General features: G+C 73.3%; 54 protein-coding genes and 1 riboswitch (1 of these 55 running past the window's edge). Of the genes, 26 read left to right on the top strand and 28 right to left on the bottom strand.

Annotated elements, in window-relative coordinates:
• A protein-coding gene (locus ACGF3H_RS19540; protein ID WP_362489958.1) for a Uma2 family endonuclease crosses the window boundary here: on the top strand, positions 1 to 183 show its 3' portion. The gene continues 405 nt to the left of window position 1, outside the view; only the last 183 of its 588 coding nucleotides appear in the window; its start codon lies off the left edge, out of view; it ends in the stop codon at positions 181 to 183.
• An 18-nt stretch (positions 184 to 201) separates the two neighbouring features.
• On the opposite strand, the gene ACGF3H_RS19535 is transcribed toward ACGF3H_RS19540, so the two are convergent.
• On the bottom strand, positions 202 to 1,575 hold the full coding sequence (locus ACGF3H_RS19535; RefSeq protein ID WP_362489956.1) for an MFS transporter: 1,374 nt from the start codon (positions 1,573 to 1,575) through the stop codon (positions 202 to 204).
• A 27-nt stretch (positions 1,576 to 1,602) separates the two neighbouring features.
• Positions 1,603 to 2,040, bottom strand: a complete 438-nt coding sequence (locus ACGF3H_RS19530; protein WP_362489954.1) for a MarR family transcriptional regulator — start codon at positions 2,038 to 2,040, stop codon at positions 1,603 to 1,605.
• 156 nt (positions 2,041 to 2,196) lie between these two features.
• Between ACGF3H_RS19530 and ACGF3H_RS19525 the strand changes: the two genes are divergently transcribed.
• Positions 2,197 to 2,379 (top strand): ribbon-helix-helix protein, CopG family, encoded by a 183-nt coding sequence (locus ACGF3H_RS19525; RefSeq protein ID WP_362101560.1) that lies wholly within the window; start codon positions 2,197 to 2,199, stop codon positions 2,377 to 2,379.
• 10 nt (positions 2,380 to 2,389) lie between these two features.
• Here ACGF3H_RS19525 and ACGF3H_RS19520 read toward each other — a convergent pair whose 3' ends face one another.
• On the bottom strand, positions 2,390 to 3,847 hold the full coding sequence (locus ACGF3H_RS19520) for an NCS2 family permease (RefSeq protein ID WP_362490063.1): 1,458 nt from the start codon (positions 3,845 to 3,847) through the stop codon (positions 2,390 to 2,392).
• Positions 3,848 to 4,048: 201 nt separating this feature from the next.
• Between ACGF3H_RS19520 and ACGF3H_RS19515 the strand changes: the two genes are divergently transcribed.
• Both ACGF3H_RS19515 and ACGF3H_RS19510 read left to right on the top strand, forming a co-directional pair.
• A complete protein-coding gene (locus ACGF3H_RS19515) occupies positions 4,049 to 4,336 on the top strand; it encodes a DUF2530 domain-containing protein (protein WP_362489953.1) in 288 nt (95 codons plus the stop codon).
• 99 nt (positions 4,337 to 4,435) lie between these two features.
• Positions 4,436 to 6,838 carry a cation-translocating P-type ATPase gene (locus ACGF3H_RS19510; protein WP_362489951.1) on the top strand — a complete coding sequence of 801 codons (2,403 nt, stop codon included), beginning with the start codon at positions 4,436 to 4,438 and terminating at the stop codon, positions 6,836 to 6,838.
• An 87-nt stretch (positions 6,839 to 6,925) separates the two neighbouring features.
• Here the strand turns inward: ACGF3H_RS19510 and ACGF3H_RS19505 are convergent, their stop codons facing one another.
• Together ACGF3H_RS19505 and ACGF3H_RS19500 are read right to left on the bottom strand one after the other, a co-directional pair.
• Positions 6,926 to 10,081, bottom strand: coding sequence for a sacsin N-terminal ATP-binding-like domain-containing protein (locus ACGF3H_RS19505; protein ID WP_362489949.1), 3,156 nt, complete (start codon positions 10,079 to 10,081; stop codon positions 6,926 to 6,928).
• A gap of 411 nt (positions 10,082 to 10,492) precedes the next feature.
• Entirely contained in the window at positions 10,493 to 11,419 is a 927-nt protein-coding gene (locus ACGF3H_RS19500) for a DUF3027 domain-containing protein (RefSeq protein WP_362489947.1), read from the bottom strand.
• 403 nt (positions 11,420 to 11,822) lie between these two features.
• Between ACGF3H_RS19500 and ACGF3H_RS19495 the strand changes: the two genes are divergently transcribed.
• The 4 genes from ACGF3H_RS19495 to ACGF3H_RS19480 are packed head-to-tail and all read left to right on the top strand — an operon-like array spanning position 11,823 to position 15,339.
• Positions 11,823 to 13,211, top strand: coding sequence for an MFS transporter (locus ACGF3H_RS19495; RefSeq protein WP_362489945.1), 1,389 nt, complete (start codon positions 11,823 to 11,825; stop codon positions 13,209 to 13,211).
• A gap of 58 nt (positions 13,212 to 13,269) precedes the next feature.
• The gene (locus tag ACGF3H_RS19490) at positions 13,270 to 13,782 is read left to right on the top strand and encodes a DUF2771 domain-containing protein (protein ID WP_362489943.1); all 513 of its coding nucleotides are present in this window, start codon (positions 13,270 to 13,272) and stop codon (positions 13,780 to 13,782) included.
• Between the two features lie 11 nt (positions 13,783 to 13,793).
• The gene (locus tag ACGF3H_RS19485) at positions 13,794 to 14,501 is read left to right on the top strand and encodes a futalosine hydrolase (RefSeq protein ID WP_362489941.1); all 708 of its coding nucleotides are present in this window, start codon (positions 13,794 to 13,796) and stop codon (positions 14,499 to 14,501) included.
• Positions 14,491 to 15,339 (top strand): 1,4-dihydroxy-6-naphthoate synthase, encoded by an 849-nt coding sequence (locus ACGF3H_RS19480; protein WP_362489939.1) that lies wholly within the window; start codon positions 14,491 to 14,493, stop codon positions 15,337 to 15,339. Before ACGF3H_RS19485 ends, ACGF3H_RS19480 begins: the two co-directional genes overlap by 11 nt.
• A 6-nt stretch (positions 15,340 to 15,345) precedes the next feature.
• On the opposite strand, the gene ACGF3H_RS19475 is transcribed toward ACGF3H_RS19480, so the two are convergent.
• Positions 15,346 to 15,729: a cold-shock protein gene (locus ACGF3H_RS19475; protein ID WP_362489937.1), complete on the bottom strand. Its 384-nt coding sequence runs from the start codon at positions 15,727 to 15,729 to the stop codon at positions 15,346 to 15,348.
• Between the two features lie 150 nt (positions 15,730 to 15,879).
• On the opposite strand from ACGF3H_RS19475, the gene ACGF3H_RS19470 reads away from it, so the two are divergent.
• Complete coding sequence (locus ACGF3H_RS19470; RefSeq protein ID WP_362489935.1) at positions 15,880 to 16,140, top strand: hypothetical protein; 261 nt, start codon at positions 15,880 to 15,882, stop codon at positions 16,138 to 16,140.
• Here ACGF3H_RS19470 and ACGF3H_RS19465 read toward each other — a convergent pair.
• Both ACGF3H_RS19465 and ACGF3H_RS19460 read right to left on the bottom strand, forming a co-directional pair.
• Complete coding sequence (locus ACGF3H_RS19465) at positions 16,107 to 16,757, bottom strand: haloacid dehalogenase-like hydrolase (protein ID WP_362489933.1); 651 nt, start codon at positions 16,755 to 16,757, stop codon at positions 16,107 to 16,109. The two genes, ACGF3H_RS19470 and ACGF3H_RS19465, sit on opposite strands and share 34 nt — an antisense overlap.
• A 329-nt stretch (positions 16,758 to 17,086) precedes the next feature.
• Complete coding sequence (locus tag ACGF3H_RS19460; protein WP_362489931.1) at positions 17,087 to 18,115, bottom strand: hypothetical protein; 1,029 nt, start codon at positions 18,113 to 18,115, stop codon at positions 17,087 to 17,089.
• Positions 18,116 to 18,257: 142 nt separating this feature from the next.
• On the opposite strand from ACGF3H_RS19460, the gene ACGF3H_RS19455 reads away from it, so the two are divergent.
• The 3 genes from ACGF3H_RS19455 to ACGF3H_RS19445 all read left to right on the top strand — a co-directional run bounded on the left by ACGF3H_RS19455 (position 18,258) and on the right by ACGF3H_RS19445 (position 23,180).
• Complete coding sequence (locus tag ACGF3H_RS19455) at positions 18,258 to 20,831, top strand: helicase C-terminal domain-containing protein (protein WP_362489929.1); 2,574 nt, start codon at positions 18,258 to 18,260, stop codon at positions 20,829 to 20,831.
• 417 nt (positions 20,832 to 21,248) lie between these two features.
• Entirely contained in the window at positions 21,249 to 21,452 is a 204-nt protein-coding gene (locus ACGF3H_RS19450; protein WP_362489927.1) for a hypothetical protein, read from the top strand.
• Between the two features lie 84 nt (positions 21,453 to 21,536).
• A complete protein-coding gene (locus tag ACGF3H_RS19445) occupies positions 21,537 to 23,180 on the top strand; it encodes a DNA repair helicase XPB (protein WP_362489926.1) in 1,644 nt (547 codons plus the stop codon).
• Positions 23,181 to 23,184: 4 nt separating this feature from the next.
• Here the strand turns inward: ACGF3H_RS19445 and ACGF3H_RS19440 are convergent, their stop codons facing one another.
• A complete protein-coding gene (locus ACGF3H_RS19440) occupies positions 23,185 to 23,370 on the bottom strand; it encodes a hypothetical protein (protein ID WP_362489924.1) in 186 nt (61 codons plus the stop codon).
• Between the two features lie 276 nt (positions 23,371 to 23,646).
• Between ACGF3H_RS19440 and ACGF3H_RS19435 the strand changes: the two genes are divergently transcribed.
• On the top strand, positions 23,647 to 25,704 hold the full coding sequence (locus ACGF3H_RS19435; RefSeq protein WP_362489923.1) for an AAA family ATPase: 2,058 nt from the start codon (positions 23,647 to 23,649) through the stop codon (positions 25,702 to 25,704).
• Between the two features lie 380 nt (positions 25,705 to 26,084).
• Here the strand turns inward: ACGF3H_RS19435 and ACGF3H_RS19430 are convergent, their stop codons facing one another.
• Both ACGF3H_RS19430 and ACGF3H_RS19425 read right to left on the bottom strand, forming a co-directional pair.
• On the bottom strand, positions 26,085 to 26,774 hold the full coding sequence (locus ACGF3H_RS19430; protein WP_362489921.1) for a copper homeostasis protein CutC: 690 nt from the start codon (positions 26,772 to 26,774) through the stop codon (positions 26,085 to 26,087).
• Between the two features lie 146 nt (positions 26,775 to 26,920).
• Entirely contained in the window at positions 26,921 to 27,604 is a 684-nt protein-coding gene (locus ACGF3H_RS19425; RefSeq protein ID WP_362489919.1) for a maleylpyruvate isomerase family mycothiol-dependent enzyme, read from the bottom strand.
• Between the two features lie 56 nt (positions 27,605 to 27,660).
• Here ACGF3H_RS19425 and ACGF3H_RS19420 point away from each other — a divergent pair, with 56 nt between their 5' ends.
• Both ACGF3H_RS19420 and ACGF3H_RS19415 read left to right on the top strand, forming a co-directional pair.
• Positions 27,661 to 28,323, top strand: coding sequence for a hypothetical protein (locus ACGF3H_RS19420; protein WP_362489918.1), 663 nt, complete (start codon positions 27,661 to 27,663; stop codon positions 28,321 to 28,323).
• Positions 28,324 to 28,333: 10 nt separating this feature from the next.
• Positions 28,334 to 29,413, top strand: coding sequence for a GNAT family N-acetyltransferase (locus tag ACGF3H_RS19415; protein WP_362489916.1), 1,080 nt, complete (start codon positions 28,334 to 28,336; stop codon positions 29,411 to 29,413).
• On the opposite strand, the gene ACGF3H_RS19410 is transcribed toward ACGF3H_RS19415, so the two are convergent.
• Positions 29,386 to 29,673 carry a DUF4031 domain-containing protein gene (locus tag ACGF3H_RS19410; protein ID WP_362489914.1) on the bottom strand — a complete coding sequence of 96 codons (288 nt, stop codon included), beginning with the start codon at positions 29,671 to 29,673 and terminating at the stop codon, positions 29,386 to 29,388. The genes ACGF3H_RS19415 and ACGF3H_RS19410 overlap by 28 nt on opposite strands.
• Positions 29,674 to 29,683: 10 nt before the next feature.
• Complete coding sequence (locus tag ACGF3H_RS19405; RefSeq protein ID WP_362489913.1) at positions 29,684 to 30,067, bottom strand: hypothetical protein; 384 nt, start codon at positions 30,065 to 30,067, stop codon at positions 29,684 to 29,686.
• Between the two features lie 68 nt (positions 30,068 to 30,135).
• On the opposite strand from ACGF3H_RS19405, the gene ACGF3H_RS19400 reads away from it, so the two are divergent.
• The 3 genes from ACGF3H_RS19400 to ACGF3H_RS19390 all read left to right on the top strand — a co-directional run bounded on the left by ACGF3H_RS19400 (position 30,136) and on the right by ACGF3H_RS19390 (position 32,765).
• Positions 30,136 to 31,077 (top strand): MurR/RpiR family transcriptional regulator, encoded by a 942-nt coding sequence (locus ACGF3H_RS19400; RefSeq protein WP_362489911.1) that lies wholly within the window; start codon positions 30,136 to 30,138, stop codon positions 31,075 to 31,077.
• A gap of 105 nt (positions 31,078 to 31,182) precedes the next feature.
• Complete coding sequence (murQ, locus tag ACGF3H_RS19395) at positions 31,183 to 32,118, top strand: N-acetylmuramic acid 6-phosphate etherase (RefSeq protein WP_362489909.1); 936 nt, start codon at positions 31,183 to 31,185, stop codon at positions 32,116 to 32,118.
• An 83-nt stretch (positions 32,119 to 32,201) separates the two neighbouring features.
• Positions 32,202 to 32,765 carry a hypothetical protein gene (locus tag ACGF3H_RS19390; protein WP_362489907.1) on the top strand — a complete coding sequence of 188 codons (564 nt, stop codon included), beginning with the start codon at positions 32,202 to 32,204 and terminating at the stop codon, positions 32,763 to 32,765.
• Positions 32,766 to 32,783: 18 nt separating this feature from the next.
• Here ACGF3H_RS19390 and ACGF3H_RS19385 read toward each other — a convergent pair whose 3' ends face one another.
• The 6 genes from ACGF3H_RS19385 to thrC form a co-directional block, all read right to left on the bottom strand.
• Positions 32,784 to 33,356 carry a dihydrofolate reductase family protein gene (locus tag ACGF3H_RS19385; protein WP_362489905.1) on the bottom strand — a complete coding sequence of 191 codons (573 nt, stop codon included), beginning with the start codon at positions 33,354 to 33,356 and terminating at the stop codon, positions 32,784 to 32,786.
• A gap of 150 nt (positions 33,357 to 33,506) precedes the next feature.
• Positions 33,507 to 34,637, bottom strand: coding sequence for an NADH:flavin oxidoreductase (locus ACGF3H_RS19380; RefSeq protein ID WP_362489903.1), 1,131 nt, complete (start codon positions 34,635 to 34,637; stop codon positions 33,507 to 33,509).
• 228 nt (positions 34,638 to 34,865) lie between these two features.
• On the bottom strand, positions 34,866 to 36,488 hold the full coding sequence (gene groL / locus ACGF3H_RS19375) for a chaperonin GroEL (RefSeq protein ID WP_362489902.1): 1,623 nt from the start codon (positions 36,486 to 36,488) through the stop codon (positions 34,866 to 34,868).
• Positions 36,489 to 36,816: 328 nt separating this feature from the next.
• Positions 36,817 to 37,020, bottom strand: a complete 204-nt coding sequence (locus ACGF3H_RS19370) for a cold-shock protein (protein WP_004929928.1) — start codon at positions 37,018 to 37,020, stop codon at positions 36,817 to 36,819.
• 441 nt (positions 37,021 to 37,461) lie between these two features.
• Positions 37,462 to 37,737, bottom strand: coding sequence for a MoaD/ThiS family protein (locus ACGF3H_RS19365; protein WP_161166812.1), 276 nt, complete (start codon positions 37,735 to 37,737; stop codon positions 37,462 to 37,464).
• Positions 37,734 to 39,035: a threonine synthase gene (gene thrC, locus ACGF3H_RS19360; protein ID WP_362489900.1), complete on the bottom strand. Its 1,302-nt coding sequence runs from the start codon at positions 39,033 to 39,035 to the stop codon at positions 37,734 to 37,736. Before thrC ends, ACGF3H_RS19365 begins: the two co-directional genes overlap by 4 nt.
• 18 nt (positions 39,036 to 39,053) lie before the next feature.
• Positions 39,054 to 39,209, bottom strand: a riboswitch (SAM riboswitch).
• 141 nt (positions 39,210 to 39,350) lie between these two features.
• Between thrC and ACGF3H_RS19355 the strand changes: the two genes are divergently transcribed.
• Positions 39,351 to 40,295 (top strand): glucosyl-3-phosphoglycerate synthase, encoded by a 945-nt coding sequence (locus ACGF3H_RS19355; protein WP_362489898.1) that lies wholly within the window; start codon positions 39,351 to 39,353, stop codon positions 40,293 to 40,295.
• Positions 40,296 to 40,298: 3 nt separating this feature from the next.
• Here the strand turns inward: ACGF3H_RS19355 and ACGF3H_RS19350 are convergent, their stop codons facing one another.
• Positions 40,299 to 40,997 (bottom strand): hypothetical protein, encoded by a 699-nt coding sequence (locus ACGF3H_RS19350; protein WP_362490061.1) that lies wholly within the window; start codon positions 40,995 to 40,997, stop codon positions 40,299 to 40,301.
• Between the two features lie 152 nt (positions 40,998 to 41,149).
• On the opposite strand from ACGF3H_RS19350, the gene ACGF3H_RS19345 reads away from it, so the two are divergent.
• Positions 41,150 to 42,538: a trehalose-6-phosphate synthase gene (locus ACGF3H_RS19345; RefSeq protein WP_362489896.1), complete on the top strand. Its 1,389-nt coding sequence runs from the start codon at positions 41,150 to 41,152 to the stop codon at positions 42,536 to 42,538.
• A gap of 12 nt (positions 42,539 to 42,550) precedes the next feature.
• Here ACGF3H_RS19345 and ACGF3H_RS19340 read toward each other — a convergent pair whose 3' ends face one another.
• The 4 genes from ACGF3H_RS19340 to ACGF3H_RS19325 all read right to left on the bottom strand — a co-directional run bounded on the left by ACGF3H_RS19340 (position 42,551) and on the right by ACGF3H_RS19325 (position 45,556).
• Positions 42,551 to 42,979 carry a hypothetical protein gene (locus tag ACGF3H_RS19340; RefSeq protein WP_362489894.1) on the bottom strand — a complete coding sequence of 143 codons (429 nt, stop codon included), beginning with the start codon at positions 42,977 to 42,979 and terminating at the stop codon, positions 42,551 to 42,553.
• Positions 42,980 to 43,119: 140 nt separating this feature from the next.
• Positions 43,120 to 43,995: a trehalose-phosphatase gene (gene otsB, locus ACGF3H_RS19335; RefSeq protein WP_362489892.1), complete on the bottom strand. Its 876-nt coding sequence runs from the start codon at positions 43,993 to 43,995 to the stop codon at positions 43,120 to 43,122.
• 35 nt (positions 43,996 to 44,030) lie between these two features.
• Positions 44,031 to 44,255: a DUF3263 domain-containing protein gene (locus ACGF3H_RS19330; protein ID WP_362489890.1), complete on the bottom strand. Its 225-nt coding sequence runs from the start codon at positions 44,253 to 44,255 to the stop codon at positions 44,031 to 44,033.
• 35 nt (positions 44,256 to 44,290) lie between these two features.
• Positions 44,291 to 45,556, bottom strand: coding sequence for an extracellular solute-binding protein (locus tag ACGF3H_RS19325; protein WP_362489888.1), 1,266 nt, complete (start codon positions 45,554 to 45,556; stop codon positions 44,291 to 44,293).
• Between the two features lie 157 nt (positions 45,557 to 45,713).
• On the opposite strand from ACGF3H_RS19325, the gene ACGF3H_RS19320 reads away from it, so the two are divergent.
• The 3 genes from ACGF3H_RS19320 to ACGF3H_RS19310 all read left to right on the top strand — a co-directional run bounded on the left by ACGF3H_RS19320 (position 45,714) and on the right by ACGF3H_RS19310 (position 48,866).
• On the top strand, positions 45,714 to 46,631 hold the full coding sequence (locus ACGF3H_RS19320; RefSeq protein WP_393590120.1) for an ROK family protein: 918 nt from the start codon (positions 45,714 to 45,716) through the stop codon (positions 46,629 to 46,631).
• Positions 46,631 to 47,776, top strand: a complete 1,146-nt coding sequence (nagA, locus tag ACGF3H_RS19315) for an N-acetylglucosamine-6-phosphate deacetylase (protein WP_362489884.1) — start codon at positions 46,631 to 46,633, stop codon at positions 47,774 to 47,776. Before ACGF3H_RS19320 ends, nagA begins: the two co-directional genes overlap by 1 nt.
• A 157-nt stretch (positions 47,777 to 47,933) precedes the next feature.
• On the top strand, positions 47,934 to 48,866 hold the full coding sequence (locus ACGF3H_RS19310) for a 1-phosphofructokinase family hexose kinase (protein WP_362489882.1): 933 nt from the start codon (positions 47,934 to 47,936) through the stop codon (positions 48,864 to 48,866).
• 45 nt (positions 48,867 to 48,911) lie between these two features.
• Here ACGF3H_RS19310 and ACGF3H_RS19305 read toward each other — a convergent pair whose 3' ends face one another.
• From ACGF3H_RS19305 to cdgB, 3 genes are all read right to left on the bottom strand, one after another.
• Positions 48,912 to 49,259, bottom strand: coding sequence for a peptidase inhibitor family I36 protein (locus ACGF3H_RS19305; protein ID WP_362489880.1), 348 nt, complete (start codon positions 49,257 to 49,259; stop codon positions 48,912 to 48,914).
• A gap of 156 nt (positions 49,260 to 49,415) precedes the next feature.
• The gene (locus ACGF3H_RS19300) at positions 49,416 to 50,387 is read right to left on the bottom strand and encodes a CBM35 domain-containing protein (RefSeq protein WP_362489878.1); all 972 of its coding nucleotides are present in this window, start codon (positions 50,385 to 50,387) and stop codon (positions 49,416 to 49,418) included.
• 119 nt (positions 50,388 to 50,506) lie between these two features.
• Positions 50,507 to 52,168: a diguanylate cyclase CdgB gene (gene cdgB / locus ACGF3H_RS19295; RefSeq protein ID WP_362489876.1), complete on the bottom strand. Its 1,662-nt coding sequence runs from the start codon at positions 52,166 to 52,168 to the stop codon at positions 50,507 to 50,509.
• Between the two features lie 327 nt (positions 52,169 to 52,495).
• On the opposite strand from cdgB, the gene ACGF3H_RS19290 reads away from it, so the two are divergent.
• Positions 52,496 to 53,095: a flavin reductase family protein gene (locus tag ACGF3H_RS19290; RefSeq protein WP_362489874.1), complete on the top strand. Its 600-nt coding sequence runs from the start codon at positions 52,496 to 52,498 to the stop codon at positions 53,093 to 53,095.
• 55 nt (positions 53,096 to 53,150) lie between these two features.
• Entirely contained in the window at positions 53,151 to 53,621 is a 471-nt protein-coding gene (locus ACGF3H_RS19285) for a GNAT family N-acetyltransferase (RefSeq protein ID WP_362489872.1), read from the top strand.
• Between the two features lie 54 nt (positions 53,622 to 53,675).
• Here ACGF3H_RS19285 and arfB read toward each other — a convergent pair whose 3' ends face one another.
• On the bottom strand, positions 53,676 to 54,113 hold the full coding sequence (gene arfB / locus ACGF3H_RS19280; protein WP_362489870.1) for an alternative ribosome rescue aminoacyl-tRNA hydrolase ArfB: 438 nt from the start codon (positions 54,111 to 54,113) through the stop codon (positions 53,676 to 53,678).
• A 158-nt stretch (positions 54,114 to 54,271) separates the two neighbouring features.
• Here arfB and ACGF3H_RS19275 point away from each other — a divergent pair, with 158 nt between their 5' ends.
• Complete coding sequence (locus tag ACGF3H_RS19275; protein ID WP_077797970.1) at positions 54,272 to 54,847, top strand: TerD family protein; 576 nt, start codon at positions 54,272 to 54,274, stop codon at positions 54,845 to 54,847.
• Positions 54,848 to 54,979: the final 132 nt, after the last annotated feature.

Below are 54,979 nucleotides of genomic sequence, written 5' to 3'. Positions count from 1 at the left end.
GCCGCCGCCGGCGTCCCGGTGTACCTGATCGTCGACCCGTACACCGGCGAGTGGCACCTCCACACCCTGCCCAAGGACGGCGAGTACCACGGCTCCGTCAGCTTCGGCTTCGGCGAGGACGTCGACCTGACCGGCACCGTCGTCGGTCTCGCCCTCAAGACCGACGACTTCCCCCGCGACTGACCCTGCGCCGGCCCCCGTCTACGCCGCCGGCGCCAGCTCCTCCCGGCGCTCCCGCGGCACGAAGCGCACCTGCGGGTGCCCCCGGTGCCAGCCGACCGACAGGCGCAGGTTGCCGACGCGGGCCAGGACCAGGCCGACCACGGCCGCCGCCGTGGCCGCGACGGCGCCGCCCGCGGCGAAGCCGACCCGGGCGCCGTAGGTGTCGGTGACCCAGCCGACGATCGGGGCGCCGACCGGGGACCCACCGAGGAAGACCATCATGTACAGGGCCATCACGCGGCCCCGCATGGCCGGGTCGGTGGACATCTGGATGCTGGTGTTGGCGGTGACGTTGACCGTCATGCTGAAGACGCCGATCGGGACCATCAGCAGGGCGAACAGCCACAGCGCCGGTGCCGTCGCGGCGACGATCTCCAGCAGCCCGAAGCCGAGGGCCGCCGCGATCAGGACCCGCAGCCGGGCCGTGCCGCGCCGGGCGGCGAGGAGCGCACCGGCCAGGGAGCCGACGGCCATGAGCGTGTTGAAGAGGCTGTACTCGCCGGCGCCCGCGTGGAAGACGTCGTCGGCGAAGGCGGACAGGAACACCGGGAAGTTGAAGCCGAAGGTGCCGATGAAGCCGACCAGGACGATGGTCCAGATCAGCTCGGGACGCCCGGCGACGTAGTGCAGGCCCTCGCGGAGCTGGCCCTTGCCGCGCGGGGCGCGCTGGACGACGTGCAGCTCGCGGGCGCGCATCAGCAGCAGGCAGCTCAGCGGCGCCACGAAGGACAGGCCGTTGGCGAGGAACGCCCAGCCGGTGCCCACGCCGGTGATCATCAGGCCGGCGACGGCGGGGCCGACCAGGCGGGCGGACTGGAAGTTGGCCGAGTTCAGGCTGACCGCGTTCTGCAGCTGGTCGCGTCCGACCAGCTCGGAGACGAAGGACTGCCGGGCCGGGTTGTCCATGACGGTGGCCAGGCCCATCGCGAAGGCGGCGACGTAGACGTGCCAGACCTGCACGGAGCCGGTCAGGGTGAGCGCGGCGAGGGCGAGCGCGGTCAGGGCCATCGCGGACTGGGTGACCAGCAGCGTGGGCCGCTTGCGCAGCCGGTCGACGAGGACGCCGCCGTAGAGACCGAAGAGCAGCATCGGCAGGAACTGCAGGGCCGTCGTGATGCCGACGGCCGCGGAGGAGCCGGTGAGGCTGAGCACCAGCCAGTCCTGGGCGATGCGCTGCATCCAGGTGCCGATGTTGGAGACGACCTGGCCCAGGAAGAACAGGCGGTAGTTCCTGACCTTCAGGGAGGCGAACATGGACGTCTTGCGCGGGGCGTGAGGGGACTTGGCCGTCTTGGACAGGGAGTCGTCGTGGTCAGGTGCGGGGACGGAAGCTGCTCCGGGTCCCGTACTCAAAAGGGTTCGCCTCCTCGCGAATACTGCTTACAGGTGTGCGAGCTTCTCCAGCACGGGGGCTGCTGCGCGCAGCTTCGCCCACTCCTCGTCGTCGAGCCCGTCGACCAGCGCGGCCAGGAACGCGTTGCGCTTGCGGCGGCTCTCCTCGAGCATCACCACGGCCTGCTCGGTCGGCGTCACGACCTTCTGCCGCCGGTCCTCGGGGTGCGGCTCCAGCCGGACCAGTCCCTTGGCCTCCAGGAGCGCCACGATGCGGGTCATCGAGGGCGGCTGGACGTGCTCCTTGCGGGCGAGCTCGCCCGGGGTCGCCCGGCCGCAGTTGGACAGGGTGCCGAGCACCGACATCTCGGTGGGGCTGAGCGACTCGTCGACCCTCTGGTGCTTGAGCCGACGGGACAGCCGCATCACGGCGGAGCGCAGGGAGTTCACGGCGGCAGCATCGTCGCCATGCTTGAGGTCCGGCATGTTCCTTAGACTAACTCATTAGGCTCGCGAAATACCAATGCTCGTCCCGCCGACTGCCCGTGACTCTTGCCACTGAAACCCCAGCTTCACCCGTACGAGTGAGCTGTTTCCGGAAACCGGAGCATCACCCGGTCGGCGGGGGCGACCCTCGTGCGCATGGGGACCAGCGTGCTCAGCCTGCGGATGGACGGGGAGCTGCTCGAACGGCTCCGGCACCATGCGGCGAAAAGAGGAATGAGCGTCCAGGACTATGTCGTCCGGACGCTCATTCGCGATGACTTCGACGAGCGGTTCCAGTCCGCCGTCGAGGAGACGGAACGCTTCTACGGGGTGCCGTGACCCCGCTGGATCAGGTCAGGCCCAGGGCCGGCATCAGGTAGTAGAAGGCGAAGACCGCCGAGACCGCGTACATCGCCACCGGCACGTCCCGGCCCCGGCCGACCGCCAGGCGCAGCACCGTGAAGGTGATGAAGCCCATGCCGATGCCGTTGGTGATCGAGTACGTGAACGGCATCATCAGCATCGTCACGAAGGCCGGGACGGCGACCGTGAAGTCGCTCCAGTCGATCTCCTTGATCGAACCGGCCAGGATCAGGAAGCCCACCGCGACCAGTGCCGGGGTGGCCGCCTGCGACGGGACCATCGTGGCGACCGGCGTGAGGAAGAGGGCCAGGGCGAACAGCCCGCCGCTGACGATGTTGGCGAAGCCGGTACGGGCACCCTCGCCGACGCCGGCCGTGGACTCCACGAAGCAGGTCGTGGCCGAGGCGGAGCTGGCGCCGCCCGCGGCGACCGCGACGCCGTCCACGAACAGGACCTTGTTGATGCCCGGCATCTGGCCCTTGGCGTCGGTCAGCTTGGCCTCGTCGCTGACCGCCATGATCGTGCCCATGGCGTCGAAGAAGCAGGACAGCAGGACGGTGAAGACGAAGAGGACGCCGGTCAGGACGCCGACCTTGTCGAACCCGCCGAACAGGCTGACCTGACCGACCAGCCCGAAGTCCGGCGTGGAGACCGGGTTGCCGGGCCACTCGGGGGTGGTCAGGCCCCAGGACGGGACGTCGGCGACGGCGTTGATGATCATCGCGACGGCGGTCATCACGACGATGGAGATCAGGATGGCGCCGGGGGTCTTGCGGACGATCAGCGCCAGCGTGAGCAGCACACCGAGGACGAAGACCAGGACGGGCCAGCCGAGCAGGTGGCCGCCGGTGCCCAGCTGGAGCGGGACGGTGGTCTGGGCGGCGTCCGGCATCCGGGTGACGAACCCGGAGTCGACGAGACCGATGAGCATGATGAACAGGCCGATACCGATGGCGATGGCCTTGCGCAGCCCGAAGGGCACGGCGTTCATCACGCGCTCGCGCAGACCGGTGGCGACCAGCAGCATGACCACGAAGCCGGCCAGCACCACCATGCCCATGGCGTCCGGCCAGGACATCCGCGGGGCGAGCTGGAGGGCGACGACGGAGTTCACGCCGAGACCGGCCGCGAGCGCGATCGGGACGTTGCCGATCACGCCCATCAGGAGCGTGGTGAACGCCGCCGTCAGCGCGGTCGCGGTGACCAGCTGACCGTTGTCGAGCTGGTGGCCGTACATGTCCTTCGCGCTGCCCAGGATGATCGGGTTCAGCACGATGATGTAGGCCATCGCGAAGAAGGTCGCGAGACCGCCGCGGATCTCGCGGGGCAGCGAGCTGCCGCGCTCGGAGATCCTGAAGTAGCGGTCGAGGGCGTTCTGCGGGGGCCGCCGGTCTTCGGGCGACTCGGGGGACGGGGGGACCTTGGCAGCAGCCGAGGCGGACATGCGAGACCTCATCACCAACAGGTTCCCCCACGGCCTTGTTGGTGTTTTCTACGAATGAAAGCGGTCAGAGACAAACGGGTTCAGTATGAACGTATGAGCCACAGATCGCTATCTCCGCGCGTAGACCCGTGCGGCGTGGCTCGTCGGCCGCCCGGACGCGGTCCCGCGGGGGTACGGGCGACACCCTCGTAAGCTGTACGCATGGCGAAGTGGACACCTACGCACGAGGCGCCGGAGCCCCTGGAGGGCCCCGTGGTCGCGACCATCACCGGCGGCACCATCCTCTGGTTCGTCCTCTTCCTGGCCCAGCTGCCCTTCTACGGCTGGTTCGACGACCACGGACACGCCTGGTGGGTGTGGACCTGCCTGGCGGGCGGCGGCCTCGGCCTGATCGGCATCTGGTACGTCCGCAGGCGCGACGCCGCGATCAAGCGGGACGCCGAGGCCCGGCGGAACGACGCGGCCCCGGAGGCCCGCCCCACCGCGTAGTACCGGGGCAGCACTCGGCGCCGGACCTCCTCGTACCCAGGTCGGATCTTCCGCACATCCAGCGGGTGAAGCCGTAAAACCGCACGTACCGTCGAATGCATGACGCATATCGACGCGGGCTCCGCACTCGATCCGGCGCATCCCCTCCCCCTGCCGTCGCCGGAGACGGGGCTGACCGCCGGGGAGGTCGCCGAACGGGTCGCGCGCGGACAGGTCAACGACGTACCGGTGCGCAGCAGCCGCTCGCTCGGCGAGATCGTCCGCGCCAACGTCTTCACGCGCTTCAACGCGATCATCGGCGTGCTGTGGGTGATCATGCTGATCGTGGCGCCGATCCAGGACAGCCTCTTCGGCTTCGTGATCCTCGCGAACACCGGCATCGGCATCGTCCAGGAGTGGCGGGCGAAGAAGACCCTCGACTCCCTGGCCCTGATCGGCGAGGTCAGGCCGGCCGTGCGCCGGGACGGGAAGAGCACCGAGCTCAGCACCTCGCAGATCGTGCTGGACGACGTCATCGAGATCGGCCCCGGGGACAAGGCCGTGGTCGACGGGGTGTGCGTCGAGGCCGACGGACTCGAGATCGACGAGTCGCTGCTGACAGGTGAGGCCGACCCGGTCGTCAAACGGCCCGGGGACCAGGTGCTGTCCGGCAGCTTCGTCGTCGCGGGCGGCGGCGCCTTCCGGGCGACCAAGGTGGGCCGCGAGGCCTACGCCGCCCAGCTCGCCGAGGAGGCGTCCCGCTTCACCCTCGTCCAGTCCGAGCTGCGCTCCGGCATCTCCACGATCCTGAAGTACGTCACGTGGATGATGGTCCCGACCGCGATCGGCCTGATCGTCAGCCAGCTGCTCACCAAGGACGACGCCTTCAAGGACTCCGTCGCGCGCACCGTCGGCGGCATCGTGCCCATGGTCCCCGAGGGGCTGGTCCTGCTCACCTCCGTCGCCTTCGCGATCGGCGTGATCCGCCTCGGCCGCAAGCAGTGCCTCGTCCAGGAGCTGCCCGCCATCGAGGGCCTCGCCCGCGTCGACACCGTCTGCCTGGACAAGACCGGCACCCTCACCGAGGGCGGCATGGACGTCACCGGGCTGCACCCGCTCGGCGGCGCCGACGAGGCCCAGGTCCGCGCGGTGCTCGGCGCCCTCGGCGGCTCAGACCCGCGCCCCAACGCCTCCCTCCAGGCGATCATCGACGCCTTCCCGGCCGCCGAGGTCGCCGGGGACTGGCGCTGCACCGAGTCCCTGCCCTTCTCCTCCGCCCGCAAGTACGCCGGCGCCACCTTCGCCGAGGCCGACGGAGCCGCCGGCACCTGGCTGCTGGGGGCACCCGACGTGCTGCTGGCCGAGGACGACCCCGCCCTCGCCGAGGCCGGGCGGCTCAACGAGCAGGGCATGCGGGTGCTGCTGCTCGCCCGCGCCGCCCGGGACCTCGACGACGCCGAGCCGGCCGAGGACGCCGAGCCGGCCGCGCTGGTCGTCCTGGAACAGCGGCTGCGGCCGGACGCCGCCGACACCCTGCGCTACTTCGCCGACCAGGACGTACGGGCCAAGGTCATCTCCGGGGACAACGCGGTCTCCGTCGGCGCGGTCGCCGCCAAGCTCGGGCTGTCCGGCGCCACCGTCGACGCGCGCCGGCTGCCCGCCGAGCGGGACTCCATGGCCGCCGAACTCGACGCGGGCACGGTGTTCGGGCGGGTCACCCCGCAGCAGAAGCGGGACATGGTGGGCGCCCTCCAGTCGCGCGGGCACACGGTCGCGATGACCGGCGACGGGGTGAACGACGTCCTGGCGCTGAAGGACGCCGACATCGGCGTGGCGATGGGCTCGGGCTCCGAGGCCACCCGGGCGGTCGCGCAGATCGTGCTGCTGGACAACAGCTTCGCCACCCTGCCGTCGGTGGTGGCCGAGGGCCGCCGGGTCATCGGCAACATCACCCGCGTCGCGACCCTGTTCCTGGTGAAGACGGTGTACTCCGTGCTGCTGGCGGTCCTCGTGGTGTGCTCGCGCGTCGAGTACCCCTTCCTGCCCCGGCACCTGACCCTGCTGTCCACGCTCACCATCGGCGTCCCGGCCTTCTTCCTGGCCCTCGCCCCGAACAGGGAACGGGCCAGGCCGCACTTCGTCCGGCGGGTGATGCGGTACGCCGTCCCGGGCGGGCTGGTGGCCGGGGCGGCGACCTTCGCGACGTACCTCCTCGCCCGGCACCACTACAGCGGGCCCGGGGCGCTGGACGCGGAGACCAGCGCGGCGACGCTGACGCTGTTCCTGGTCTCCATGTGGGTGCTGGCGATCGTCGCCCGGCCCTACACCTGGTGGCGGGTGCTGCTGGTCGCGGCGATGGGACTGGCCTTCGTGGTGGTCCTGGCGGTGCCGTGGCTCCAGGACTTCTTCGCGCTGAAGCTGGTGGGGGTCACCATGCCGTGGACCGCCGTCGGCATTGCGGCGGTTGGTGCGGGTCTTTTGGAGCTGGCGTGGAGATGGGTGGGGCGGCGGTTCCCGGTGTGAGGGGGCGCTCGGTCCGTGGGATGCTGCGGCGCCGTCGTGGCTGGGCGCGCAGTTCCCCGCGCCCCTTTGGGGCGCGCTACACCTCCGTCAGTCGAACCAGCGGTCCCTGGCCAGCTCCTCCGTGCGGGTCGGGTCCTCCAGCAGCGCCGCCACCTCGAACCGCCGCGGCCACTGCCCCGCCGCCCAGGCGAGGCCCGCCGCCACGCCCTCCAGGGTCGCGGCGTGCAGCACTCCGTCGGGCGTGAGCCGCCAGTCGATCTCCACGCCGTCGACCACCAGCTCCTCGTGCTCCACGTACGACGCGGGCGTCCGGGCCCCCAGCAGCACGCGCACCGGCTCCGGCACCTCGTGCTCGGTGCCCTCGGAGTGCACGTCGCCGGTGACGGACTCGCTCAGCCGCCGCACCTGGAACAGCTCCGCCAGCTCGGCGGCCAGCGCCGGCCGTACCGGCAGCAGCGGGACGCCCGAGGTGAAGGGCAGCAGGTCGGGCGAGTCGACCACGACGGCGTCGGAGGCGTCCACCACCTCGACGCGGCCGTCCCGGACGGCACGCAGGTCGTCCGGCAGGGTGACCTGCTCCGGGTCGAGCTCGGCCAGCGCCCCGTACAGGGCGTGCAGCTGGGCGGCCGTGACCGGGCGGTCGGGGTCGGCGAGCCGGTCGAGCAGCTCGGCGGCGCCGCCGGGCTCGTCGAGCAGGGCGGCCACGGAGGTGCGCACACCCAGCGCCCGCAGCACCTGCTCGTCCTCGAAGCCCGTCGCGTCCGCCTCGTCGTACAGGCCCCGCAGGAGCGGGTCGCCGCCGGCCGCGCGCAGTCCGGCCGGGCGCCGCCCGCCGAGCACCGGGTGCCCGCGCAGCCACCACGCGGTGTAGGGCCGTACGACCTCGTGGGTGCCGTCGGGCAGCAGGACGCGCACCGGCTCCACCAGGGCGTCCCGCAGCGGCGGCTGCGACAGCAGGGCGAGGGCCCGCGGCCACTGGTCGTCGTCCACCAGGTCCAGGTCGCGCACGGCGACGATCTCGGTGGCGACCGGCGGCACCGGGCTGTCCGGGAAACGGTCGAGGACGTCCTCGCTCCACACGTCCACGGCGTCCAGCAGGCCCGCGTCGTCGGGCTCGGCGAAGTCGCCCTCGCGGGGCTCCAGTTCGTCCGGGTCCAGGACGACGTCGGTGGCGCGGACGAGGGCGAAGGTGACGAGGACCCCGCAGGCGGCGAGCGGCTCCGGCCCCCACTTCCCGGCCAGCTCGGCATCCACGGCGGCGAGTTCGTCCTCGCGCATGACCTGGGCGAAGGGGCCGCCGGGGAAGACGAGTTCACCGGCCGGGGAGAGTTCGCCGTCCTCGTCGGGCAGCGCGAGGGCGCCCAGCCACGGCTCGTCGCCGGGGTCGAGCCCGGCGTCGCGGACCAGACCGAGGACCGTGTCGGCCAGTTCCTCGGCGTCGAGGGCGTCCTCCTCCCAGTTCACGCCGCCGTCGTCGTCCAGGGAGGCGGCGACGGCGGCCCGGACCTGCGGGGTGGTGAGCACGGCCCGCGGGGTGGCCGGGAGGGCGCCGAGCTTCTCCAGGATCGGGTGGGCGGCGTCCGGGTGGGCGATCTTGAGACCGAGGCGGGTGAGGACCTCGGGGTCGAGGGAGGCGGCGTCCGGGGAGGGCAGCAGCACCTGCCGGGGGCCGATGGTGGTCCGCACTCCCCCGGTGCCCGGAGCCCTGGAGGTGTCCCCGGCGAGGGGCACGGGCAGGCCGGACAGCCGGTCCGGGTCGACGCCCGCGAGGCTGTCGTAGAGCCGCCGCCACCACGCCGGGGCCTTCTCCAGCCCGGCCAGCCGGTCGATCGCGTCGGTCAGCGGCACCCGGGCCACACCCAGCGTGCGCAGCTCCGGCCGGCGCTCCAGGCCGCCGGGCAGCAGGGTCGGCAGCACCTCGGCGAGCACCCGCACCGTCTCCGCGCCGGCCCCCTCGACCACCTCGGCGTCACGGGGACGCAGGGACTCGGGCAGCTCGTCGGCGTCGTCGCCGCGCGGTTCGGCGGCGGGCGGCAGGAAGGCGGTGCGCGGCAGCCGGTCGAGGATCGCCCGGCGCAGCGCGCCGTCCAGTTCGCCCTTGCCCAGCGGGCCGGGGACGAGGTCGATGACGCCGGCGGCGACCGGGCGCCAGCCGGCGAGGAGGGCGGCGTAGGCGTCCGCCGCGCGCTGGGTCAGGAAGTCGGTCAGCGGGCCGGGCGCTGCGTGCCGGCGGGTCGAGTCCAGCGGGAAGGACGCGATGAGCAGGGCGGGGACGCCGAGCGGCTCGTCGCTGGGGGTGGGGGCGTGCACGACGGGGCTGGTGCGGGGGCGTGCGGGACCGCCGTCGGCGTCCACGGGGACGGCCCACGTCACGGACCAGTGGGGGCGCAGGCGCTCCTCCACCGGCCGGTCGGCGAGCAGGTCGGGCGTGAGCGGACCGTGCGCGGCGGCGGTGCGCCACCGGGTGGTCCCCTCTCGTGAGTCCTCCACGACGGTCAGGGCACCGTCCGTGCTGCGGCGCAGCGTGCGGAGGTCGTCCCCCGCCTCGATCACGACCTCCTCGAGGCCGGGCAGCGCGAGGAGCAGCGCGTCGTCCACGGCGTGCAGGAGCCGCTCGGCGAGGTCGGCGGCGGCGGTGTCCCGCAGCGGCAGGATGACGGCCGTGTCGTACGGGTCCGGGGCGCTGCCCTCGGCGGGGAACGGCAGCCGCAGCAGCGGCACGTGCCCGTCGCGCCGCCGGATCTCGTCGCCCAGGCCGGGGCTGTGCAGCGCGGTGTCGGCGGCCAGTCCCCGCGCCTCGGCCAGGGACCAGCGCACGCCGCCCTGCCGGCCGACGACGGCGGGTTCGTCGGTGACGGCGAGGACGGCGGCGAAGCCGACCCCGAACCGGCCGACCGCGCCCTCGCCGCCCTCCCGCTTGGCGGAGGCGCGCAGCGTGGACAGCGACTCGGCGCCGGCCGCGTCCAGCGGGGCGCCGGTGTTGGCGGCGACGAGGACGCCGTCGCGCAGGGTCAGCCGGAGCCTGCCCGGTACGCCCGCGCGGGCCGCGGCGTCGGCGGCGTTCTGGGCGAGCTCGACGACCAGCCGGTCGCGGTAGCCGCCGAGGACGAGGTCCTCCTCGGCGTTGGCGTCCTCACGGAACCGGGCGGGGCTCGTCGCCCAGGCGTCCAGCACCCCGCGCCGCAGACGTGCCGTAGCGAAAGGGTCCGCGCCCTCGTCGGCGGGCCGCACGAACATGCTCACGGTCACTCTCCTCTTCGACGGACCACGAAGGTACCGCGAGGACACACCCCCGCCGTCCGGCTGCCCGGCACGGTCCCGAAGGCCCGCACCCGAGTACCGACCGACACGGCCCCCCAACCCGGTTCCCGACGGCCTTCCCCGAACTCCGTCCGCCCCGCCTCCCGCCCCACCACAACGGCCAAGGCAAGCAACCGGTCGACACCGCCTCCCAGCCCGCCCCGGCAGCCCGTGACGACGCGGCCAACGCCGATCTCCAGCTTGTCCGGGCAGCCCACGACGAACGCCGGTCAACGCCGCTTCCCAGCCCGTCCGGCGTTTGAGGACGAGGCCGTCAAGGCCGACGGGGGTCCGGGGGCGCAGCCCCCGGGGACGCGAGCCACGACGCACCCGCACCCGAACACCCCGCGGCCCTCAGGAGTGCCCGAGCTCCGCCGACGCCTCGTCCTCGGTGACCGGGACCGACCCGGAGTCCGGCGCCGGCCGCAGCGGGAACGGGTCGATCCGCGTCTCGTCGATCACCGGCGGAGCCGGCTGCGGCGTCTTCGGCATCACCGCGGCCTCGGAGTGGCCACCGCAGCCGTAGGACAGGGACACGACCCGGCCGTCCGCCGGGGAGAACTCGTTGGCGCACACGCCGAAGGCCTGGCCCAGCGAGCCGCCGATGCGGGCGAGGAAGCCGCAGGAGGCGCAGGAGGCGGGCGCGGCCTGGGCCATCGCCGTCCCGGGCCCGAACGCGTCCTCCCACCGGTCGGCGGCGACGTGCAGGCCGTAGCGGGAGAGCACCCGCGCACGGCGCAGGCCCAGTTCCTCGGCGACCGCCGCGATCGTGCCGCGGGCCGGCGTGGTCGGCAGCTCGGCGGGCGGCCCGGACGTGACCTCGGCGTCCTCGGCCTCGACCAGGTCGGCCATCTCGTGGGAGACGGCGGAGTTCGGCGGCGGCTCGTCCTCGCCGGTCCAGCCCGGCTCCAGCCGCAGGTCCTCCGCGTCGGTGGGCAGCAGGTCGCCGGGGCCCATGTCGCCGGGGCGCAGCCGCTCGCTCCACGGCACCCACTCCGGGGCGAGCAGGGCGTCCGGGCCGGGCAGCAGCACCGCCTCGTCCACGGTCACGATCTTGGCGCGGGAGGCCCGGGCCACGGTGACGGCCCACCGCCAGCCCCGGTAGCCGAGCTCCTTGGCGGCGAAGTAGTGCGTGACGACCCGGTCGCCCTCCGACACCAGCCCCTCGTGCTCGCCGACGACGCCGGGTGCGGCGGCCTCCTCGGCGGCGGCGCGGGCGAGGTCGACGGCCTCGGCGCACAGACGGTCAGGGGTGCGGCTTCGCGTTGTCGCTGCGCTCACAGGTATCGCTTCTCTCCATACGCCGTCTCACGAGTGCACCGCTGCCTGCGAGAGGGCGGACGGAGCGGACCTGTGGACCGCGTCGACGTCCGCGCCCGATCGCGCTCGGGCACACCTACGTCATCCATTCTGCGGTATGGACGTAAGGCGCGCGGCCGAGAACGTTCGCCACGGCGCGCTAGGCACGCTACCTGCTCATGTGCGCTGGGCCTACACCGACGGGAGTTTCCGCGGGGGCACGATCCCGCTTCGAAGCGGCCCCGCCCCCTGCTCCGGCCCGGACGGAACCCGGAGAGAACCGGCCCCGGACCCGCCCCGGGCCCCCGGGTGCGTCGTCCGACTCGTCGGTGCCGTCCGTGCCGCAACCACGCTAGAGGCGGTGCTCTCGGGGCACTATGACGGAGTGGCAGCCGCACGGACGGAGTTCAAGGGCGGGAGCCGGGGACGTGGTCCCGGCAGGTTCCGCGCGGTCGGCCGTGCCCTGCGCCTGCCGGTCACCTGGACCGTGCGCGGCATCCGCCGGGCGACGCACGCGCACGGCGCCGGCGAGTCCGGCCTGGGCAAGCTGATCGAGCTGCACGGGGTGAACGGCGCCGGCGACGTCATGATCACCGTCGCGCTCGCCTCCACCGTCTTCTTCTCCGTGCCGACGGACGAGGCGCGCGGCCGGGTCGCGCTCTACCTCGCCATCACCATGGCGCCGTTCACGCTCCTCGCGCCCGTCATCGGCCCGCTCCTGGACCGCGTCCCGCACGGCCGCCGCGCGGCCATGGCGACGGCGATGGGGGCGCGTGCGCTCCTCGCGCTGGTGCTCTCCGGCGCGGTGATCACCGGCAGCATCGAGATGTATCCGGCGGCGCTCGGTGTGCTGGTCGCCTCCAAGGCGTACGGCGTGGTCAGAAGCGCGGTGGTGCCGCGGCTGCTGCCGCCCGGGTTCTCCCTGGTGAAGGCCAACTCCCGGGTGACGCTGTGCGGGCTGCTCGCCACCGGCGTGGCCGCGCCGATCGGGGCGGGCCTCCAGCACTTCGGGCCGCGCTGGCCGCTGTACGGCGCGTTCGTGATCTTCGTCGCGGGGACCGTGCTGTCGTTCACGCTGCCGCGGAAGGTGGACTCGGCGCGGGGCGAGGACCGGGCGCTGCTCGCCGCGGACGAGCGGCATCTGCACGGGCCGCACCGCAGGTCCGGCAAGCGCCCCGGGCTGCGCACGGTGGGCCCGGCGGTCACCCACGCGCTGGCCGCCAACGCCGCCATCCGCTGCCTGACCGGCTTCCTGATCTTCTTCCTGGCGTTCCTGCTGCGCGTGCATCCGATGACGGGCCAGAGCGCGGCCGTGTCGCTCGGCATCGTGGGCGTCGCGGCCGGTGCGGGCAACGCGCTGGGCACGGCGGTCGGGGCGTGGCTGCGGTCCCGGGCCCCGGAGATCATCATCGTGACGGTCGTCGCGCTCGTGCTCGGCGCGGCGCTCACCGCCGCGGTGTTCTTCGGCGCGGTGCTGGTGGCGTGTCTGGCCGCGGTGGCCGGTTTCGCGCAGGCACTGGCCAAGCTGTCGCTGGACGCGCTGATCCAGCGGGACGTGCCCGAACACGTCCGCACGTCGGCGTTCGCACGATCGGAGACGCTGCTCCAGGTCGCCTGGGTGTTCGGCGGGGCGGTGGGCATCGCCATGCCGCTGAACGGCACGCTGGGCCTGTCGGTGGCCGCCGCGATCGTCGCCGCCGGATGGCTGACCACCGTACGGGGGTTGATCGGTTCGGCCCGGCACGGCGGCGCCCCGCGGGCCAGGGTGGCGTGACCACGCCACGCCGTACCCAGGTGGGGGGACGGCCGGAGGCGCAATATAGCCTTCGTCCATGACCACGTTGCCCCGCGGCGCAGCCGCCATCGGACACCGCGTTGTGCGACGCCGCCGTGCCGTCGCCGCCGCCGGTGCCGTATCCGCCGGACTGCTCCTGCTGTCCGCCTGTGACGAGCCGACCGCCCTGTCCACGATCACGGTCGGCAGTGACTCGGTCAGCTCCGAGGCCACCTGCGGAGGGAAGGACAAGGCCCTCTCCGACGACGAGATCAACAAGTGCCTGAAGGACGCGGACGCCAAGTCCATCAGCGTCGACCAGGACGAGACCGTCCGCTTCGGCGTCGACCCGGAGATCGCCGACGATCACTGGACGATCCTGATGAACGGCCAGCAGCTGGTCGAGGACAGCAAGAAGACCTACCGCACCATCCCGGGCAGCGTCTTCTTCAACGCCCAGTACGGCGCCCAGGGCAACTCGACGAACGTCGCCATCGCGGCCCGGGACGGCAAGGACGGCAGCCAGAAGATCACCGGCGTGTGGGTCTTCAAGCTGAAGAAGGACGACTGACCACGTCCTCCGTGCGCGTCCTCGTGGCCACCGCGGTCCCCGCCGAACGGGACGCGGTGGCTCAGGCGTTCCCCGAGCCGCCGAAGGGCACGCCCCGGCCCGGGGTGGTCCTCCACCGGGTCCCGGACGGGCCGGACCTGCTGGCGGCCGGTGTCGGCCCCGCCCTCGCCGCCGCCTCCACCGCCGCCGCCCTGACGGCCGCGGCCCTGGACGGCGCCCCGTACGGCCTGGTCGTCTCGGCCGGCATCGGCGGCGGCTTCGCTCCCGGCGCGCCCGTCGGCTCCCTCGTCGTCGCCGACGAGATCACCGCGGCCGACCTGGGCGCCGAGACCGCCGACGGCTTCCTGCCGGTGACCGACCTCGGCTTCGGCACCGTCACCCACCGCCCGCCCGCCGGGCTCGTCCGCCGGGTCGCCGCCGCGACCGGGGCCCGCCCCGGCACCGTCCTGACCGGCTCCACCGTCACCGGGACCGCCCACCGCGCCGCGCTGCTGCGCGCCCGCCACCCCCACGCCCTCGCCGAGGCCATGGAGGGCTTCGGCGTCGCCGAGGCCGCCGCCGCGCACGGGGTGCCCGTGCTGGAGCTGCGCGCGGTCTCCAACCCGGTCGGCCCGCGGGACCGCGCCGCGTGGCGGATCGGCGACGCGCTCGCGGCCCTGACGGAAGCCTTCGGGAAGCTCGCACCCGTCCTCACGAGTTGGAACCCCCATGACGACTGAGCCCCTGCAGATCGCGTACTCGCCCTGCCCGAACGACACGTTCGTCTTCGACGCCCTGGCCCACGGCCGGGTCCCCGGCGCCCCCGCCCTCGACGTGACGTTCGCCGACATCGACATCACCAACGGCATGGCCGAGCGCGGCGAGTCCGACGTGCTGAAGGTGTCGTACGCGGTACTGCCGTACGTCCTCGGCGAGTACGCCCTGCTGCCCTGCGGCGGCGCACTGGGCCGGGGCTGCGGGCCGCTGGTGCTGACCCGGGAGGCGGACGCGGACCTGCGCGGCCGTACCGTCGCCGTGCCGAGCGAGACGTCGACCGCGTACCTGCTCTTCCGCCTCTGGGCGGCGGACACCGTGCCCGGCGGGGTCGGCGAGATCGTCGTCATGCCGTTCCACGAGATCATGCCGGCCGTGCGGGACGGGAAGGTCGACGCCGGTCTCGTGATCCACGAGGCCCGCTTCACGTACCAGAACTACGGTCTGCACAAGCTCGCCGACATGGGTGAGCACTGGGAGCACACCACCGGGCTGCCGATCCCGCTCGGCGCGATCATCGCCAAGCGGTCGCTGGGCGCCGGAACGCTGACGCGGCTCGCCGAGTCCGTGCGCGCCTCGGTCCGCGCGGCCTGGGACGACCCCGAGGCGTCCCGCCCGTACGTGATGGAGCACGCCCAGGAGATGGACCCGGCCGTCGCCGACCAGCACATCGGGCTGTACGTCAACGAGTTCACGGCCGACCTCGGCGAGGACGGCTACGCGGCGATCCGGGGCCTGCTCACCCGCGCCGCGGCCGAGGGACTGGTGCCGGCCCTCGGCCCGGGCGCGCTGGACTTCCCGTAGGGCGGGTCAGACGTCGAGCTGGTCGGCGACGGCGCGGAGCAGCCCGGCGATCTTCTTGCCGGCGGTCTTCTCGGGGTAGCGGCCCCGCTCCAGCATCGGGGTGATGTTCTCGAGCAGGGTCGTCAGGTCCTGGACGATGGAGGCGAGTTCGTCGGGCTTCTTGCGCTGCGCGGCCGCGACCGAGGGGGCCGGCTCCAGCAGCGTCAGGGACAGGGCCTGGTCGCCGCGCTGTCCGGCGACGACACCGAACTCGACGCGCTGTCCGGGCTTCAGCGTCTCGACTCCGGCGGGGAGGACCGAGGAGTGGACGAAGACGTCGCCGCCGTCGTCACGGGAGAGGAAGCCGAAGCCCTTCTCGTTGTTGAACCACTTGACCTTGCCGGTGGGCACGTCTGTCCTCGTCCTCGTACTCGTCGGAAAACTGCTCTTGATAGCACTCGGGCGGGTCGTGGGACCCGCCGGTACCCAGGCTAATCGTCTTCAGGCCGGTGACAAGACGTCCCCCGGCTGTTCCTTCGGGCTGGGAACTACCCTGGTCGAGTGCGTGAACAAACCCAAACGAATTCCGCCGCGCCCGGTGACCGACTGATCCGCGCCGGTGCGATCGTCTTCTTCGTCGGCGCCGTGGCCACACTGGTCACGGTGGCCCCGCTGTTTCTGGGGACGACGCCCTTTCCCACCTACATGTTCGGGCTGAGCATGCTCATGGGAGTGGGGTTCCTGGTCGCCGGCGCGGGGGTGCTCCGGTCGATCGCCGCGGGGCGGCGTCAGGCGCGTGCGGCGGCGAGCCCTTCGCGGTAGCCGGCGAGCCATTCCGGGAATTCCGTCAGGTCGGCGAGGACCACGTCGGCACCGGCCGCGCGCAGTTCCTCGGCGCTGCACGGTCCGCTGGCCACGGCGACGGAGAGGGCGTCCGCGGTGCGTGCGCCGCGGACGTCGCCGAGGTGGTCGCCGACGTACACGTCCGCGCCGTGCTCGCGCAGGGCCACGGCCTTCTGCTCGGCCCACAGGTCGCCGATCACCGCGTCGGGTTCTATGCCGAGGTGCTCCAGGTGCAGCTTGGCGCTGGGCTCGTACTTGGCGGTGACGACGATCGCCCGCCCGCCGGCCGCCCGCACCGCCTCGACCGCCTCCCGGGCGCCGGGCAGCGCGGTCGTGGCGTCGACGGCGTACGTCGGGTACAGCTCGCGGTACAGGGCGGCGGTGGCCGCGATCTCGTCGGCGGGGAACCAGTTCGCCAGCTCCTCCACGAGCGGCGGCCCCAGCCGGGTGACGGCCAGGTCGGCGTCGACGTACGTCCCCGTCCGCTCGGACAGCGCCAGGTAGCAGGCCCGGATGCCGGGCCGGGAGTCGATCAGCGTCATGTCGAGGTCGAAGCCGACGGTGGGCGCGGAGGCGGGGCGGATCGTGGAGGCCATGCCGCCATTGTGCCGGTCCCGGGCACAGCCACCCCACCCGGTCACGGGCACGCGCACGGGTGAGCGCAACGGCACCGGCCCTACAACGCTCGTGATCAATACACCTAGTCCCGGTCCCGGGCACAGCCACCCCACCCAGTTGCGGGCAGTCGTGCCGCTGGGGCGGCACGGGTGGGCGCAACGGCACCCCGCGACGCCGGGCCCCGCACCCACCCCGACGCCAGGCCCGTCGACGGGCACCTGACCGACCGACCCCACCCGGTCGCGGGCACGCGCACGGGTGGGCGCAACGGCACCCCCCGTGGCCCCGGGTCCGTCGCCGGGCGGCGTCAGGACCCGGGCCGGCGGGAGCGCCAGAGGAGGTACAGGGCCGTGGCGACGGCCGCCGAGCGCAGGACCCACGGCCAGGTCTCGGCGACGGCCTCGTTCATGTGGCCCTCGGCGACCGGGTCGCCCCAGCGGCCGTCCGCGCGGCCCCAGAGCCAGACGACGCCGGCCGCCAGGACGGTGCCGGGCAGGCCCAGTACCGCCCACTTCGCCTGGGCGGGGGTGAGGCGGCGGGAGAGGTAGGCGATCAGCCAGCCCAGGCCGAGCGGGACGAGGCTGCCGAGCACGGCGCCGGCGATGAGCAGGGCGGCCGCGATCAGCAGGAGGGGGTTGTTCCAGCCGCCCTCCGGCCACAGGCGGCGGCGCGGGGCGCGAGCCGGGCGGGCCTTGCCGGGCTTCCCGGGTTTCCCGGGCTTCGCGGCAGGCGGATCCGCCGCCTCCTCCGCCTCGGCCTCCACCGGCGTCTTCCGGCCGGTCCCGCCCTTGCCGTCCTTCTCCCGCGGCGGCGGCCTGAGCAGGTCCGGGATCTCCACTCCCCCGACGAACCCCGGCACGCTGTCGCCGCCGCCCCCGAACGGCCCGTCGTCCACCCTCCACCAGTCCGGCTGCACCGCGCTGTCCCCCAGCTCCCGCGCGCTCGCCAGGTGCGGCGGGGAGGCGGCGGGCTCGGGTGCGGACGCCGCGGCGGGGCGGGGACGGGGCACGGCCCGCCGCAGGCCCTTGCGCTTCTCCCGGCTCTCCGGCTCGCCGTCCCGCTGCTCGGGCACGGCGGCGGACGCCTCCCGGGACGCCCCGCCGGACCCGCCGGTGCCCGCCGCGTCGACGACGTCGTCGGGGCTGCCGATCCGGTCCAGGATGCGGCGGACGGCGGCCGGGCTGTCGACGGTCGTCCTCGCGCGGCGCCGGTCGATCTCGTTGCGCAGCTCGGAGACCAGCCGCATGCGCGTGGCCGACGGCAGCTGACGCTGCTGCGCCACGTCGCCGACGCGGCTCAGATACTCGTAGACGACCTGGTCGCTCTCGATGCCCACGAACCCCTCCGGGGCGGCTGAGTGGTGATACCCCGTCGGACGACGGTACCGAATGTTCCCGGGCGCGGTGGACGCCCCGCGCGGCGGACCGCACCGTGCACGCGCGGCTCCGCCGTCCCACCCACCCGCTAACGTTGGCCGGATGAGCACCGAGGAGAAGTCCGCGGCACCCCGGTCCCTCGCGGAAGCGCTCCGCGCGAGGGACGACGTCTCCCTGGCCGCCCTCCTGCGCAGCCGTCCCGACCTCATCACTCCCGTGCCCACCGACCTGACCCAGCTCGCCACCCGGGCCGGCACCCGGGCCTCGGTGGTGCGGGCGCTGGAGCGCCTGGACCGGTTCACGCTGCAGACGGCGGAGGCGCTGGCCGTGGCGGCGGACCCGGCGGCCTACGGCGAGCTGCTCGGTCTCATGGCCGGTGACGACGGCGATCCGGCCGTCGCCGGCGCCCTGCCGCGGGCCCTCGCCCTGCTGCGCGAACAGGCCCTGGTGTGGGGCGGTGACGACCGGCTGCGGCTGGTGCGCACGGCCCGCGAGCTGCTCGCGCCCTCCCCGCAGCATCCGTCCCCGACGGGCCTGGGGCCCACCGTGCGGGAGGCCGCGGCGGGGATGTCGCCCGGCCGCGTCCAGGAGATCCTGACCGCCCTCGGTCTGCCCTCGACCCACGACTCGGTCACCGCGCTGGCCGAACTCAGCGCCCTGTTCACCGACCGGGAGCGGATGGCGACCCTGCTGGCCGAGCTGCCGGCGGGCTCCGTCGAGGTGCTGGACCGGCTGGTCTGGGGTCCGCCCTACGGTCAGGTCACCCACGATCCCGCGCCCCATCTGCGCCGGCTGCTGGACAGCGGCCTGCTGCTGCCGACCGCGCCCGGCACGGTCGTCCTGCCCCGAGAGGTCGCCCTGCATCTGCGCGCCGGCCGGGCGCACCGTGCGTGCGAGCCGGTGCCGCCGCCGGTGGAGGCGGCGGCCGCGCACCGTCCACAGGTTGTGGACGCCACCGCGGCCGGCCAGGCCCTCGCGGCGCTGGCGACCGTCGAGGAGCTGCTGAAGGACTGGCACGAGGGCGGGCCGGCGGTGCTGCGGGCCGGCGGGCTGAGCGTGCGCGACCTCAAGCGGACCGCCGTCGCGCTGGACGTGCCCGAGCCGGTCGCCGCGTTCTGGGCCGAGCTGGCCTACGCGGCCGGGCTGCTGGCCTCCGACGGCGAGGCGGACGAGCGGTACGCGGCGACCCCGGCGTACGACGACTGGCGCGAGCTGCCCGCCGCCGAGCGCTGGGCGCTGCTCGCGCAGGCGTGGCTGACGGCCACCCGCACGCCGGGGCTGGTCGGCGGGCGGGACGCGAAGGACCGCACGCTGTCGGCGCTCGGCCCGAACCTGGACCGGTCGGCCGCGCCCGAGGTACGGCACCGGGTGCTGGCCCTGCTGGCCGGGCTGCCGGAGGGTTCCGCGCCGGCCGGGGAGTCGGTGCTGGCCAGGCTGCGCTGGGAGCGTCCGCTGCGCGGGCCGCGGCGCGACGGGCGGGACGGCGAGGAGGACGACCTGCGCACCCGGCTGGCCCGCTGGACGCTGTCCGAGGCGGAGCTGCTGGGCGTCACCGGGCGTGGCGCGCTGGCGGCGCCGGGGCGGGCGCTGATCGGGGCGCCCGAGCCGCCCCGCCCGGCCCAGGCGCCCCAGGAGCCCGGAGGGCCGGGTGCCAAGCTTCCCGTCCACCACCGCGCGCCCGCCGCGCTCGCGCCGCCGAGTGCCACCGAGCGGGCCGCCGCGACGGCGACGGCCGCCCGGCTGCTCGCGCCCCTGCTGCCCGAGCCGCTGGACCACGTGCTGCTGCAGGCCGACCTGACGGCGGTGGCCCCGGGACCGCTGGAGCGTCCGCTGGCGGACATGCTGGGGGTGCTCGCGGACGTGGAGTCGAGGGGCGGGGCGACGGTGTACCGGTTCACGCCGGGTTCGGTGCGCCGCGCGCTGGACGCCGGCCGGACCGCCGCCGACCTGCACGCCTTCCTCGCCCGGCACTCCCGTACGGCGGTGCCGCAGCCGCTCACGTACCTGATCGACGACGTGGCCCGCCGGCACGGGCAGCTGCGGGTCGGGGCCGCCTCGGCGTACGTGCGGTGCGACGACGACGCGACGCTGGACGAGATCCTCGCCGACAAGCGGGCCGCGGGCCTCGGCCTGCGCCGCCTCGCGCCGACCGTGCTGGCGGCGCAGGCCGACCCGGCGGCGCTGCTGGAGGGGCTGCGCGCGATGGGGTTCGCGCCGGCCGCCGAGTCGGCCGGGGGCGATGTGCTCGTCGCCCGCGCCGACGCCCACCGCACGCCGCCGCGTTCGGCGCCGGAGCCGGTCCCGGACGGCCCGCCGGTGCCCGACGACACGCTGCTTGCGGCCGCGATCCGCGCCGTCCGGGCCGGTGACGCGGCGTCCACGGCCCCGCGCAAGCCGGGCCCGGGCGGCGGCGAGAGCACGCCGGCCGCGAACGGCGAGCTGCCCCGCACGGGCGCGGCCGAGACCCTGGCCACGGTGCAGGCGGCCGTGCTGACCGGCGGGGCGCTGTGGATCGGCTACGTGAACGCCGAGGGCGCCGCCAGCCAGCGCGTCATCGCCCCGATCCGGGTGGAGGGCGGTTTCGTCACGGCGTACGACCACACGGCGGACGAGGTGCGCACGTATCCGCTGCACCGGATCACGGGCGTGGCGGAGCTCGCCGACGACGCGACCTGACGTCTTCCGCTCGGCGTCCCGGCACACCGGTTCCGTTCCTGTGCGCACTTTCGGGCGTACGGGCCGGTTCATGCACGCCACGCCGGGGTTTTCCCACCTGCGGGGGAGCTTTCTCCGTGTTCCGCATCGGTCCTCGGGGGCGTGGGCAGCCACCGGGTGTCCCACCGCCGAACCGAAAGGAAGATCCCGATGCGTGCCGTTCGTCGTGTCGTCACCGTCCTGGTCTCCGCCGGCGCGCCGCTCACCGCGCCGGGCGCCGAGGCCACCGCGGCCGGCATCGATCCGGGTGGAGGCCTCACCCTCTGACCCGTCCGTCCCGCATCCGCGTCGTGAGCGGGCCGGCCCCAGTCCTCTCCCTGGGTCCGGCCCGCTCCCGCTTCCTCCCTCCCCGTGCACTCCGAAAGGCCGGACCGCCCCATGTACCCGAAGCTCTCCGACTCCGCCCGCTCCGCCGTCGCCGTCTCCGTCGCCGCCCTGATCACGGCGGCCGCCCTGTTCGGCTCGCTCGCCCCCAAGGCCGGCGCGCTGCCGCTCCCGCTGCCGGTGGCGGGCGCCGCGCCGCCGGTCAGCGGGACAGCCGCCGCGCAGGGGCCGCCGGTCGGCAACCTCACGCCGCGGTAGCGGGCACCGGCGGGCCCCGATCAGGCACACTGGACGATCGGCCGTGCCGTCGTCCGGCCGTACGCACGCGAAAGGGTGCCGCCCGTGAATGGTCCGCTCATCGTCCAGTCCGACAAGACCCTGCTCCTGGAGGTCGACCACGAGCAGGCCGACGACTGCCGCCGTGCCATCGCGCCCTTCGCCGAACTGGAGCGGGCGCCGGAGCACATCCACACCTACCGGGTGACCCCGCTGGGCCTGTGGAACGCGCGGGCCGCCGGCCACGACGCCGAGCAGGTCGTGGACGCCCTCGTGCAGTACAGCCGCTACCCGGTGCCGCACGCGCTGCTCGTCGACATCGCCGAGACGATGGACCGCTACGGCCGCCTCACCCTCTCCAAGCACCCCGCGCACGGACTGGTCCTGACGACCACCGACCGGCCGGTCCTCGAGGAGGTCCTGAAGTCGAAGCGGATCGCCCCGCTGGTCGGCGCACGGATCGACGCCGACACGGTGGCCGTGCACCCCTCCGAGCGCGGGCAGATCAAGCAGACGCTGCTGAAGCTGGGCTGGCCCGCCGAGGACCTCGCCGGGTACGTCGACGGCGAGGCGCACCCGATCGAGCTGGCCGAGGACGGGTGGGCGCTGCGCCCGTACCAGAAGCAGGCCGTGGAGAACTTCTGGCACGGCGGCAGCGGTGTCGTCGTCCTGCCCTGCGGCGCGGGCAAGACGCTGGTCGGCGCCGGGTCGATGGCGCAGGCCAAGTCGACCACGCTGATCCTCGTCACCAACACCGTCTCGGCCCGGCAGTGGAAGCACGAGCTGGTGAAGCGGACCTCGCTGACCGAGGACGAGATCGGCGAGTACAGCGGGACGAAGAAGGAGATCCGGCCCGTCACCATCGCCACGTACCAGGTGCTGACGACCCGCCGCAAGGGCGTCTACCCGCACCTGGAGCTGTTCGACTCCCGGGACTGGGGGCTGATCGTCTACGACGAGGTGCACCTGCTGCCGGCGCCGGTCTTCAAGTTCACCGCCGACCTCCAGGCGCGGCGCCGGCTCGGGCTCACCGCGACGCTGGTCCGCGAGGACGGCCGCGAGTCGGACGTGTTCTCGCTCATCGGTCCCAAGCGCTTCGACGCGCCGTGGAAGGAGATCGAGGCGCAGGGTTACATCGCGCCCGCCGACTGCGTCGAGGTCCGGGTCAACCTCACCGACTCCGAGCGGCTCGCGTACGCCACCGCCGAGACGGAGGAGAAGTACCGCTTCTGCGCGACGACCGCGACCAAGCGGAAGGTGACGGAGGCGATCGTGCGCCGCTTCGCCGGGCAGCAGATCCTCGTCATCGGCCAGTACATCGACCAGCTCGACGAACTGGGCGAGCACCTGGGCGCGCCGGTCATCAAGGGCGAGACGTCCAACGCCCAGCGGGAGAAGCTCTTCGAGTCCTTCCGGCAGGGCGAGATCAGCGTCCTCGTGGTGTCGAAGGTCGCGAACTTCTCCATCGACCTGCCGGAGGCGACGGTCGCGATCCAGGTGTCCGGCACCTTCGGTTCGCGGCAGGAGGAGGCCCAGCGCCTGGGCCGGGTGCTGCGCCCGAAGGCCGACGGGCACCAGGCGCACTTCTACTCGGTCGTCGCCCGTGACACGCTCGACCAGGACTTCGCGGCCCACCGCCAGCGCTTCCTGGCGGAACAGGGCTACGCCTACCGGATCATGGACGCGGACGAGCTGCTGGCGGAGGGCTGAGGCGTCACCGGCGGCGGACGCCGGCCTCCTCGCCGTACTCGCCGAGGACGACCACGTCGAAGGCGGCGCCCGCGAACACCCTGACGGCGCGCAGGGCGTCACCGAGCCGGTGCCGGTGGCTGCCGGCCACGGGCGTGGCGCCGTGCGGGCGGCCCGGTGCCGGGGCGGGGGAGATGGTTGCTGCGCTCATGTCTCCATGGTGCGATTGTGGACATACCACTGTCATCGGTCTCCGGACCGACCCCGCGCCGTCGTCCGGTACGACCATGGGGGGAGCGCACCACCGCTGCGGAGGACGCGATCCCCTAGGGGCCGGGGAAAACCGTTGGCCCGCGCCGCACCCCGTCGCCTAGAATCTCCGCTCTTGCCCGCCTCCCCCCACGGAGTGCCGCCGTCCGGACGGAAACCGGTCGGCCCACCGCGCAGCCCGCGCCCACCGAACCGCAGGTCATCCGGAGGCACCCCCTTGTCCACGCCCGTCCACGACGACCCCCTGTCCCGCGAGCGCACCCACCTGGCAGCGTCCCGTTCCGCGCTGCGGGCCATGCGGGAGGACGTCGAGTCGCTCGACATCACCGACGTCACCGCGAACTGGGTCAACGCCGCGGTGCTGGAAGCCCAGATCGAGGACCGCATCAAGGCGCTCGCCGACCTCAGCGACACCCCGCTGTTCTTCGGTCGGCTCGACTACCTGCACGCCCCCGGGGCGGAGCGTGCCGAGGGCGCCGAAGGGGAGCGCTTCTACATCGGGCGCCGTCATGTGCACGACGCGGACGGCGACCCGATGGTGATCGACTGGCGGGCGCCGGTCTCGCAGCCGTTCTACCGGGCGTCGAAGAAGGACCCGCTGGACGTCGGGCTGCGCCGCCGCTTCGGGTACACCGGCGGCGAGCTCACGGCGTACGAGGACGAGCACCTGTCCGACCCGGCCGAGGCGGCGACGACCAGCAAGCTGCTCCAGCAGGAGATCGAGCGGCCCCGCGTCGGCCCGATGCGCGACATCGTGGCGACCATCCAGCCCGAGCAGGACGAGATCGTGCGCGCCGGACTCGCCGGATCGGTCTGCGTGCAGGGCGGTCCCGGCACCGGCAAGACCGCCGTGGGCCTGCACCGCGTCGCCTACCTCCTCTACGCCCACCGCGAGCGGCTCGCCCGCACCGGCACGCTCGTCATCGGGCCGAACAAGTCCTTCCTGCACTACATCGAGCAGGTCCTGCCCGCCCTGGGCGAGCTGACGGTGCGTCAGGCCACCGTCGACGACCTGGTCGCGCACGTCGAGGTGCGGGGCGCGGACGACGCCGGCACGGCGGTGATCAAGGGTGACGCGCGGATGGCGGAGGTGCTGCGCAGGGCCCTGTACTCGCACGTCACGCTGCCCACCGAGGGAGTCGTGGTCGTGCGCGGCTCGCGCCGCTGGCGGGTGGCGGCGTACGAACTGGAGGAGATCGTCCGCGAGTTGCTCGCCCGCGACATCCGCTACGGTGCCGCCCGCGAGGCCCTGCCGCAGCGGGTCGCGCACGCGGTGCTGGTGCAGATGGAGCGGGCCGGCGAGGCGCCGGACGACCGGGTGCAGAACGCGGTGGCGCGCAACGCCGCGGTGAAGGCGGCGGTGAAGGCGATCTGGCCGCAGGTCGACCCGGCGAGGCTGGTGCTGCGCCTGCTGACCGACGCGGACTTCCTCGCCGAGCACGCCGAGGGCGTCCTCACCGCCGACGAGCAGAAGACGATCCTGTGGGTGAAGCCGGCCCGCTCGGTGAAGTCCGCCAGGTGGGCACCCGCGGACGCCGTGCTGATCGACGAGGCGGCCGACCTGGTCGAGCGCACGCACTCCCTCGGGCACGTGGTCCTCGACGAGGCGCAGGACCTGTCCCCCATGCAGTACCGCGCGGTGGGCCGGCGCTGCACCACCGGCTCGGCGACCGTCCTCGGCGACCTGGCGCAGGGCACCACGCCCTGGGCGACGCGGAGCTGGGAGGAGGCGCTGGCCCACCTGGGCAAGGGCGAGGCGGTGATCGAGGAGCTGACGGCCGGTTTCCGCGTGCCGACGGACGTCATCACGTACGCGTCGCGGCTGCTGCCGTCCATCGCGCCGGGTCTGACGCCGGTGGCGTCGATCCGTGAGAACCCGGGCTTCTTCGAGACCCGTGAGATCCGTGCGGCCGCGGAGGGAACGGCCGACGTGGTGGCGGCGTGCCGCGAGCTGCTGTCCCGGGAGGGCTCGGTCGGCCTGATTGCCGCCGACGCGCGCGTGCCGGAGCTGGCGGACGCGCTCACCGCCGCCGGGATCGGCCACCTCGGCCCGGGCGAGGAGACGACGCGGGACACGCGTCTGACCCTGGTCCCGGCGTCACTGGCCAAGGGCCTGGAGTACGACTACGTGGTCCTGGACGAGCCCCAGGCCGTGGTCGACGGCGAGCCCGACGAACGCACGGGCCTGCGCCGCCTGTACGTCTGCCTGACCCGAGCGGTCTCGGGCCTCCTGCTGACCCACGCGACAACGCTGCCGCCGCAGCTGACGCGGTAGCCGTTTCCCGAGCCGCGGACAGCCACCGAACGTCACCGGCCGTACCTGCCGGCAGCCACCGCCGGACGTCACCGGCCGCAGCCGCGGGCAGCCACCGCCGGACGTCACCAGCCGTAGCCGCGGGCAGCCACCGCCGGACGTCGCCGGTCGTAGCTGCGGGCAGTCGTGCCGCTGGGGCGGCACGGGTGGGCGCAGCGGCACCCCGGCAGCGCCGGGCTCCACGACCCACCACCGGCCCGCACCGGCGCGGGGCAACTGTGAACGCGACCTGCGTCACCGCTGAGGGCTGGGTGACGTGACCCGGCACTGGCCGGGTGCCGCCGCGCCCACCCGTGCCGCCCCAGGCGGCACGACTGCCCGCGGCTGGGTGGGCCACGTGGCTATCCGCCCAGGACCCGTCGCCATTCCGCGACCGCGGTCGCCGAGACCGGGCCGTCCCACCCGGAGGGCCTCGCCGCGCCGCCGATGTGGAAACCGTCGACCCCCGCGTCCAGCAGCGTCGGTACGTGTTCCAGCCGGAGCCCGCCGCCCACCAAGAGCTGCTGCCCGTACCCCGGCTCTCCCCGCCGCCGCGCCTCGGCGAGCAGCGTGGGGAGGCCCTCACCGACGCCCCCCGCCGATCCGGCCGTCAGATAGGTGTCCAGGCCGGGGAAGTCGGCCAGCTGCTTGCGCACCGCGTCCCGGTCGGCGGCCCGGTCGATGGCCCGGTGGAACGTCCACCGGCACCCCTCCAGCGCCCCGGCGACCCGTTCCACCGCCCGCAGGTCCACGTCACCGTCAGCGTCGAGGAACCCGAGCACGAACTGGTCCGCCCCGGCCCCCCGCATCTCCCCGGCGATCCCCGCCAGCCGGCCGACGTCCCCGGCGGCGAACCCGTCCGCGAGCCGCAGCATCACCCGCAGGTCGATGTCGACGGCGGCGCGGATCGCGGCGACGGTCCGGGCCGACGGGGTGAGTCCGTCGGCCGCCATGTCGGTGACCAGTTCGAGGCGATCCGCGCCTCCGGCCTGGGCGGCGACCGCGTCCTCGACGTCGAGGGCGATCACCTCCAGGACTGCACGCTTGCTCATGGGACCCCATTCGTCGGGCTTCGTCGGGCTTGCTCGGCTGTCCGGACCGCTACAGGTCTAGTCCAATCCAAGACTACGCCCCGAGGGCCCCCACGGGGTCCCCCCGTCGCGGGTCCGCCGCGGACCCGCCGCGGCCCCGCCGCCGCTCAGCCGCCGAAGATGTTCAGCTCCGCCGCCTCGACCCCGGCCAGCTCGTACCCGGCCCCGGCGTCCACCGGCCGCCCCGCGTACAGCCGCACCAGCGTCGCCGCGTCCCCGATGAACCGCCCCGGCGGCCGCTCACCGCTCACCTCCCCCAGCTTCAGCGGCTCGTCCACGTCGTCGAGGTCGGCGTGCAGCGGGACGTGGCCGAGGTCGCGCGTGACCGTGGTGAGCAGAGTGAGCGCGTCCGGCAGCCCGCGCCCCGCGTACGCCCCCGGCTCGCCGAAGGCCACCCGCACATCACCGGCGTGCACCCACTCGCCCAGCGCGACCCGGTCCAGGACACCACCCGCACGGCCGATGACCGGCCCGGCCTCGGTCATGCCGCGTTCCAGCTCGTCGACGATCCGGGAGTTCGCCCAGTCGGCGCGCTCGGCGATGTCCCGGTCGTTGGACGCGGGCGAGAAGACGCCCTTCTCGAAGCGGTTCTCCACCACCCGCATCAGCGCGGACGAGCAGTGCGCCAGCACGTCCCGCACGGTCCAGCCCGGACACGCCACCACCGGCAGCGCGAAGTCACCGTCCGTCCGGGACCGCAGCAGCGGCACCAGGTCGTCCCGTTCGAGGGTCAGCAGCCGCCCGGGCAGCTCGGGGTCGCGTACGTCGTGCACATCAGCAGGAGTCGTCATGGGCTCCACGCTAGGGCCTGGGGCGCCCGGCGGGCCGGTCGCGGGAGAATGAGGGCATGGCCGATCCCGACGCCCTCCGCGCCCGCTTCGCCCGCGCCCTGAACGGAGCCCGGGGCTCCGGCACCGGGCCGGACCCGGCGCCGTACGCCGACAACCTGCTCGCCCGCTGGCAGGAGCCGCAGCGGCGCTACCACACGCTCGCCCACCTCACCGCGGTCCTCGACCGCGTCGACGAGCTGGAGCGGTACGCGGACGACCCGGACGCCGTACGGCTGGCAGCCTGGTTCCACGACGCCGTGTACCTGCCCGAGCGGTCCGAGAACGAGGAGCGGTCGGCGCGGCTGGCCGAGCGCGCCCTGCCCGAGGCCGGCGTGCCGGCGGAGAGGACCGCGGAGGTGGCCCGGCTGGTGCGGCTCACCGTCTCGCACGACCCCGCCGACGACGACCGCGACGGACAGGTGCTGTGCGACGCCGACCTGGCGGTCCTCGCCTCGCCCCCGTCGGCGTACGCCGCCTACACGGCCGCCGTCCGCGCGGAGTACCACTTCGTGCCGAACGACGCCTTCCGCGGGGGACGCGCCGCGATCCTGCGGCAACTGCTCGGCCTGCCAAGGCTGTTCCGCACGCCGTACGGGCGGCGGGAGTGGGAGGCGACCGCTCGCCACAACCTCACCGGCGAGCTGGAAATGCTGTCGCCCGGGGACAGCCCGGCACCGTAGCCTGCCCGGCATGCGGACCATGGGCGGGGACCAGGTGGAAGAGGCCATGGCGGGCGCGGCGGCGCTGCTGCGCACCGTGACGGACCGGGACTGGGAGGGGGCGCGGGCCGGGCGGCTGGAGTGGAGCTGCCGGGAGACGGCGGAGCACGTCGCCTCGGACCTCATCGCGTACGCCGGGCAGCTCGCGGGCCGCGCGACCGACGCCTACGTGCCCTTCGAGATCACCCTCGACGACGGCACGGACAACGAGGGCGTCGTGCAGGTCATCGAGACGACGGGTGCGCTGCTGGCCGCCACCGTCCGCACCACCCCGCGCGAGGTCCGCGCCTTCCACCCGTACCCGTTCCGCGGCGCGGACCGCGAGGGCTTCGCCGCGATGGGGATCACCGAGGTGCTGGTGCACACGCACGACATCGCCGAGGGCCTGGGCCTGCGGTACGAGCCGCCCGCCGGGCTGTGCGAGGATGTGCTGACCCGGATCTTCCCGCACGTGACTCCCGGCCCCGACCACTGGCGCACCCTCCTGTGGGCCACCGGCCGCGGCGAACTGCCCGGACGCGCCCCGCTCACCGAGTGGCGCTGGAACAACAACCTCGTGGTCCCCGCCGGGCGCCTCACCCTCCAGGGCGTCACGCCCGCCGCCGCCACCGACCTGGCCGCGGGCGGCGACGGCGGGTTCCTGTGGGTCGACGGCGGGCCGTACCAGGGCACGCGGGACGCCGCCGGGATGCTGCTGAAGGCGTACGAGGCGGGCGTGCACCGGCCGGAGTGGGGCGTGTTCACGCTCGTGCGCACGGAGGACGGGCGGGCCGTCGGCGGCATGGGCTTCCACGGCGCGCCCGACGAGGACGGCCGGGTGGAGATCGGCTACGACCTCGCCGAGGCGGCCCGGGGCCACGGGTACGCCACCGAGGGGCTGCGCGCGCTGTCCGCCTGGGCGTTGGGGCGCGACGAGGTGACGTCCGTCTTCGCGACGACGGAGCCCGGCAACCTGCCGTCCCAGGCCGTCATCGCGCGGGCCGGTTTCACTCGGGTCGCGGGGGACGACGAGGGACAGTTCGCCTACGAGCTGCGGGCCCCGCGCCCCTGACCGGCGCCCTTGCGCCGCCGCAGCCCCGCCGCGTGCAGCAGCCGCACCACCTCGCGGCTGCTGACCTCCAGGGCGCCGGCGGACACGGCGTCCGCGTAGCGGTGGGCGGGGAGGTCGTAGTGGTCGCGCTCGAAGGCGCGGCGCGGGACGCCCAGGGTCTCGGCGAACGCGTGCAGTTCGGCGTAGGAGACGTCGCTGACGAGGTGCGACCACATCCGGCCGTGGCCCGGCCAGGTCGGCGGGTCGATGTAAACGGTCACCGGGGCGTCCTCACGACGACTGCGTGCCGCCCGTGGCGGCGCCCAGCGAGCCGACCGCCGCGACCTTCACCCCGGCCTTGCCGCACACCCAGTGCGGGTCCGGGCCGAGTTCCGGTTCGACGTCCAGGGCGTGCGGGTCGCCCGAGCCGCACACCGGGCACAGCGGCCAGCGTCCGTACCGCTCCAGCAGGGCGTCCTGGACGTCCTGCGCGACCAGTCCGGCCACGAACGGGGCGCCCTCGGGCCACTGCTCGACCCACCAGCGCCGCTGGACGACGGACTCCTCGACGAGCGACACGACGTCCGCCTCGGCCACCTGGCCCGCCACCAGGTCGGCGAGCACGAGGGCGCGTGCGGCGTGCAGGGCCTGCTCCAGGGGGCTGATGGGGTCCATGCCCCCCATTGTGCGCACTCTTGACCCGCGGACCGAAACGAAAATATCTTTCATGAGTGACCGATGACGTGAAGGAAACTTTCGCGAGTGCGTCCGGGGGCCGTCGCGCCCCGGGAGGCGGGAGCGCGCCGCCCGCGCCCGCCGCCCTCGCGGCCAAGGTGCGCACGCTGGCGCCGTCGATGACGCGCTCCATGCAGCGGGTCGCCGAGGCCGTCGCGGGCGACCCGGCCGGCTGCGCGGCCCTCACGGTCACCGGCCTCGCCGAGCTCACCGGCACCAGCGAGGCCACCGTCGTGCGCACCGCCCGCCTGCTCGGTTACCCCGGCTACCGCGATCTGCGCCTCGCGCTCGCCGGGCTCGCCGCGCAGCAGCAGTCGGGGCGCGCACCCGCCATCACGACGGACATCGCGGTCGACGACCCGATCGGCGACGTCGTCGCCAAGCTGGCCTACGACGAGCAGCAGACCCTCGCCGACACCGCCGCCGGACTGGACACCGTCCAGCTCGGCGCGGCCGTCGCCGCCCTGGCGGCCGCCCGCCGCACCGATGTGTACGGCATCGGCGCGTCCGGCCTCGTCGCCCAGGATCTCACCCAGAAACTCCTGCGCATAGGGCTGATAGCCCATGCCCCGAGCGACCCGCACCTGGCCGTCACCAACGCGGTGCAGCTGCGCGCCGGGGACGTCGCCCTCGCCATCACGCACTCCGGGTCGACCGGGGACGTCATCGAGCCGCTGCGGGCCGCCTTCGAGCGCGGGGCGACGACCGTCGCGATCACCGGCCGCCCCGACAGTCCCGTCACGCAGTACGCCGACCATGTGCTGACCACGTCCACGGCGCGGGAGAGCGAGCTGCGGCCGGCGGCGATGTCCTCGCGGACCAGTCAGCTGCTGGTGGTGGACTGCCTGTTCGTGGGGGTGGCGCAGCGGACGTACGAGTCGGCGGCGCCGGCGCTGGCGGCTTCTTACGAGGCGTTGGCCCATCGGCACGGGTCGCGCGGCAGACCGTAGCGCTTGATCTTCGCGGGTGGCCGCGGGTCCTTCGTGGTTGATCGCGCAGTTCCCCGCGCCCCCAGGCATGTACAGGCATCGCAAGTGGAAAAGGGCCGCATCCTCATGACCTCCACCCCCCATCACCCCGACCTCCGCTCCCAGTTGGAGACGATGACCACCGAGGCGTTCCGGCCGGAGCTGGCCGAGATCGACCGGATGTCCACGCTCGACATCGCGCGGGTGATGAGCGGCGAGGACGCCGCCGTGCCCGCGGCCGTCGCCGCGCGGCTGCCCGAGATAGCCGCCGCCGTCGATGCCGTGGCCGCCCGGATGAGGCGGGGCGGCCGGCTGGTCTACGCGGGCGCCGGCACGGCGGGCCGGCTCGGTGTGCTGGACGCCTCGGAGTGCCCGCCCACCTTCAACACCGGGCCGGGGCAGGTCGTCGGCCTGATCGCGGGCGGTCCGGAGGCCATGGTCACCTCCGTCGAGGGCGCCGAGGACTCCAGGGAGCTGGCCCGTGCCGACCTCGACGCCCTCGCCCTCACCGCCGAGGACACGGTGGTCGGCGTGTCCGCCTCCGGCCGCACCCCGTACGCGATCGGTGCCGTCGAGCACGCCCGCGCGCTGGGTGCGCTGACCGTCGGCCTGGCCTGCAACGCGGGCAGCGCGCTGGCCGCCGCCGCCGATCACGGCATCGAGGTCGTCACCGGCCCGGAGCTGATCACCGGCTCCACCCGGCTGAAGGCCGGTACGGCGCAGAAGCTGGTCCTCAACATGCTGTCGACGATCACGATGATCCGGCTCGGCAAGACGTACGGGAACCTGATGGTCGACGTCCGCGCCTCCAACGAGAAGCTGCGCGCCCGCTCCCGGCGTATTGTCGCGCTCGCCACCGGGGCCGGGGACGAGGAGATCGAACGCGCCCTGGCCGCCACCGACGGCGAGGTCAAGCACGCCATCCTGACCCTGCTGGCCGACGTCGACGGCCCGACCGCCGCCCGCCTCCTGGCGGACTCCGACGGCCATCTGCGGGCCGCGCTGTCGGCGGCGAAGGGCTGACGACGCGCTCCCCCCGCCTCGGCGACGGCCCCCGGGCGGCGGAGGCGGGTGGGACGCCGGCGCCGTGTGCGACCCTGAGGAGCATGAACCACGCCCAGCTGACCGCCCTGGGCCGCGCCCTGCGTCTCCTCGGTGAGCACGGCGAGGCCCTGACCGCCGACACGCCGGACGCCAAGGTGCACGAGATCCGCGCCGACCTGAAGCGCGCGCTGGACCGGCTGGAGGAGAGCGTCACCACGACGGCCCCCAGCACCCGCTGCCGGGAGCATCCGAACGGACCGGTCGACGAGGCCGCCCCCGACCTGTGCCTGCTGTGCGAGACCCGCCGCCGCGCCGCCCGGCGGGCCGAGTACGGCGGCGGCCCCCTCCCGGCGCGGCCCGCCGAGCCGGCCCCGTCCCGCTACGGGGTGCGCGGCGACCGGCCGCAGCCGCAGCAGCGCTGGCTGCCGGAGCTGTGGAACGGCCAGGCGTGGCAGCTGTGCGGCACCCCGCGCCGGGACCGCCGCGAGGCGGAGCTGTACATCGCCGCCCAGCTTCGCGCCCCGCGCGCGGCCATGGCGTACCGGCTGGTGCACGAGTTCACGGACTACGAGGTGCTGCGCGTGTGGGGGACGCCGGTGCGGGTGGACATCGAGCCGATGGGCTGAGCGGCGCCGCCCGTCACGTCAGCGGACGACGTCGAAGACGTTCTTCTGGATGCCGTTGGCGTACGCCTCGTGCTCGACGAGCCTCAGCTTCTGGGTGTCCTTGTCCGTGTCGCTGAAGAGCCGCTTGCCCGCCCCGAGGAGCAGCGGGAAGACGAGCAGGTGGTAGCGGTCGACGAGGCCGGCGTCCGCGAGCGCCCGGTTGAGGGTGGCGCTGCCGTGCACGATGATCGGGCCGCCCTCCGTCTCCTTCAGCGCGGCGACCTCGTCGAGCGAACGCAGGATCGCGGTCTCGCCCCAGTCCGGCACCAGGTCGCCGTCGGTGAGGGTGGTGGAGACGACGTACTTCGGCATCGCCTTGTAGCCGGCGAAGTCCTCCATGGCCGGCCAGACCGCGCTGAACGCCTCGTAGCTGACCCGGCCGAGCAGCATCGCGCCGGCCTCCTTCTGCTCCCTGCCCTTGATCTCGTAGGCCTCGGGGAGGAACTCCAGGTCCTTGAAGGTCCAGCCCGCGTTGCGGTAACCGGGCTCGCCGCCGGGCGCCTCCACGACCCCGTCGAGCGAGACGAAGGCGGTGCTGATCAGGGTGCGCATCTGGGTCTCCTGGGTGGCTCGTGGTTCCGGGCGGCGCCGGTCCGCTGTCGCGGCACGCGTTCTGCACTCTTCGACCGCGGTGCTCGCGAAAAATCATCGGTCGCGGCGCCGCCGGTTGTCCACGAGGCCAGGCCGTGAGCGGCCCCAAGTTCAGCTCAGGGTCTGCAGCGCCTTCGCGTCGAACGGCGTCAGCTCGTCGAAGCGGCCGTCCAGGACCTTCCGGGCCCACTGCGGGTCCTGGAGCAGGGCACGGCCGACGGCGACGAGGTCGAACTCGTCGCGCTCCATGCGGTCCAGGAGGTCGTCGAGGCTGCCGAGGCCGGCGCCCTCGCCCTGGAACGCCTTGCCGAACTCGCCGTCGAGCCCGACGGAGCCGACGGTGATGGCGGTCCTGCCGGTCAGCTTCTTGGTCCAGCCGGCGAGGTTGAGGTCGGAGTCGTCGAACTCGGGGCGCCAGTAGCGGCGGGTGGAGGCGTGGAAGGCGTCGACGCCGGCCGAGGCCAGCGGCGCGAGGATCGCCTCCAGCTCCTCGGGGGTCTCGGCGAGACGGGCGTCGTAGGCGTCCTGCTTCCACTGGGAGTAGCGGAAGATCACGGGGAACTCGGCCGAGACCCTCTCCCGCACGGCGGCCACGATCTCCGCGGCGAACTTCGTGCGGGCCACGGGGTCGCCGCCGTAGGCGTCGGTGCGGCGGTTGGTGCCCGCCCACAGGAACTGGTCGACGAGGTAGCCGTGGGCGCCGTGGATCTCCACGCCGTCGAAGCCGATGCGCTCGGCGGCGGCCGCGGCCTCGGCGAAGGCGGCGATGACGTCGTCCAGGTCGCGCTGGGTCATGGCCCTGCCGGTGACCTCGTCCTCGCCGATGCGCAGGCCCGAGGGGCCGACGGCGGGGGCGTCGGGGAACGGCTGGTCGCCCTGCCGGCGCACCATGCCGATGTGCCACAGCTGCGGCACGATCGTGCCGCCCGCCGCGTGCACGGCGTCGGCGACCTTCGCCCATCCGGCGAGCTGCTCGTCACCGTGGAAGCGCGGCACGCGGTCGCTCTGACCGGCGGAGTCGTGGCCGACGTACGTCCCCTCGGTGACGATCAGGCCGACACCGGCGGCGGCGCGGCGCGCGTAGTACGAGACGACGTCCTCGCCGGGGATGCCGCCCGGGGAGAACATGCGGGTCATCGGCGCCATCGCGATGCGGTTCGGCACGGTCAGGCCGTTGATGACGGCCGGGCGGGCGAGGATCTGCGCGGCGCGCGAGGCGGCTTCGGAGGCGGTGACGGTCACGGGGGGACTCCTTGGGAGGTACCGGTCAGTATGTGCATGCGCATACATGCCTGCCCCGTCCAACCGGTGGGCCCGGCGCCGTCATTCCGGCCGTCCGCCATCCGTGACCCGGCTCACACGGGCCCGAGGCGCCGCGGGCGCGACGCGCCCGAGGGCGGCACCCCCGGCCGTGGCCAGGAGTACCGCCCTCGGTACGTGAAGGACGCTCGATCAACCCGAAGGGGTCGATCAGAAGTCCATGTCACCGCCCGGCATGCCGCCCGGAGCGGCCGCGGCGGCCTTCTCCGGCTTGTCGGCGATGACGGCCTCGGTGGTGAGGAACAGCGCGGCGATGGAGGCGGCGTTCTGCAGCGCGGAACGGGTCACCTTCGCCGGATCGATGATGCCCTCGGCGATCATGTCCACGTACTCACCGGTCGCGGCGTTCAGGCCGTGGCCGACGGTCAGGTTGCGGACCTTCTCCACGACGACGCCGCCCTCGAGACCACCGTTGACGGCGATCTGCTTCAGCGGGGCCTCCAGGGCGAGCTTCACGGCGTTGGCGCCGGTCGCCTCGTCACCCGTCAGCTCCAGCTTCTCGAAGACCTGGGAGGCCTGGAGCAGGGCCACGCCACCACCGGCGACGATGCCCTCCTCGACGGCCGCCTTCGCGTTGCGGACGGCGTCCTCGATGCGGTGCTTGCGCTCCTTGAGCTCGACCTCGGTGGCGGCACCGGCCTTGATGACGGCCACGCCGCCGGCCAGCTTCGCCAGGCGCTCCTGGAGCTTCTCGCGGTCGTAGTCCGAGTCGCTGTTCTCGATCTCGGCGCGGATCTGGTTGACGCGGCCGTTGACCTGGTCGGTCGAGCCGGCGCCGTCGACGATGGTGGTCTCGTCCTTGGTGATGACGACCTTGCGGGCGCGGCCCAGGAGGTCCAGGGACGCGTTCTCCAGCTTGAGGCCGACCTCCTCGGAGATGACCTCGCCGCCCGTGAGGATGGCGATGTCGCCGAGCATGGCCTTGCGGCGGTCGCCGAAGCCCGGGGCCTTGACGGCGACGGACTTGAAGGTGCCGCGGATCTTGTTGACGACCAGGGTCGACAGGGCCTCGCCCTCGACGTCCTCGGCGATGATCAGCAGCGGCTTGCCCGACTGCATGACCTTCTCCAGGAGCGGCAGCAGGTCCTTGACGTTGCCGATCTTGGAGTTGGCGATGAGGATGTACGGGTCGTCGAGCGACGCCTCCATCCGCTCCATGTCGGTGGCGAAGTACGCCGAGATGTAGCCCTTGTCGAAGCGCATACCCTCGGTGAGCTCCAGCTCCAGACCGAAGGTCTGGGACTCCTCGACGGTGATGACGCCTTCCTTGCCGACCTTGTCCATGGCCTCGGCGATGAGCTCGCCGATCTGGGTGTCGGCGGCGGAGATGGAGGCCGTGGAGGCGATCTGCTCCTTGGTCTCGACGTCCTTGGCCTGCTCGAGCAGGGCGGCGGAGACGGCCTCGACGGCCTTCTCGATACCGCGCTTCAGCGCCATCGGGTTGGCACCGGCGGCCACGTTGCGCAGACCCTCGCGCACCAGGGCCTGGGCGAGAACGGTCGCGGTGGTCGTACCGTCACCGGCGACGTCGTCCGTCTTCTTGGCGACTTCCTTGACCAGCTCGGCGCCGATCTTCTCGTACGGGTCCTCGAGCTCGATCTCCTTGGCGATGGAGACACCGTCGTTGGTGATCGTGGGCGCGCCCCACTTCTTCTCGAGGACGACGTTGCGGCCCTTGGGGCCGAGCGTCACCTTGACGGCGTCCGCGAGCTGGTTCATGCCGCGCTCGAGGCCGCGCCGCGCCTCCTCGTCGAACGCGATGATCTTGGCCATGTGAAGTGGTCCCTCCAGGACTGGGGGTGATTCCTTCGGACCGCGCCCGCGCCCGCGACGGACGGCTCGCCGGCCTCGTGGTTCCTTCCCCACCCGGCCTGCGGGCCTCACCGACCCGGTCCTTCGTTGTCACTCTCACCTTCAGAGTGCTAACGCCAATGATTAGCACTCGCCCCCATCGAGTGCAAGCGCCTCTCGGGGATCGGGCCGGTCGCTCAGCCGCCCGCGAACACCTGCGGCACCCGGCTCCCGGGCAGGCCGAAGGGCCCGCACCCCAGGGGGTACGGGCCCTTCGGAGAAGACCGTTGGCTTGCGCCGGCCGCACGTCTCAGGCGCTGAGGCGAACCATGTCGGCCTGCGGGCCCTTCTGACCCTGCGAGATCTCGAACTCGACCCGCTGGCCTTCTTCGAGGGTGCGGTAGCCGTCCATCTGAATCGCGCTGTAGTGGACGAAAACATCCGCACCACCGTCGACCGCGATGAAGCCGTACCCCTTCTCCGCGTTGAACCACTTGACGGTGCCCTGAGCCATGCCTAACTCCCCTATTACTGGCCCTTGCACAGATCCGCACTTCGCGGATCCGGGTCAGACCTCACCCCCCGATGGGTGGGGGCGTGCGCCGGAACGCGTCGACCGCGGCTGAATGTATCGGTCCAACTGCCGTCTGCAACAGGTCAATCGGACGAGAAATCTGGACGTAGCCGGTCCGGAATGTGGCGAGAATTCGCCTGAATTCGGGTCAAGTCGGGCTACACAAAGCGAACAAAAGCCGCGAAATACACCCACACTTTGGCTACATCTTGTCGGGCCTGCGGCAGGAATTGCGGAGCGCCGTCTCGGTGATCGGGAGCGCGTTCCCCAACTCTACCGCGCTCAATCACATGGAATTACCCCCTCCGCTTTTCCCACGGAGGGGGCAATTCCATGAACTCTGCGTCACGCCGGTCACCGAAGGCGACCGGGCGGGGCGGATCAGCCGCCGGCGACCGCCGGGATGATGGACACGCCCGCACCGTCCGGCGTCGCCGTCTCCAGGCCCTGCTCGAAGCGGACGTCGTCGTCGTTGACGTAGACGTTGACGAAGCGGCGCAGCTTGCCCTGGTCGTCCAGGACGCGGGCGGCGATGCCGGTGTGGTTCTTCTCGAGGTCCGAGATGACCTCGGAGAGGGTCGCGCCCTCGGCGGCGACCTCGGCCTGCCCACCGGTGTAGGTGCGCAGGATGGTGGGGATGCGAACGGTCACGCTCATGCGAGGCCAGCCTCTCGGAAGGAGTCCAGGTTGGGGCGGATCGTCGCGGTCAGGCCGGTACCGGCCACCGCGTCCAGCGTCTTGAGGCCGTCGCCGGTGTTGAGGACGACCGTGGTGAGGGACGGGTCCAGGACGCCGTTCTCGATCAGCTTCTTCGTGACGCCCACCGTCACACCGCCGGCGGTCTCCGCGAAGATGCCCTCCGTGCGGGCGAGCAGCTTGATCGCGTCGACGACCTGCTCGTCGTTCACGTCCTCCACCGCGCCGCCGGTGCGGCGGGCGATGTCGAGGACGTAGGGGCCGTCGGCCGGGTTGCCGATCGCGAGGGACTTGGCGATGGTGTTCGGCTTCTGGGGGCGCACGACGTCGTGTCCCGCCTTGTAGGCGGTGGACACCGGCGAGCAGCCCTCGGCCTGGGCGCCGAAGATCTTGTACGGCTTGTCCTCGACCAGGCCGAGCCTGATCAGCTCCTGCAGCCCCTTGTCGATCTTCGTGAGCTGGGAGCCGGACGCGATCGGGACGACGAGCTGGTCGGGCAGCCGCCAGCCGAGCTGCTCGCAGATCTCGTACGCGAGGGTCTTGGAACCCTCGGCGTAGTACGGCCGCAGGTTGACGTTGACGAAGCCCCAGCCCTCGCCGGCCGGGTCGCCGATCAGCTCGGAGCAGAAGCGGTTCACGTCGTCGTAGTTGCCCTCGATGCCGACGAGCTCACCGCCGTAGACGGCGGCCATGACGACCTTGCCCTGCTCCAGGTCGTGCGGGATGAACACGCAGGAGCGGAAGCCGGCCCGGGCGGCGGCGGCGCCGACGGCGCCGGCGAGGTTGCCGGTGGAGGAGCAGGACAGGGTGGTGAAGCCGAAGGCGCGGGCGGCCTCCAGGGCCTGGGCGACGACGCGGTCCTTGAAGGAGTGCGTCGGGTTGCCGGAGTCGTCCTTGACGTACAGACCGCCGGTGACGCCGAGCTCGCGGGCCAGGTTCTCGGCCTTGACCAGCTTGGTCCAGCCCGGGTTGATGTTCGGCTTGGTCGCCACGTCGGCCGGGACGGGCAGCAGGGGCGCGTAGCGCCAGATGTTCGCGGGGCCCGCTTCGATCCGCTTCCGCAGTTCCTCGGTGTCGTAGGCCGAGAAGTCGTAGGCGATCTCCAGCGGGCCGAAACACTCCTCGCAGGCGAAGACCGGGCCGAGGGGCACACGGTGACCGCACTCGCGGCACGAGAGCGCCGCGGCGGGGCCCAGGTCCACGGGGGAGGCGGGGGAAGCGGTGGTGTCGGTGGTGCTTGCGACAGTCTGCACAGCCATGTGAGGCGAGGCCCTTTCTCCTCATCTTCCTCACGACGCATCTCGCCGTGAGACGGATTTGGCACCTTCCCTAGCCGGGAGCCTCGCGCTGCGATCGACAGTGATCTACGAGAACCGACTGGAGGGTTGCCGGGGCTTCATCGGGCCGTTTCCCTCTGCCCCTCTGGATGAGCGGTATGTGGTTGTTCTGCACTGGTTCACAGGTGACCCCGGCATGCGCCGGTCCTCCGCGTTGTTCAAGACTGTAACCGAAGGCCAGGACGGTTGAGATAGTCGTCCGTACCGCGAGATGGATCACAAAGGAGCCCACCGACCGTGCTGGAAGAAGTCGAGCGCTGGCTTGGCGCACGCTCCTGGTCCGTGGCAGACCGCACGCTTCCGCAGATCATGGCGGCCAAGCACGCCACGGGCCAGTCGGTCAGCGTGGTGCTGCCGGCGCTCGACGAGGAGGCGACCGTCGGCGACATCGTCGCGGTGATCCGCCGCGAGCTGATGCTGCGGGTGCCGCTCGTCGACGAACTCGTGGTCGTGGACTCCGGGTCGACCGACCGTACGGCGGCGGTGGCCGCGGCGGCGGGGGCGCGGGTCGTCCCTCGCGACGAGATACTCCCCCGCATCCCGGCCGCGCCCGGCAAGGGCGAGGTGCTGTGGCGCTCGCTGCTGGTCACCGGCGGGGACATCGTCTGCTTCGTCGACGCCGACCTGCGCGAGTTCTCCGCCGACTTCGTCTCCGGCATCGTGGGCCCGCTGCTCACCGACCCGGAGGTCCACCTCGTCAAGGCCATGTACGACCGCCCGCTCGACGCCGCCCCGGGCGAGGGCGGCCGGGTCACCGAGCTGATGGCCCGGCCGCTGCTCAACCTGCACTGGCCGCGGCTGGCGGGCTTCGTCCAGCCGCTCGGCGGCGAGTACGCGGCCCGCCGCTCCCTGCTGGAACGCCTGCCCTTCCCCGTCGGCTACGGCGTCGAGCTGGGGATGCTGGTCGACTCCCTGCACCTGGTGGGTCTGGACGCGCTCGCCCAGGTCGACGTCGGGGTGCGCCGGCACCGTCATCAGGACGGCCGGGCGCTGGGCCGCATGTCCGCCGCGATCTACCGCACCGCCCAGCTCCGGCTGGCCCGCGGCCATCTGCTCCGCCCGGCCCTCACCCAGTTCGAGCGGGGCGCCGGCGGCTTCGAGCCGCGCACCTACGCCGTCGACACCGAGGAACGGCCGCCGATGGCGGAGATCGCGGAGTACGCCTCCCGCCGGGTGGCCTGAGCGTCAGCCGGTGACGCCGTCCGACCAGCGCCACCTGCCGCCCGAGTCCGGCGAGCAGGTCAGGTACTCGCCGCCGCGGCCGTGGGTGCTCAGACCGTGGTGCCGGTTGGCGCAGAACTGGCCGTCGGCGTAGCAGTTGCCCGCGGGGCTCATCAGCTCGCAGGCGCCGGTGCCGGTGCTCCCGCCGTCCCCGCCGCCCCCGGTGTCCCGGGTCTGCTCCGGTGCGGGCTGCGCGGGCGGGGTCGGCTTCGGCGTGTGCAGCAGGCGTCCGGCGCAGTCGCGGCCGTCGCGGGGGACGGTGAAGGTCACGTCGCCGGCGCCGCCGGTCTGCTCGCAGACCTTCTCACCCGCGCCCCAGGAGGCCGCGGCGCGTCCGGTGCCCTGGAGCTGGACGACGTAGTGGACCCCGGCCTTCTTCGCCGCGGCGACGGCCGACCCGATGGTGCCGCCGCCGAGGTCGGGCAGCGTGACCGGAGTCGGGGTCGGGGTGGGCGTCGGCGTCGGGGTCTCGCTGCCGGCGGTCGCCTCGGGGGTCGGACTGTCGCTCGGCGCGGCGGCGGCGGTGGCGGTGGCCGCCGCGGGCCGCTCGTCCGTCGTCGCGGCGGTGTCGCCGTCGCCGCAGCCGGCCAGGGCCAGCGCGGACGCCGCGATCAGTGCCGCGGTGGCGGCGAATCCCCGTATGCGCGCCTGGTGCCAGTACATGGGCACGGTGCACCCACCCCCCAGATAGTTGAAATGTGCACTGCACATATTCAACGTGTTCACATCCTCCACACAAGCGACGTGACCAAATCGCCGTCGAGGTGCCGCGTGGGCACGTTTGAGGATTTGGGGCCCGGGCTAGGTTGAGGCGTATGGCTTCAAGGTTCGGTGCTGCTCAGGTGCTGGTCGCCTCCAATCGGGGGCCCGTCTCGTACGAGGTGCGGGAGGACGGTTCGCTGCATGCCCGGCGGGGCGGTGGCGGACTGGTCTCCGGACTCTCGGCCATCGGGCCGGACGCGGGCGCGTTGTGGGTCTGCTCCGCGCTGAGCGACGGCGACCGCGAGGCGGTGCGGCGCGGGGTGGGCGAGGACGGCGTGCGGATGCTGGACGTGCCGGCCGACGTGCACGCGGACGCCTACAACGGGATCGCCAACTCGGTGCTGTGGTTCGTGCACCACATGCTGTACCAGACACCCCTGGAGCCGGTCTTCGACGCGGAGTTCCGGCGGCAGTGGGCGTCCTACGAGGCGTACAACCGGGCCTTCGCCGAGGCACTGGCCGAGGAGGCCGCCGAGGGGGCGGTCGCGGTCGTGCAGGACTACCACCTGACGCTGGTGCCGGGGATGCTGCGCGAGCTGCGGCCCGACCTCAGGATCGGGCACTTCTCGCACACGCCGTGGGCGCCGGTCGACTACTTCCGGATGCTGCCGGACGACATCGCCGAGCAGGTGCTGCGCGGAATGCTGGGCGCCGACCGGCTCGGCTTCCTCACCCGGCGCTGGGCGGACGCGTTCACCGCCTGCTGCGACGCGCTGGTGGGCGGGCTCGGCGGCACGGAGATCGGCGTGCACGGGCTGGGGGCGGACGCGGACTTCCTGCGGAAGCGGTCGCACGAGGCCGACGTGGACGAACGGATGGCGGCGCTCCGGGAGGAGATCGGCGAGGGGCGCCGGACGATCGTCCGGGTGGACCGGACCGAGCTGTCCAAGAACATCGTGCGGGGCATGCTGGCGTACCGGCAGCTGCTCGCCGACCGGCCGGAGTGGCGGGAGCGGGTGGTGCACGTCGCGTTCGCCTACCCGTCGCGGCAGGACCTCGCCGTGTACCGGGACTACACGGCCGAGGTGCAGCGGGTCGCGGAGGAGATCAACGCGGAGTTCGGGACGGCCGGGTGGACGCCGGTCGTGCTGCACGTGAAGGACGACTTCGCGCGCTCGCTGGCGGCGTACCGGCTGGCGGACGTGGCGCTGGTCAACCCCATCCGGGACGGGATGAACCTGGTGGCGAAGGAGGTGCCGGTCGTCTCCGACGAGGGCTGCGTGCTGGTGCTGTCGCGGGAGGCCGGGGCGTACGAGGAGCTGGGCGAGGACGCGCTGGTGGTGAACCCGTACGACATCGGCGCGACGGCGGACGCGCTGCACCGGGCGCTCACCGTGTCGGCGGGCGAGCGGGCCGAGCGGTCGAAGCGGCTGTCCGCCGCCGCCACCGCGCTGCCGCCGGCCCGCTGGTTCCTCGATCAGCTGGAGGCACTGCGGGGCTGACGCCGACGGGCGTCACCGCCCCTGGACCGGCGGGCAGTACCCGGTCTTGTCGCCGATCGAGTTGATCTCCGCGTTCGACCGCGGATCACCCGCGTAGTTCACCTGGTCCGTGCACTTCTCGCCGTCCTGCACGGGGGTGCCGGACGGGGCGGCACCGCCCGACCGCCCCTGGACCGGCGGGCAGGTGCCGGTCTCCTCGCCGATCGAGTTGATCTCCGCGTTCGACCGCGGGTCACCCGCGTAGTTCACCTGGTCCGTGCACTTCTCGCCGGACCCGCCGGTGGGGGTGGCCGGCTCGGCGGCGGAGGACTGCGTGACGCTCGTCGGGGCGGCGGAGGGCGCGGCGTCGTCGGCGCCGCCGCCGTTGTCGCAGGCCGTGAGTGCCAGGCCGGCGGCCATGACGGCGAGGGCGAGCACCGGGAACGTGCGGCGAGCGGGCATGACGTGTCCTCCAGGGTTCCGGGCCTCAGCGGGCAGGCGCTGTACATCTCCCAGGGGGGCCCGCACGCCGGGGCGGGTTGCCCCGGCGCCGGCGTCCGGACACGTCTGTGACGAGCGGGGAGCCTCGCCGTGACGTTGTCTCAGCCCAGCCGGCCCGCGAGGGCGCGCAGGAGCGCCACCACCCCGGCCGGGCCGTCCACCTCCACGTCCGCGCGCTTCCTCAGCTCCGTCACCTCGTCGCTGCCGCTGCAGACCAGCAGGCCCGGAACGCCCTCGGCGCGGAGCTCGTCCGCGGCCGTGTAGGCGGGGAGGTCGCCGAGGTCGTCGCCGGCGTAGAGGACGGACCCCGCGTCCAGCTCGCGGACGTACTCCCGCAGGGCTGCGCCCTTGTCCATGCCCGGTGGGCGCAGTTCCAGCACCATGCGGCCCGGTTCGACGATCAGGCCGGCCCGGGAGGCCAGGTCGGCGAGGGGGGCGCGCAGGGTGTCGAAGGCGGCCTGCGGGTCGGGGGCGCGGCGGGTGTGGACGGCCACCGCGTGGCCCTTCTCCTCGATCCATGTGCCCTCGCCCGCGCCGGACCGCTCCAGCAGTCCCGGCAGCTCGGCACGGACGGCGGCGACGCCGGGGTGCGGTTCGGGCGTGGTGAGGGTGCCGGTCGCCGCGTCCCAGCGCTCGGCGCCGTAGTGGCCGAGGACGACGAGGCGGTCCAGGCCGGGGACGTCCGCGAAGCCTCCGTGGTGGACGGCGACCTCGGCCGGGCGCCCGGTGATCACGGCGACGGAGGCGACCTTCGGGGCGAGGGCCGCGAGCGCGGGCACCGCGTCCGGGTGCGCGCGGGCCAGGTCGGGGTCCGGCACGATCGGGGCGAGCGTGCCGTCGAAGTCGAGCGCGATCAGCGCGCGGCCGGGGCGGGCGAGAAGGGCGTCGAGCCCCTCGCGGCCGGCCTCGGTCGCGGGCGTCGGCAGGTGGTCCGCGGGGACCCGGGAGTCGGGGGTGGATTCCTGGTGGCTGCCCATACGGCGAACCTATCCCGCGGGCCCGGGAACGAACCTCAGCGCTCGCCGCGCCGCTTCTCCCGCACCCGGCGCAGCCGGTTGACCGTCACCGGGTCGAGGGCCAGGGCGCGCGGGTCGTCCAGGAGGGCGTTGAGGAGCTGGTAGTAGCGGACGGGGGCCAGGCCCAGTTCCTCGCGGATCGCGCGTTCCTTCGCGCCGGGGCCGGGAAAGCCGCGGCGCTCCAGCGCGAGGATGCCGCGCTCCCTTGCTCCGAGGTCCATGTACGGCACCGTAACGCCCGCCACCGACAGCGGCGCTATTCGGCGCTGTCCGCCCGCATGGCCGACGTCTGGATCTGGCCGAGGACCTCCGAGGGGCTGCCGCCGGGGACGACCGCCTGGCCGATGCGCTTCTTGACGTCCGCGCTGACCGAGGCCCAGGAGGTCTTGCCGACCGGGTAGAGCTCGGAGAGGAGCAGCTCGTCCAGGAAGGGCTTGAGGTCCTTGTCCTCGGCCGCCGTGCTCATCGCCTCGGACGCGGAGGTGGTGACCGGCAGCAGGTCGTACTCGCGGGAGAAGTCGAGGACGTTCTCGTCGTCGTAGACGAAGTCGAGGAAGTCGCCGATCTCCTCCTGGTGGCCGTTCTTCTTGAAGGCCGTCATCCAGTCGGTGACACCGAGGGTGTTCCTGCTCTCGCCCTCGGCGCCGGGGGTGGGCACCATGCCGTACTTCACGCCCTTGGCGGAGGCCGCCTTCATCAGGGAGGGGTGGCCGTTGAGCATGCCGACCTCGCCGTTCGCGAAGGCGGTGAAGGCGGCGGCCCGGTCGAGCTTGCCGGGGGCGACGGGCCCGGTGAGGCCCTTGGCCACCAGTTCGTCCCTGAGCCAGGTGAAGGTGGTGACGTTCTGCGGCGAGTCGACCGAGTAGGTGCCGACGTCGTCGGTGTAGCCGCCGCCGCCGCTGAGCATCCACTGCATCGTCTCGGCCTGAGCCTCCTCGGGGCCCAACGGCAGCGCGTACGGGTACTTCACGCCGTCCTCCTCGAGCGCCTCGGCCGCGTCGGCGAGGTCGTCCCAGGTCTTGGGCGGGGTGATGCCGGCCTTGTCGAAGAGGGTCTTGTTGTAGAAGAGCACGCGGGTGGAGGCGGCGAACGGCAGGCCGTACTGGACGCCGTGGACCTGGCCGGCCGTGGCGAGCTGGGAGACGAAGTCGGCCTGGACCGGGATGGAGAGCACGTCGTCGGCCCGGTAGAGCAGGTCCTTGGCCGCGTAGTCGGCGTAGGCGCCGATCTGCGCCATGTCGGGGGCGTCGCCGGCGTCGACCATCTCGCGGACCTTGCGGTCGACGTCGTTCCAGGAGTAGACGGTGACGTCCACGTGCACGTCGGGGTGCTTGGCCTCGTAGGACTTGGCCAGCTCGTCCCAGTACTCCTGGGAGCTGTTGTCCTTGCTGTCGCCGTAGTCGGCGGCGACCAGCTTCAGCGTCACCTCGTCGGAGCCGCCGGTGAGTCCGCAGCCGCCGAGGACGGCCGTCAGCCCGAGGGCGGACACCGCCGCGATCGTTCCAGTCCTACGCCGCTGCACCGTTCCTGCCCCGCCCCTGCCGTGTGTCGATCGGTTCGATCGTCCGCTTACCGGACTAAGGTCTACACCACGCGAGTGGACTAGACCTCTCCCGGGTGTACGGGCCACACTGTCCCCCGTGAGACATGTCATCGCCCTCGATGTGGGCGGCACCGGGATGAAGGCCGCTCTGGCGGGGCCGGGAGGCGAGCTGCTGCACCAGGCCCGCCGCGCCACCGGACGCGACCGCGGGCCCGAGGCCGTCGTCGCGGGCATCCTGGACTTCGCCGCCGAACTGCGCGCCCTGGGCGCCGAGCGGTTCGGCGAGGACGCCGTCGCCGCCGGCGTCGCCGTCCCCGGCATCATCGACGAGGAGCACGGCACCGCCGTGTACGCGGCCAACCTGGGCTGGCGCGACGTCCCCCTGCGCGCGCTGCTCAGCGAGCGGCTCGGGGGCATCCCGGTCGCCCTCGGCCACGACGTGCGCTCCGGCGGGCTCGCCGAGGGCCGGATCGGGGCCGGGCGGGGCACCGACCGGTTCATGTTCGTGCCGCTGGGCACCGGCATCGCGGGCGCCATCGGCATCGACGGCCGGGTGGAGGCGGGCGCCCACGGCTTCGCGGGCGAGATCGGCCACGTCGTCGTGCGCCCCGGCGGCACCCCGTGCCCGTGCGGGCAGCGCGGCTGCCTGGAGCGGTTCGCGTCCGCGTCGGCCGTCAGCCAGGCCTGGGCCGAGGCCTGCGGCGACCCGGAGGCCGACGCCGCCGACTGCGCCAAGGCCGTCGAGTCGGGCGACGCCCGCGCCGCCCGCGTGTGGCAGGACGCGGTGGACGCGCTCGCCGACGGGCTGGTCACCGCGCTCACCCTGCTGGACCCGCGCGTCCTGATCATCGGTGGCGGCCTGGCGGAGGCCGGGGAAACCTTGTTCACACCGCTGCGGGACGCCGTCCGGCGGCGCGTCACCTTCCAGAAGCTGCCGGAGCTCGTTCCCGCGGCCCTGGGGGACACCGCCGGCTGCCTCGGTGCCGGGCTGATGGCCTGGGACCTGCTCGACACCACTCCCACGACCGCGACTCCCCCGGAGGTAACCACCTGATGGCCCCAAGCAAGGTTCTCGCCGGCGCCCGGGTGGTACTGCCCACCGGCACCGTGGACGACGGCCGCGTGATCGTCGACGGCACGCGGATCGCGGACACGGCGCCCCCGGACGCGGAGACCGTCGACCTGACCGGCCACTGGGTGGTCCCCGGCTTCGTCGACCTCCACAACCACGGCGGCGGCGGCGCCTCCTTCACCGGCGGCACCGCCGAGGACGTCCTCAAGGGCGTCCACACCCACCGCCTGCACGGCACCACCACGGTGGTGGCCTCCGCCGTCACCGGCGACCTGGACTTCCTCGCCCGGCACGCCGGGGTGCTCGCCGAGCTGGCCCAGCAGGGCGACATCGCCGGCATCCACTTCGAGGGGCCGTTCATCTCCCCGTGCCGCAAGGGCGCGCACGACGAGGAGCTGCTGCGCGACCCCGACCCGGCCGAGGTCCGCAAGCTGATCGACGCGGCGCACGGCCACGCGAAGATGATGACGCTGGCCACCGAGCTGCCGGGCGGCCTGGACTCCGTGCGGCTGCTCACCGAGCACGGCGTGATCGCGGCCGTCGGGCACACCGACGCCACCTACGAGCAGACGCTCCGGGCCATCGACGCCGGCGCGACCGTCGCCACGCACCTGTTCAACGCCATGCCGCCGCTCGGCCACCGCTCCCCCGGCCCGATCACGGCGCTGCTCGAGGACGAGCGGATCACCGTGGAGCTGATCAACGACGGCACCCATCTGCACCCGGCCGCGCTCCAACTGGCCTTCCACCACGCGGGTGCCTCCCGGGTCGCCTTCATCACCGACGCGATGGACGCGGCGGGCTTCGGCGACGGCCGCTACATGCTCGGTCCGATGGAGGTCGAGGTCGCCGACGGGGTGGCCCGGCTGGTGGAGGGCGGCTCGATCGCCGGCTCCACGCTCACCCTGGACCGCGCCTTCAAGCGGGCGGTGACGGTGGACGGGCTGCCCGTCGAGGACGTCGTCGCCGCGATCTCGGCCAACCCGGCCCGGCTGCTCGGCCTCGCGGACCGCGTCGGTTCGCTGGAGCCCGGCAAGGACGCCGACCTGGTGGTGCTCGACGCCGGATTCGACCTGGTGGGCGTGATGCGCCGGGGCGAATGGGTGGTCGGTCCGCAACTGGGCTGATCCGTCCCCGAGTCCGTCCCCGAGTCCGCTCCCGGGCCGGCCGAGGGTGGCCGGTCCTGGGGCTGGGCCGACGGCCGTCCGTTTGGCATGATCGTGACTGGCGGAAACGTCTTCGGGACACATGGCGGACACAGACCATCGGGGGAGGTCGGCACGGGTGATTGTCACGGTCACGCTGAACACCGCGCTCGACATCACGTACCGCGTCCGCTCCCTGCGGCCGCACGCCTCCCACCGGGTCACCGACGTGACGGAGCGCCCGGGCGGCAAGGGGCTGAACGTGGCCCGGGTGCTCGCGGCCCTCGGACACCGGGTGACGGTGACCGGCTTCGCGGGCGGCATCACCGGGCAGGTCGTGCGGGAGGGGCTGGCCGGCGTGCCCGGGGTGACCGACGCGCTCCTGCCGGTCGCCGGGGCCACCCGGCGCACCATCGCCGTCGTCGACGAGCGCACCGGCGACACCACCCAGCTCAACGAGCCGGGCCCGGCCGTCGCCCCCGCCGAGTGGAACGCCTTCCAGGAGACCTACGCCGACCTGCTCGCCGACGCCTCTGCCGTGGCCCTGTGCGGCAGCCTGCCGCCCGGCGTGCCGGTGGGCGCCTACGCGGGGCTGGTGCGCACCGCGCGCGCGGCGGGTGTGCCGGTGCTGCTGGACACCAGCGGGGAGCCGCTGCGCCGGGGCGTCGCCGCCCGCCCGGACATGATCAAGCCGAACGCCGACGAACTGGCCGAGCTGACCGGCTCGCACGAGCCGCTGCGGGCCGGACAGGCCGCCCGGCGGCGCGGCGCCGGGTCCGTGGTGGCCTCCCTGGGCGCCGAGGGGCTGCTCGCGGTGACCCCCGAGGGACGCTGGCGGGCGGCACCGCCCGCGCACGTCCGCGGCAATCCGACCGGCGCGGGCGACTCCGCCGTCGCCGGCCTGCTGTCGGGCCTGGTGGAGCACCTGCCCTGGCCGGACCGCCTGGCCCGCGCGGTCGCCCTGTCCGCGGCGACGGTGCTGTCGCCGGTGGCGGGCGAGTTCGACCGGGCGGCGTACGAGGAGCTGCTCGGCCGGGGGGTCGCGGTGACGGCGGAGGCCGGCGCGGCCTAGGCGTGCGCGTGCGCGGGAAGGCGAGCACACCCGGCCGCCAGACCCCTACCGCGCGTAGACGGCTATGCCCGTGATGGTGCCGGGGTTGTCCGAGTAGGTGCCCGGCTGCAGCGTGACCCGCTTGGTGCCAGCGCCACAGCCGGTGGTGATGCTCCAAAACTCGATCTTGTAGGACGTCTGGTTCGAGACGGACCGCGCGGTCTTGAACGGATAACAGCCGGGCGTCACAGACAGGACGGTCCTCGTCCCAGTCCTGTTCGTCCCCGACCAACCACGCACCTTCCCGCTCGGGCAGGTGTTGGGGTCGGCGGCGGAAGCCGGTGTGGCGAAAGCGCCGCCCAGCAGTACGCCGGCCACAGCCACCGTCGTCAGGCTCTTCTTGACCATACTCATGGAAGCTCCCTCGAACGCTTGATCAACAGATGATCGGGATGCTAACCACGGGGATGGGGCTGGACAGTGCCCATTGCGACATAGGCTGGCCGGTTCCACGGGGGTAAGAGTGCGTGGGGATCGCCGACTGGGCGTCTCGAGCGGTCAGCTCAGGGGCTACTTCGTCAGCCAGAACTGGTCGAGGTTGGCGTTGCACTGGTTGCCCGCGTTGCACGCCAGCTCGATGGTGTTGGTGCCCTTGTTCAGGTTGACGTTCGCCCAGGTGCTCTGCCAGCCCTTCTCCCAATCGCCCTCAGGCGATTCGGCGAAGTTCTGCATGTTCAGCGGACGGCTGTCGGTCTTGCCGTTGACCACCAGCGTCGCGTTGGCATCGACTCCGGGGATGCCATACCGCACGTACAGCCGGTAAGCACCCGCCTCCTCGATACCGTCGACGGTCCAGGTGACCTTTGCTCCTACCTGGTTGAAACCCGCCACATAGGTCCCGCCGTCGGCCTGCGCACCCTTGACCTCCGAGGCGGCGGCCAGTCCTGGCGACAGCTGGAGCCCCTTGGCGTCCGTCTTCGGCAGTTCGACCTCGTCGTCGGCGCTGCTGCTCGCCGACGGGGTCGGGTCGGTGCTCTCGGACTGGGTGGGGGCCGTGTTGCCGCCGGCCTCGTCGCCGCCCTTGTCGTCGTCCGCGCCGCTGCTGGTCATCGCCACGGCGATGCCGATGACGACCGCGGCGACCACCGCGACCGCGCCGATCAGCAGGCCCTTGGTGTTGGGGCCGCGGCGTCCGCCGCCACCGCCGGCGCGGGACGGCTGCTGCGGGGCGGTGGGGGCACCGCCGCCGGGGATCGTCTCCGGCGCGGCGTAGTGCGCGTTCGGCCGGCCGTAGGCGCCCTGCTGCGGACCGTAGGCGCCCTGCTGCTGCGGGGCCGCCTGGCCGTACGCGGCGGTCGGGGCGGCCTGGCCCTGCGGCGCGCCGTACTGCCGTGTGCCGACGGGGCGCACCCGGTTGACGCTGTTCGGGTAGCCGTAGCCGCCTGACGGCGGCTGGGCCCCGTTGGCCTGCCCGTCGGCGTACAGGTAGCCGAACGGGTCGTCGTCCTCGGGCGTGCTCGCGCCGTTGTTGCCGGGCGTCATCCCTAGGTCTCCTAACCAGGTGCGGTGCGTTTGCGGTACAGGTGGTGAGAGGGCGAGCCTACCCGCTCCGACTGACCCGAACGGGTGACTCGGACCGCATCAGCACGCTGACCTGGGGATCAGCCGGCACGGCGGTGCTGTTTGGGACGAGATCGTTTCTCTACGTACATCCGTTCGTCGGCGGACTTCAGGACTTCGTCCGCCGTCATGCCGCAGTGGGCCCATCCGATGCCGAAGCTGGCGCCCACGCGGACGGCCCGTCCCTCGGCCCGGATCGGCTGGATGATCTCGTTGCGCAGCCGTACGGCGAGGTCCTCGGCGTCGGCCCGGCCGAGTCCGTCGGCGAGGATCACGAACTCGTCACCGCCGAGCCGGGCCACCGTGTCGCCGTCGCGCACGCCGCCGCCGAGGCGGCGGGCCACCTCGATGAGGACGGCGTCGCCCGCGTTGTGCCCGAACCGGTCGTTGATCGACTTGAAGCCGTCCAGGTCGCAGAAGAGGACCGCGAGTCCCTTGGTGCCGTCGTCCCGGCCGTCGCCGGGGGCGACGGTGTGCACGTGGTGGTCGTAGGCCCCGTAGGGGTCGGCGCCGGAGCCGAAGTCGAAGGTGTGGCCCCCGGAGTCGGTGACGGGGTGCCCGTAGGCCGCGTCCATCGCGTCGGCGACGGCCGTGTGCGGGGACTGCGGGCGCCGGCACAGCCGGGCGGCGAGCCGGGCGCGCAGCTCGGCGGAGTTCGGCAGGCCGGTGAGGGAGTCGTGGGAGGCGCGGTGGGCGAGCTGGAGCTCGCGGCGCTTGCGCTCCTCTATGTCCTCGACGTGGGTGAGCAGGAAGCGGGGCCCGTCGGCGGCGTCGGCGACGACGCTGTTGCGCAGGGAGACCCAGACGTACGTGCCGTCGCGGCGGCCCAGGCGCAGCTCGGCCCGGCCGCCCTCGGCGGAGGTGCGCAGCAGGGTGCCGATGTCCTCGGGGTGGACGAGGTCGGAGAAGGCGTAGCGGCGCATCGCGGAGGCGGGGCGGCCCAGCAGCCGGCACAGGGCGTCGTTGGTGCGCAGGATGCGGCCGTGCTGGTCGCCGCCCATCTCGGCGATGGCCATGCCGGAGGGGGCGTACTCGAAGGCCTGCCGGAAGCTCTCCTCGCTCGCCCTGAGGGCCTGCTGGTCGCGCTCGAGGCGGACCAGGGCGCGCTGCATGTTGGAGCGGAGGCGGGCGTTACTGATGGCGATGGCGGCCTGGAAGGCGTACATCTGCAGGGCCTCGCGGCCCCAGGCCCCGGGCCTGCGGCCGTTGCGCGGGCGGTCCACGGACAGGACGCCGATCAGTTCGCCGCTGGTGTCGCCGCGCTGCGGGCCGGGCGCGTACATGGGGGCGAAGAGGCGGTCCGAGGGGTGCCACTCGTCCTCGAAGCGGGGCGCGGGCCCGTCGGTGTACCACTGCGGGACGTCGTCGTCGTCGAGGATCCAGCCCTCGGTGTGGGGTATGAAGATCAGGTCGCCCCACTGCTCGCCCATGCTCAGGCGGCGCTCCCAGGACTCGCGGGAGCCGGCCCGGCCGGTGATCAGGGCCTCGGCCGCCTGGTTGCCGGAGAAGGCCGCGACGACGAGGTCGCCGTCCGGGCGGACCAGGTTGACGCACGCCAGCTCGTACCCGAGGGCCTCGACGACGCCGTCGGCGACGGTCTGCAGGGTGTCCGCCAGGCTGCGGGCCGTGTTCATGTCGGCCATGACCTGGTGCAGTTGCCGCAAGGAGGCAAGGCGGACGTAGGGCTCCGACTCGGTCTCCATGTTCGCCCTCCCCCCGAGACCTCGCAGCGAATCAAGGGTCCTCTTCGGCGTATCGTCCTTACCAGCTTCCGCCACTGAATCACAGCGCGCTGCCCACTCGGTACACAGGGTCAACAATTAATGTCCCTTGTGACTCAAGTCACAGCTAAAGATGAACAATTGAGTGGTGATTCTGCGTTTTCCGCGTGCGTTTACTGAACGCAAACTTTGTAGGTATGCGCACGACTCCTCCGGGACGGCTCCTTCCGCGGTCCTAGGCCGGTCCTAGGTCCCTGTTCGGGCCGGGGGCCGATGCCGGGCCCGCGGCCCGGCGGTTAGCGTGGCGGCGTGCCGAACACTCCCTCACTCGCGTCTCCCGCCCCCTCCTCGTTCCCGTCGCCGTCGCCGGCCTCCGGGCATGCTGAAGGGGTGAGCAACGACGAGTTCCGTGCCGTGATGTCCCGGCTGGCCTCGGGCGTGGTCCTGGTGACCGCCCAGGAGCCGCCGCTCGACCCCGACGATCCGGGGGCGCCGCGCGGCGAGGACGTCGGGATGACGGCGACGGCGTTCATGTCGGTGTCCCTCGACCCGCCGCTGGTGCTGGTCAGCCTGCGCGAGGGCTCCCGCATGGACGACCTGCTCGACGAGCAGCCCGTGTGGGCGGTCTCCGTCCTGTCCGAGAGCCAGCGGCACATCGCGGGGCGCTTCGCCATGAAGGGCCGGGTCAGCGACCGCCTCCTCTTCGAGGACATCCCCTACGCGCGGGGCGAGGTGTCCGGGTCCCCGCTGGTGGGCGGCGCCCTCGCGACCCTGGAGTGCCGCACCGAGCGGCGCATACCGGCCGGTGACCACACCCTGGTGATCGGCCGCGTCCTGACCGCCGCCGTGCCGAGTGCGGACGGGGGGCCGCTGACGTACTTCCGGGGGCGGTACCGGCAGTTGGGCTGAGTCCCGGGCGGTAAATCGCTCGTCCGGCGCGCGGGCGCCCGCCTAGGGTGCGCGCATGACGACCAGCACGACGCTCCGCCTGGAGCGGATCACCCCCGCGAACATCGAGGCCGCGCTCGCCGTCCGCGTGCGCCCCGAGCAGGAGTTCGCCGTCTCCCCGGTGGTGAAGTCCCTCGCCGAGGCCTACGTCCATCCCGAGAAGGCCTGGCCGCGCCTGATCGTCGACGACGGCCGCCCCGTCGGCTTCCTCATGGGCTTCTTCGGCATCGACTGGTACGACGACGGCAGCGCGCTGCGCTCGGGCCTGTGGCGCCTGAACATAGCCGCCGAGGAGCAGGGCCGGGGGTACGGCCGCTTCGCCGTGGAGTCGGTGGCCGCCGAGGTCCGGCGCCGCGGCGGCACGGAGTGCTTCGTCACCTGGCACCCCGGCGAGCACGGCCCGGAGAACTTCTACCTCAACCTGGGCTTCCGTCCGAACGGCGAGAAGGCCGAGGAGGAGACGGTGGGCGTCCTCACCCTCGACTGAACCGGGCGCGGGGCCGTGGCACCTGCGGCTCTGCCGCGTGGGCGCCCCGGCCGGTCATCCCCAGTCCCGCGCGGAGCGCCCCCGCTTGGTCTCGGAGCGCTGCTTCTTCTCCCGCAGCCGCCGCTCGTTGATGCCGCGCGGGATGCGGGTCGCACGACGCGGCTTGGGCGGCGGCGCGGTCGCCTCCGCGAGCAGCGCCGCGAGGCGCACCGCGGCCGTCTCGCGGTTGCGCCACTGGGAGCGGTGCTCGGAGGCCCGCACGGTGACGACCCCGTCGGTCAGCCGCCCGGCCAGCCGCTCCAGCGCCCGCCGCTTCCACACCTCGGGCAGCGCCTCGGTGCGCGCCAGGTCGAAGCGGAGCTCCACGGCCGTGTCCGTGGTGTTGACGTGCTGTCCGCCCGGCCCGGAGGAACGCGAGAAACGCCAGAGGAGCTCGGACTCGGGCAGCGAGACGGAGCCGCGGATGACATGGGGACCGGACATGCCGTCCATGTTCCCGTCCCCCGGCGGTCCACGTCACCCGAATATCCTCGCCCCCGGAATCGGTAAAGAAAGTAAAGAGACCTGGAACCTTGCGTACCCCTCTCGTCGTTCATGGGGGTAGCTGTAGCTTTCTTGCCGTACGTAAACGAGGGAAGGGACTCCCAACAATGGCTGTAAGCCTGTCCAAGGGTGGCAACGTCTCGCTCACCAAGGAGGCTCCGGGCCTGACCGAAGTCACCGTGGGCCTCGGCTGGGACGTCCGTACCACCACCGGCACCGACTTCGACCTCGACGCGTCGGCGATCGCGGTCAACACGCAGGGCAAGGTCTACTCCGACGCCCACTTCGTGTTCTTCAACAACAAGCAGACCCCGGACAACACGATCGTCCACACCGGTGACAACCGCACCGGTGAGGGCGCCGGCGACGACGAGGCGATCAACGTCAACCTGGCCGCCCTGCCGGCCGACATCGACAAGATCGTCTTCCCGGTCTCGATCTACGACGCCGAGAACCGGTCGCAGAACTTCGGCCAGGTGCGCAACGCCTACATCCGCATCATCAACCAGGCCGGCGGCGCCGAGATCGCCCGCTACGACCTGTCCGAGGACGCGGCCACGGAGACCGCGATGGTCTTCGGCGAGCTCTACCGCAACGGCGCCGAGTGGAAGTTCCGCGCCGTCGGCCAGGGCTACGCCTCGGGCCTGGTGGGCATCGCCCAGGACTTCGGCGTCAACGTCTGACGTCCGCCTGCTGCCGTGGCGCCCCCACGCCCCCCCCCCCCCGGGCGGGGGGGGGGGGGGGGGCGCCGCCCCGGGCGGGCCGCCGGCCGTTGACCCCGAGTGCGGGGGGCGGGCCCCCCCCCCCCCGGCCGA

The sequence above is a fragment of the Streptomyces sp. NPDC048185 genome, assembly GCF_043202495.1.
Taxonomy (GTDB): Bacteria; Actinomycetota; Actinomycetes; order Streptomycetales; family Streptomycetaceae; genus Streptomyces.
The sequence above is the reverse complement of the archived record's forward strand: the minus strand, read 5'-3'. Positions and strand labels throughout refer to the sequence as shown.

Excerpts from the sequence above, each read along its gene's own strand:
- ACGF3H_RS19340 (WP_362489894.1), bottom strand. The coding sequence starts at position 42,979 with ATGCCCGCTCGCCGCACGTTCCCGGTGCTCGCCCTCGCCGTCATGGCC.
- ACGF3H_RS19465 (WP_362489933.1), bottom strand. The coding sequence starts at position 16,757 with ATGGCCTCCACGATCCGCCCCGCCTCCGCGCCCACCGTCGGCTTCGAC.
- ACGF3H_RS19350 (WP_362490061.1), bottom strand. The coding sequence starts at position 40,997 with ATGTACTGGCACCAGGCGCGCATACGGGGATTCGCCGCCACCGCGGCA.
- ACGF3H_RS19365 (WP_161166812.1), bottom strand. The coding sequence starts at position 37,737 with ATGAGCGTGACCGTTCGCATCCCCACCATCCTGCGCACCTACACCGGT.
- ACGF3H_RS19415 (WP_362489916.1), top strand. The coding sequence starts at position 28,334 with ATGCGGACCATGGGCGGGGACCAGGTGGAAGAGGCCATGGCGGGCGCG.
- thrC (WP_362489900.1), bottom strand. The coding sequence starts at position 39,035 with ATGGCTGTGCAGACTGTCGCAAGCACCACCGACACCACCGCTTCCCCC.
- ACGF3H_RS19490 (WP_362489943.1), top strand. The coding sequence starts at position 13,270 with ATGACCACGTTGCCCCGCGGCGCAGCCGCCATCGGACACCGCGTTGTG.
- ACGF3H_RS19525 (WP_362101560.1), top strand. The coding sequence starts at position 2,197 with ATGGGGACCAGCGTGCTCAGCCTGCGGATGGACGGGGAGCTGCTCGAA.
- arfB (WP_362489870.1), bottom strand. The coding sequence starts at position 54,113 with ATGGACGGCATGTCCGGTCCCCATGTCATCCGCGGCTCCGTCTCGCTG.
- ACGF3H_RS19300 (WP_362489878.1), bottom strand. The coding sequence starts at position 50,387 with ATGACGCCCGGCAACAACGGCGCGAGCACGCCCGAGGACGACGACCCG.
- otsB (WP_362489892.1), bottom strand. The coding sequence starts at position 43,995 with ATGGGCAGCCACCAGGAATCCACCCCCGACTCCCGGGTCCCCGCGGAC.
- ACGF3H_RS19320 (WP_393590120.1), top strand. The coding sequence starts at position 45,714 with ATGAAGGCCGCTCTGGCGGGGCCGGGAGGCGAGCTGCTGCACCAGGCC.
- ACGF3H_RS19530 (WP_362489954.1), bottom strand. The coding sequence starts at position 2,040 with ATGCCGGACCTCAAGCATGGCGACGATGCTGCCGCCGTGAACTCCCTG.
- ACGF3H_RS19390 (WP_362489907.1), top strand. The coding sequence starts at position 32,202 with ATGAACCACGCCCAGCTGACCGCCCTGGGCCGCGCCCTGCGTCTCCTC.
- ACGF3H_RS19450 (WP_362489927.1), top strand. The coding sequence starts at position 21,249 with ATGTACCCGAAGCTCTCCGACTCCGCCCGCTCCGCCGTCGCCGTCTCC.
- ACGF3H_RS19515 (WP_362489953.1), top strand. The coding sequence starts at position 4,049 with ATGGCGAAGTGGACACCTACGCACGAGGCGCCGGAGCCCCTGGAGGGC.
- ACGF3H_RS19455 (WP_362489929.1), top strand. The coding sequence starts at position 18,258 with ATGAGCACCGAGGAGAAGTCCGCGGCACCCCGGTCCCTCGCGGAAGCG.
- ACGF3H_RS19440 (WP_362489924.1), bottom strand. The coding sequence starts at position 23,370 with ATGAGCGCAGCAACCATCTCCCCCGCCCCGGCACCGGGCCGCCCGCAC.
- ACGF3H_RS19520 (WP_362490063.1), bottom strand. The coding sequence starts at position 3,847 with ATGTCCGCCTCGGCTGCTGCCAAGGTCCCCCCGTCCCCCGAGTCGCCC.
- ACGF3H_RS19405 (WP_362489913.1), bottom strand. The coding sequence starts at position 30,067 with ATGGACCCCATCAGCCCCCTGGAGCAGGCCCTGCACGCCGCACGCGCC.
- cdgB (WP_362489876.1), bottom strand. The coding sequence starts at position 52,168 with ATGGAGACCGAGTCGGAGCCCTACGTCCGCCTTGCCTCCTTGCGGCAA.
- murQ (WP_362489909.1), top strand. The coding sequence starts at position 31,183 with ATGACCTCCACCCCCCATCACCCCGACCTCCGCTCCCAGTTGGAGACG.
- ACGF3H_RS19430 (WP_362489921.1), bottom strand. The coding sequence starts at position 26,774 with ATGAGCAAGCGTGCAGTCCTGGAGGTGATCGCCCTCGACGTCGAGGAC.
- ACGF3H_RS19330 (WP_362489890.1), bottom strand. The coding sequence starts at position 44,255 with ATGGACCTCGGAGCAAGGGAGCGCGGCATCCTCGCGCTGGAGCGCCGC.
- ACGF3H_RS19425 (WP_362489919.1), bottom strand. The coding sequence starts at position 27,604 with ATGACGACTCCTGCTGATGTGCACGACGTACGCGACCCCGAGCTGCCC.
- ACGF3H_RS19420 (WP_362489918.1), top strand. The coding sequence starts at position 27,661 with ATGGCCGATCCCGACGCCCTCCGCGCCCGCTTCGCCCGCGCCCTGAAC.
- ACGF3H_RS19385 (WP_362489905.1), bottom strand. The coding sequence starts at position 33,356 with ATGCGCACCCTGATCAGCACCGCCTTCGTCTCGCTCGACGGGGTCGTG.
- ACGF3H_RS19305 (WP_362489880.1), bottom strand. The coding sequence starts at position 49,259 with ATGAGTATGGTCAAGAAGAGCCTGACGACGGTGGCTGTGGCCGGCGTA.
- nagA (WP_362489884.1), top strand. The coding sequence starts at position 46,631 with ATGGCCCCAAGCAAGGTTCTCGCCGGCGCCCGGGTGGTACTGCCCACC.
- ACGF3H_RS19480 (WP_362489939.1), top strand. The coding sequence starts at position 14,491 with ATGACGACTGAGCCCCTGCAGATCGCGTACTCGCCCTGCCCGAACGAC.
- ACGF3H_RS19370 (WP_004929928.1), bottom strand. The coding sequence starts at position 37,020 with ATGGCTCAGGGCACCGTCAAGTGGTTCAACGCGGAGAAGGGGTACGGC.
- groL (WP_362489902.1), bottom strand. The coding sequence starts at position 36,488 with ATGGCCAAGATCATCGCGTTCGACGAGGAGGCGCGGCGCGGCCTCGAG.
- ACGF3H_RS19510 (WP_362489951.1), top strand. The coding sequence starts at position 4,436 with ATGACGCATATCGACGCGGGCTCCGCACTCGATCCGGCGCATCCCCTC.
- ACGF3H_RS19285 (WP_362489872.1), top strand. The coding sequence starts at position 53,151 with ATGACGACCAGCACGACGCTCCGCCTGGAGCGGATCACCCCCGCGAAC.
- ACGF3H_RS19345 (WP_362489896.1), top strand. The coding sequence starts at position 41,150 with ATGGCTTCAAGGTTCGGTGCTGCTCAGGTGCTGGTCGCCTCCAATCGG.
- ACGF3H_RS19275 (WP_077797970.1), top strand. The coding sequence starts at position 54,272 with ATGGCTGTAAGCCTGTCCAAGGGTGGCAACGTCTCGCTCACCAAGGAG.